The organism is Micromonospora sp. CCTCC AA 2012012, assembly GCF_040499845.1.
Lineage (GTDB): Bacteria > Actinomycetota > Actinomycetes > Mycobacteriales > Micromonosporaceae > Micromonospora > Micromonospora mangrovi.
In genome coordinates, this window is sequence record NZ_CP159342.1 from 4,157,792 (window position 1) to 4,215,462 (window position 57,671).

Annotated in this window: 49 protein-coding genes, 1 tRNA gene and 1 other RNA gene (1 of these 51 cut by a window edge); 15 read left to right on the top strand and 36 right to left on the bottom strand. The window is 73.0% G+C overall.

Going from position 1 to position 57,671, the window contains the following annotated elements:
* A protein-coding gene (locus ABUL08_RS18265; RefSeq protein WP_350931134.1) for a DUF4153 domain-containing protein crosses the window boundary here: on the top strand, positions 1–2,206 show its 3' portion. 38 nt of this gene lie to the left of the window's left edge; 2,206 of the gene's 2,244 nt are visible here — the last part of the coding sequence; its start codon lies beyond the left edge, outside the window; it ends in the stop codon at positions 2,204–2,206.
* Positions 2,207–2,249: 43 nt separating this feature from the next.
* Here ABUL08_RS18265 and ABUL08_RS18270 read toward each other — a convergent pair whose 3' ends face one another.
* The gene (locus ABUL08_RS18270; RefSeq protein WP_350931135.1) at positions 2,250–4,814 is read right to left on the bottom strand and encodes a SpoIIE family protein phosphatase; all 2,565 of its coding nucleotides are present in this window, start codon (positions 4,812–4,814) and stop codon (positions 2,250–2,252) included.
* A 344-nt stretch (positions 4,815–5,158) separates the two neighbouring features.
* On the opposite strand from ABUL08_RS18270, the gene ABUL08_RS18275 reads away from it, so the two are divergent.
* On the top strand, positions 5,159–5,815 hold the full coding sequence (locus ABUL08_RS18275) for a maleylpyruvate isomerase family mycothiol-dependent enzyme (RefSeq protein WP_350931136.1): 657 nt from the start codon (positions 5,159–5,161) through the stop codon (positions 5,813–5,815).
* 20 nt (positions 5,816–5,835) lie between these two features.
* Here ABUL08_RS18275 and ABUL08_RS18280 read toward each other — a convergent pair.
* Both ABUL08_RS18280 and ABUL08_RS18285 read right to left on the bottom strand, forming a co-directional pair.
* Positions 5,836–5,908: transfer RNA gene (locus tag ABUL08_RS18280), tRNA-Ala, on the bottom strand.
* Positions 5,909–6,000: 92 nt separating this feature from the next.
* Positions 6,001–6,597, bottom strand: a complete 597-nt coding sequence (locus tag ABUL08_RS18285; protein ID WP_377522311.1) for a YqgE/AlgH family protein — start codon at positions 6,595–6,597, stop codon at positions 6,001–6,003.
* A 143-nt stretch (positions 6,598–6,740) separates the two neighbouring features.
* Between ABUL08_RS18285 and ABUL08_RS18290 the strand changes: the two genes are divergently transcribed.
* Positions 6,741–7,544, top strand: a complete 804-nt coding sequence (locus tag ABUL08_RS18290; RefSeq protein WP_350931137.1) for an S-methyl-5'-thioadenosine phosphorylase — start codon at positions 6,741–6,743, stop codon at positions 7,542–7,544.
* A gap of 89 nt (positions 7,545–7,633) precedes the next feature.
* Entirely contained in the window at positions 7,634–9,229 is a 1,596-nt protein-coding gene (gene mdlC, locus ABUL08_RS18295) for a benzoylformate decarboxylase (protein WP_350931138.1), read from the top strand.
* A gap of 4 nt (positions 9,230–9,233) precedes the next feature.
* On the opposite strand, the gene ABUL08_RS18300 is transcribed toward mdlC, so the two are convergent.
* From ABUL08_RS18300 to pruA, 10 genes are all read right to left on the bottom strand, one after another.
* A complete protein-coding gene (locus ABUL08_RS18300) occupies positions 9,234–10,208 on the bottom strand; it encodes a hypothetical protein (protein WP_350931139.1) in 975 nt (324 codons plus the stop codon).
* Between the two features lie 41 nt (positions 10,209–10,249).
* A complete protein-coding gene (locus ABUL08_RS18305; RefSeq protein ID WP_350931140.1) occupies positions 10,250–10,720 on the bottom strand; it encodes a hypothetical protein in 471 nt (156 codons plus the stop codon).
* A gap of 118 nt (positions 10,721–10,838) precedes the next feature.
* Positions 10,839–11,507 carry a hypothetical protein gene (locus tag ABUL08_RS18310; RefSeq protein WP_350931141.1) on the bottom strand — a complete coding sequence of 223 codons (669 nt, stop codon included), beginning with the start codon at positions 11,505–11,507 and terminating at the stop codon, positions 10,839–10,841.
* Positions 11,508–11,590: 83 nt separating this feature from the next.
* Positions 11,591–11,966, bottom strand: a transfer-messenger RNA (tmRNA) gene (gene ssrA / locus ABUL08_RS18315).
* A 107-nt stretch (positions 11,967–12,073) separates the two neighbouring features.
* Entirely contained in the window at positions 12,074–12,553 is a 480-nt protein-coding gene (gene smpB, locus ABUL08_RS18320; protein WP_242797090.1) for an SsrA-binding protein SmpB, read from the bottom strand.
* 167 nt (positions 12,554–12,720) lie between these two features.
* Positions 12,721–13,596, bottom strand: a complete 876-nt coding sequence (gene ftsX / locus ABUL08_RS18325) for a permease-like cell division protein FtsX (protein ID WP_350931142.1) — start codon at positions 13,594–13,596, stop codon at positions 12,721–12,723.
* A gap of 65 nt (positions 13,597–13,661) precedes the next feature.
* The gene (gene ftsE, locus ABUL08_RS18330; RefSeq protein ID WP_043962078.1) at positions 13,662–14,342 is read right to left on the bottom strand and encodes a cell division ATP-binding protein FtsE; all 681 of its coding nucleotides are present in this window, start codon (positions 14,340–14,342) and stop codon (positions 13,662–13,664) included.
* A gap of 118 nt (positions 14,343–14,460) precedes the next feature.
* Complete coding sequence (prfB, locus tag ABUL08_RS18335; RefSeq protein WP_350931143.1) at positions 14,461–15,582, bottom strand: peptide chain release factor 2; 1,122 nt, start codon at positions 15,580–15,582, stop codon at positions 14,461–14,463.
* A gap of 65 nt (positions 15,583–15,647) precedes the next feature.
* Complete coding sequence (locus ABUL08_RS18340; RefSeq protein WP_350931144.1) at positions 15,648–16,163, bottom strand: PadR family transcriptional regulator; 516 nt, start codon at positions 16,161–16,163, stop codon at positions 15,648–15,650.
* Between the two features lie 182 nt (positions 16,164–16,345).
* Positions 16,346–17,974 carry an L-glutamate gamma-semialdehyde dehydrogenase gene (gene pruA, locus ABUL08_RS18345; RefSeq protein WP_350931145.1) on the bottom strand — a complete coding sequence of 543 codons (1,629 nt, stop codon included), beginning with the start codon at positions 17,972–17,974 and terminating at the stop codon, positions 16,346–16,348.
* A gap of 458 nt (positions 17,975–18,432) precedes the next feature.
* Here pruA and ABUL08_RS18350 point away from each other — a divergent pair, with 458 nt between their 5' ends.
* Positions 18,433–19,452: a hypothetical protein gene (locus tag ABUL08_RS18350; RefSeq protein ID WP_350931146.1), complete on the top strand. Its 1,020-nt coding sequence runs from the start codon at positions 18,433–18,435 to the stop codon at positions 19,450–19,452.
* A 28-nt stretch (positions 19,453–19,480) separates the two neighbouring features.
* Here the strand turns inward: ABUL08_RS18350 and ABUL08_RS18355 are convergent, their stop codons facing one another.
* Positions 19,481–19,990 carry a DUF6912 family protein gene (locus ABUL08_RS18355; RefSeq protein WP_350931147.1) on the bottom strand — a complete coding sequence of 170 codons (510 nt, stop codon included), beginning with the start codon at positions 19,988–19,990 and terminating at the stop codon, positions 19,481–19,483.
* A gap of 206 nt (positions 19,991–20,196) precedes the next feature.
* Here ABUL08_RS18355 and ABUL08_RS18360 point away from each other — a divergent pair, with 206 nt between their 5' ends.
* Together ABUL08_RS18360 and ABUL08_RS18365 are read left to right on the top strand one after the other, a co-directional pair.
* Positions 20,197–20,424, top strand: coding sequence for a helix-turn-helix transcriptional regulator (locus tag ABUL08_RS18360; RefSeq protein WP_091338957.1), 228 nt, complete (start codon positions 20,197–20,199; stop codon positions 20,422–20,424).
* Positions 20,425–20,526: 102 nt separating this feature from the next.
* Entirely contained in the window at positions 20,527–21,174 is a 648-nt protein-coding gene (locus ABUL08_RS18365) for an Rv3235 family protein (protein WP_350938695.1), read from the top strand.
* Positions 21,175–21,367: 193 nt separating this feature from the next.
* Here the strand turns inward: ABUL08_RS18365 and secA are convergent, their stop codons facing one another.
* Positions 21,368–24,289, bottom strand: a complete 2,922-nt coding sequence (secA, locus tag ABUL08_RS18370) for a preprotein translocase subunit SecA (protein WP_350931148.1) — start codon at positions 24,287–24,289, stop codon at positions 21,368–21,370.
* Positions 24,290–24,449: 160 nt separating this feature from the next.
* On the opposite strand from secA, the gene ABUL08_RS18375 reads away from it, so the two are divergent.
* Both ABUL08_RS18375 and ABUL08_RS18380 read left to right on the top strand, forming a co-directional pair.
* The gene (locus tag ABUL08_RS18375; protein ID WP_350931149.1) at positions 24,450–25,616 is read left to right on the top strand and encodes a GNAT family N-acetyltransferase; all 1,167 of its coding nucleotides are present in this window, start codon (positions 24,450–24,452) and stop codon (positions 25,614–25,616) included.
* Complete coding sequence (locus ABUL08_RS18380; protein WP_350931150.1) at positions 25,613–26,725, top strand: GNAT family N-acetyltransferase; 1,113 nt, start codon at positions 25,613–25,615, stop codon at positions 26,723–26,725. The genes ABUL08_RS18375 and ABUL08_RS18380 overlap by 4 nt, the downstream gene beginning before the upstream one ends.
* 41 nt (positions 26,726–26,766) lie before the next feature.
* Here ABUL08_RS18380 and hpf read toward each other — a convergent pair whose 3' ends face one another.
* The 8 genes from hpf to efeU form a co-directional block, all read right to left on the bottom strand.
* Positions 26,767–27,399, bottom strand: coding sequence for a ribosome hibernation-promoting factor, HPF/YfiA family (hpf, locus tag ABUL08_RS18385; RefSeq protein ID WP_350931151.1), 633 nt, complete (start codon positions 27,397–27,399; stop codon positions 26,767–26,769).
* A 249-nt stretch (positions 27,400–27,648) separates the two neighbouring features.
* Entirely contained in the window at positions 27,649–28,320 is a 672-nt protein-coding gene (locus ABUL08_RS18390) for a ComF family protein (RefSeq protein ID WP_350938696.1), read from the bottom strand.
* Positions 28,321–28,366: 46 nt separating this feature from the next.
* On the bottom strand, positions 28,367–30,166 hold the full coding sequence (locus ABUL08_RS18395) for an LpqB family beta-propeller domain-containing protein (protein ID WP_350931152.1): 1,800 nt from the start codon (positions 30,164–30,166) through the stop codon (positions 28,367–28,369).
* Positions 30,163–31,869: an MtrAB system histidine kinase MtrB gene (gene mtrB, locus ABUL08_RS18400; RefSeq protein ID WP_377522543.1), complete on the bottom strand. Its 1,707-nt coding sequence runs from the start codon at positions 31,867–31,869 to the stop codon at positions 30,163–30,165. Before mtrB ends, ABUL08_RS18395 begins: the two co-directional genes overlap by 4 nt.
* A 58-nt stretch (positions 31,870–31,927) precedes the next feature.
* Positions 31,928–32,617, bottom strand: coding sequence for an MtrAB system response regulator MtrA (gene mtrA / locus ABUL08_RS18405; protein WP_350931153.1), 690 nt, complete (start codon positions 32,615–32,617; stop codon positions 31,928–31,930).
* 265 nt (positions 32,618–32,882) lie between these two features.
* Positions 32,883–34,178, bottom strand: a complete 1,296-nt coding sequence (gene efeB, locus ABUL08_RS18410; protein WP_350931154.1) for an iron uptake transporter deferrochelatase/peroxidase subunit — start codon at positions 34,176–34,178, stop codon at positions 32,883–32,885.
* 23 nt (positions 34,179–34,201) lie between these two features.
* The gene (gene efeO, locus ABUL08_RS18415) at positions 34,202–35,335 is read right to left on the bottom strand and encodes an iron uptake system protein EfeO (RefSeq protein ID WP_350931155.1); all 1,134 of its coding nucleotides are present in this window, start codon (positions 35,333–35,335) and stop codon (positions 34,202–34,204) included.
* Between the two features lie 32 nt (positions 35,336–35,367).
* Positions 35,368–36,342 carry an iron uptake transporter permease EfeU gene (gene efeU, locus ABUL08_RS18420; protein WP_350931156.1) on the bottom strand — a complete coding sequence of 325 codons (975 nt, stop codon included), beginning with the start codon at positions 36,340–36,342 and terminating at the stop codon, positions 35,368–35,370.
* A 172-nt stretch (positions 36,343–36,514) separates the two neighbouring features.
* Between efeU and ABUL08_RS18425 the strand changes: the two genes are divergently transcribed.
* The 3 genes from ABUL08_RS18425 to ABUL08_RS18435 are packed head-to-tail and all read left to right on the top strand — an operon-like array spanning position 36,515 to position 37,991.
* Positions 36,515–36,967, top strand: coding sequence for a hypothetical protein (locus ABUL08_RS18425; protein WP_350931157.1), 453 nt, complete (start codon positions 36,515–36,517; stop codon positions 36,965–36,967).
* On the top strand, positions 36,964–37,833 hold the full coding sequence (locus tag ABUL08_RS18430; protein WP_350931158.1) for a tetratricopeptide repeat protein: 870 nt from the start codon (positions 36,964–36,966) through the stop codon (positions 37,831–37,833). Before ABUL08_RS18425 ends, ABUL08_RS18430 begins: the two co-directional genes overlap by 4 nt.
* Complete coding sequence (locus ABUL08_RS18435) at positions 37,830–37,991, top strand: hypothetical protein (protein ID WP_350931159.1); 162 nt, start codon at positions 37,830–37,832, stop codon at positions 37,989–37,991. The genes ABUL08_RS18430 and ABUL08_RS18435 overlap by 4 nt, the downstream gene beginning before the upstream one ends.
* A gap of 82 nt (positions 37,992–38,073) precedes the next feature.
* Here ABUL08_RS18435 and ahcY read toward each other — a convergent pair whose 3' ends face one another.
* The 12 genes from ahcY to ABUL08_RS18495 form a co-directional block, all read right to left on the bottom strand.
* Entirely contained in the window at positions 38,074–39,573 is a 1,500-nt protein-coding gene (gene ahcY / locus ABUL08_RS18440) for an adenosylhomocysteinase (RefSeq protein WP_350931160.1), read from the bottom strand.
* 295 nt (positions 39,574–39,868) lie between these two features.
* The gene (gene manA / locus ABUL08_RS18445) at positions 39,869–41,032 is read right to left on the bottom strand and encodes a mannose-6-phosphate isomerase, class I (protein WP_350931161.1); all 1,164 of its coding nucleotides are present in this window, start codon (positions 41,030–41,032) and stop codon (positions 39,869–39,871) included.
* A gap of 2 nt (positions 41,033–41,034) precedes the next feature.
* A complete protein-coding gene (locus ABUL08_RS18450; protein WP_350931162.1) occupies positions 41,035–42,036 on the bottom strand; it encodes a cation diffusion facilitator family transporter in 1,002 nt (333 codons plus the stop codon).
* 25 nt (positions 42,037–42,061) lie between these two features.
* Positions 42,062–43,258 carry an SIS domain-containing protein gene (locus ABUL08_RS18455; RefSeq protein ID WP_350931163.1) on the bottom strand — a complete coding sequence of 399 codons (1,197 nt, stop codon included), beginning with the start codon at positions 43,256–43,258 and terminating at the stop codon, positions 42,062–42,064.
* Entirely contained in the window at positions 43,255–43,440 is a 186-nt protein-coding gene (locus ABUL08_RS18460; RefSeq protein WP_242797051.1) for a Trm112 family protein, read from the bottom strand. Before ABUL08_RS18460 ends, ABUL08_RS18455 begins: the two co-directional genes overlap by 4 nt.
* A gap of 93 nt (positions 43,441–43,533) precedes the next feature.
* Positions 43,534–44,571 carry a hypothetical protein gene (locus ABUL08_RS18465; RefSeq protein WP_350938700.1) on the bottom strand — a complete coding sequence of 346 codons (1,038 nt, stop codon included), beginning with the start codon at positions 44,569–44,571 and terminating at the stop codon, positions 43,534–43,536.
* A gap of 161 nt (positions 44,572–44,732) precedes the next feature.
* Entirely contained in the window at positions 44,733–45,395 is a 663-nt protein-coding gene (gene nfi / locus ABUL08_RS18470; RefSeq protein ID WP_350931164.1) for a deoxyribonuclease V, read from the bottom strand.
* A 46-nt stretch (positions 45,396–45,441) separates the two neighbouring features.
* Complete coding sequence (locus ABUL08_RS18475) at positions 45,442–46,086, bottom strand: tetratricopeptide repeat protein (protein WP_350931165.1); 645 nt, start codon at positions 46,084–46,086, stop codon at positions 45,442–45,444.
* A gap of 142 nt (positions 46,087–46,228) precedes the next feature.
* Positions 46,229–46,663, bottom strand: coding sequence for a hypothetical protein (locus ABUL08_RS18480; protein WP_350931166.1), 435 nt, complete (start codon positions 46,661–46,663; stop codon positions 46,229–46,231).
* A gap of 23 nt (positions 46,664–46,686) precedes the next feature.
* Positions 46,687–51,189, bottom strand: a complete 4,503-nt coding sequence (locus ABUL08_RS18485; protein ID WP_350931167.1) for a toxin glutamine deamidase domain-containing protein — start codon at positions 51,187–51,189, stop codon at positions 46,687–46,689.
* An 18-nt stretch (positions 51,190–51,207) separates the two neighbouring features.
* Positions 51,208–51,561, bottom strand: a complete 354-nt coding sequence (locus ABUL08_RS18490; protein ID WP_350931168.1) for a hypothetical protein — start codon at positions 51,559–51,561, stop codon at positions 51,208–51,210.
* A complete protein-coding gene (locus ABUL08_RS18495) occupies positions 51,558–51,980 on the bottom strand; it encodes a YbaB/EbfC family nucleoid-associated protein (RefSeq protein ID WP_350931169.1) in 423 nt (140 codons plus the stop codon). The genes ABUL08_RS18490 and ABUL08_RS18495 overlap by 4 nt, the downstream gene beginning before the upstream one ends.
* 81 nt (positions 51,981–52,061) lie before the next feature.
* Between ABUL08_RS18495 and ABUL08_RS18500 the strand changes: the two genes are divergently transcribed.
* Entirely contained in the window at positions 52,062–53,300 is a 1,239-nt protein-coding gene (locus tag ABUL08_RS18500) for an SUKH-3 domain-containing protein (RefSeq protein ID WP_350931170.1), read from the top strand.
* 10 nt (positions 53,301–53,310) lie between these two features.
* Here the strand turns inward: ABUL08_RS18500 and ABUL08_RS18505 are convergent, their stop codons facing one another.
* A complete protein-coding gene (locus ABUL08_RS18505; protein WP_350931171.1) occupies positions 53,311–54,750 on the bottom strand; it encodes an aldehyde dehydrogenase family protein in 1,440 nt (479 codons plus the stop codon).
* A gap of 144 nt (positions 54,751–54,894) precedes the next feature.
* On the opposite strand from ABUL08_RS18505, the gene ABUL08_RS18510 reads away from it, so the two are divergent.
* Together ABUL08_RS18510 and gabT are read left to right on the top strand one after the other, a co-directional pair.
* A complete protein-coding gene (locus tag ABUL08_RS18510) occupies positions 54,895–56,334 on the top strand; it encodes a gamma-aminobutyraldehyde dehydrogenase (RefSeq protein WP_350931172.1) in 1,440 nt (479 codons plus the stop codon).
* A 20-nt stretch (positions 56,335–56,354) separates the two neighbouring features.
* Positions 56,355–57,668: a 4-aminobutyrate--2-oxoglutarate transaminase gene (gene gabT, locus ABUL08_RS18515; protein ID WP_350931173.1), complete on the top strand. Its 1,314-nt coding sequence runs from the start codon at positions 56,355–56,357 to the stop codon at positions 57,666–57,668.
* The last annotated feature ends 3 nt before the right edge of the window (positions 57,669–57,671 follow it).

The following is a 57,671-nucleotide window of genomic DNA, read 5'->3' on the forward strand; positions in this document are numbered from 1 at the left end:
CGCTGCGGCGGCCGGGCCGGGAAGCGGTACACCCGCCGACTTCCCGCCGCACCTGCTCGTCATGCCCGCAGTCGAGGGCGCACCGCCCGCCGTGGCGTGGCCCGGCCCGGAGGGGGAGCCCGCCTGGGCCATCCCGGTCAGCGTCCCGCCCGGCACCCGCGGATATGCGATCTTCATCCCGCTGGTGCCGGTCGCCGGGGACACGCCGTCGGCCGTCCCGATGATCCCCGCACAGCCGACCCTCGGCACCCGGGCGACGACCGTCGGCACCACCGGCACCGGGGCGGAGGCCTCCGCAGGCAGCGTCGATGCCGGACCGGGTGTTCCCGTCGGCACCGCCGACGCCGGGGCGGCGTCCGGCGACGCCGAGTCCGGCACGGCCACCGCGCCGGTGGTCCCCGCCGCCACCGGGTCCGCCGCAGCCGATCTCTCGCCGGCCGGGTCGACGGTCGATCCCACCGGAGCCACGACGGCCACTCCGTCGGAGGCGCCCGCGCCGACGGGTGGCACCCCCACGCCCACCCTCCCTGGTCCAGTTCTCCCGCCGGCGCAGGAGGTCGCAGCGCGGCAGCAGTCGGGTGTCCCGGGCCCCGCCCCGGCACCGCACCCGGGCCACCCCGCGGCGCCCCCCTACCCCGGCCCGGCGTGGGGTGGCCTCCCGCCCCAGTACCCGCAGCAGTGGGCACCGCGTCCACCGAAGCCCCGGACGTCGTTCCTCGGCGCGAAGTGGCCGGGTCCGAAACCGGCCACCGGACGGGCCACCCCCGCCGCGGTCCTCGCCGGGGCGCTGGGGATCGCGTTCTTCGTACCGCTGAGCCGGACCGGCATCGGCTGGTTCCTCGGCTGGCTCGTGCTGACCGCCGGCGTGCTCGTCGCGGTCCGCCGGCACACCGCCGACCTGCCCCGGGGCGAACGCCTGGTCCGCGGCGGCTGGGCGGTGGCGGCGCTGGCGCTGCTGGCCGTGCTGGCCTTCCGCAACGCCTGGTGGCTGGTCACGTTCTGCGTCCTCGGTGCGCTCGGCTGCACGGCCCTCGCCATCGTGGGCGGCCGACTCGTCCGGTCGATCCTGTTCAGCCTGGTGGCGACCCCGTTCGCCGCGTTCCGGGGGCTGCCCTGGGTACGCCGGCACCTGCGCGCCCCGGCCAACGCCGGCATGGTCGGGAGGGTGGCCGGGTCGGTGGTCGCCACCGTGCTGGTGCTGCTGGTCTTCGGCGCCCTGCTCTCCTCGGCCGACGCCGCCTTCTCGCAGGTGCTCGGCGCCATCGTGCCCGAGATCAGCGCCGGCGCGGTGTTCCGCGGCGTCTTCCTGGCGGCGGTGGGCGGACTGATCGCCGTGGCCGCCGTCTACACCCTGGCCGCGCCGCCCGAGCTGTCCGACGTCGACCGGCCGACCCGGCGCAGCCTGGGGCTGGTGGAGTGGGCCCCGCCCATCACCGCGCTGACCGCGCTCTTCGCCGGTTTCGTGGCGGTGCAGTTCACCGTGCTCTTCGGTGGGCAGCGGCACGTGCTGAAGACGGCCGGCCTCAGCTACGCCGAGTACGCGCGTAGCGGCTTCTGGCAGCTGCTCTTCGTCACCCTGCTGACCCTGGCCGTGCTGGGTGGGGTGAGCCGCTGGGCCCGGCGGGAACGCCCGGTCGAACGGAACCTGCTGCGCGTCCTGCTCGGCCTGCTCAGCGTGCTGAGCGTGGTGATCGTGGTTTCCGCGCTGGCCCGGATGTACACGTACCAGAAGGTCTACAGCTTCACCGGCGAGCGGATCTTCGTGATGGCGTTCGAGCTGCTGCTCGGCGCGGTGTTCCTGATGGTCCTGGCGGCCGGGATCCGGTGGCGGGGGCGGTGGATCCCCGGCACGACCGTGGGGCTGGCCGTGGTGATGCTGCTCAGCCTGGCCGTGCTCAACCCGGAGGACTACGCGGCGCGCCGCAACATCGTCCGGTACGAGCAGGCCGGCAAGATCGACGCCTGGTACCTGCGGGCGCTCTCCGCCGACGCCACGCCCGCCCTGACGAAGCTGCCCGACCCGGTCCGCCGCTGCACGGTGAGCTGGATCGCGAAGGACCTCAAGGAGTCCGACCCCTGGTACGCCTGGAACCTGGGCCGGTACCGGGCCCGGCAGGCCCTGGACCGGATCGGCAGGGACGCGATCGGCGGACCGAAGGACTGCCGCAAGGCCGACCAGTTCGACCTGCCCAAGATCCGGAGATGAGCCGGCCGGTGGGCCGGGCGTCGTACGTCGCCCGGCCCACCGGTCAGGCCCCGTCCACCGTGGCTGGCGCTGACCGCCGGCCGATGCGGAGGGCGAGGATCGCCATGTCGTCGGCGGCCGGGCCGTGCTGGAACGCGTCGACCCCGGCGCGGACGTACGCGACCAACCGCTCCGGGTCGTCGTGCGGCGCGCCACGCACCAGCTCCGCCAGGCGTTCCTGGCCGAAGAGCCCCGCCGGCCCGCGCGCCTCGATGACGCCGTCGGTGTAGAGCAGCACGGTGTCCCCCGCCGCCAGTGGCACCGTCCGCTGCTCGAGTCGCACCGTGGAGAAGGCTCCGATGAGCATCCCCGGCACGCTGACCACCTCGACGCTGCCGTCGGCCCGGCGCACCAGCGCGGCCGGGTGGCCCCCGGAGGCGAGGTCCAGCTCCGCTCCGTCGTCGTGCAGCCGCAACCGCCCGCAGGCCACGGTGAGGAACCGGTCGACGTCGGCGTCCTCCCACAGTCGGGTGTGCAGCCGCCGCAGCGCGGCAGCCGGCTCGGCCGTCGCGGCGGTGATCCGCAGGGTGTGCCGTGCGAGGCCGGTCACCGAGGCGGCGTCCACGCCCCGGCCGGCCACGTCGCCGACCACCAGCACCCATTCGCGGCCGGCGGAGCCGTCGACCGCGAAGACGTCGTAGAAGTCGCCGCCGACCTCGGCCGCGTCACCGGTGACGTAGACGGCCGCCAGCTCCACGCCGGGCACCTCCGGCAGCCGGGACGGCAGCAGGCTGCGTTGCAGGCGCAGGGCGGTGGTGTGTTCGCGTTCGTACAGTTGGGCGCGGGCGAGCGCCTGCCCGGCCAGACCGGCCAGCGTCTCCAGCAGGTTCTGCTGGTCGGCGTCGAACGCCTGCTCCGTCCGGTACGCGAAGGTGAGCATGCCGGCAGCCGTCCCCCGGCCGCGCATCGGCATCATCGCCCAGGCCGAATGAGCCGTGCGGGCCTGCGCCTCGGCGAGCTGCGGATAGCGGTGGAGCATCGCGCCCAGGTCCGGATAGAAGGCGGACCTGTCCGAGCGGTACGCCACCGCGATCGGATGGTCGGCGTCGCTGGGCAGGACGTGCCACTGCTCCGGGGGCTCCTGCCCGGTGGGCGCGAAGCGGAGCCGCCGGCCCCGGTCGTCGAGCAGGGCCACGGATGCCACGTTGGCCCCGGCGGCGAGGGCACCCGCGGTACCGACGACACAGGCCACCTCGGCGACGGACACCGCCTGGGACAGCGCTTCGGTGAACGCCTGCACCTGACGTGCCCGCCGTTCCTCCTGCCGCCGCCGGGTCACCTCGGTCACGAAGACCGCCACGGCAGCGGTCCGGCCCCCCGCGCCGGGTACGCCGAAGAAGCTGCTCAGCCAGGTCCGCGCCCCCATGACGATCTCCACGTCGCGGACCACGCCGGTCTCGGCGACCTCGCGCATCGCCGGCTCCACCTGGGGCGCCAGCGCGGGCAGGAGGTCGGGCAGGCGGCGGCCGAGATGGTCGGCGGCGGTCCGACCGTTCCACTCGGCGAGGGTCGGGTTGATCTTCAGGTAGCGCAGCTCGGTGTCGAGCAGGGCGACCCCGACCGGGGCGTTCTCCACCAGGGTGTCCAGCACGGTCAGCGTGCCGGCCCGCTCCGCGGTCAACTGCTCGACACCGAGGGTCTCCTCGTCGGTGACCTCCTCGAAGATCGCGGCGACGCCGACCGGGCCGGTGGGCGACGCGCCGAGGACCGGGTAGTAGTTGCCCCGCCAGCGCCGCTGCCCGGGCCGCCCGGGAGTCGGACCGACGATGTCGAGGTTCAGCAGCGGCTGGCCGCTTCGCACCACCCCGCGCAGTTGAGCGGCGAACGACTCCGGCAGGTCGGGCAGCACCTCCCGGAGGTGGCAACCGATGTGCTCCTCCGGGGTGCGGCCGTTGATCTCCGCGGCCCGCGGGTTGACCAGGGTGAAACGCAGGTCCCGGTCCAGCACGCTGACCCCGACCGGCAGGTGCAGCAGCACGGTGTCCAGCAGTGCCTGATCGATGCCCTGGGCACCCGCCCCCCGCGCCAGTTGCGCGACGGCCGACGCGGTGGGCAGCGGCACGGGGTCGTCGGGGGTGGGCCGGCGGGACCCGTGACGCAGGCCGGCCGCCCGGACCCGCTCGGCGGCGTACGTGGCCAACTCGACCGCGGTCTCGGTGGCACGCGGGGGCAGACCCTGCCGGTACCCGATGCTGATCGCGCCGATCACCACCGGCTCGCGACCGGGGTCGTGCTGCCAGAGCGGAGCGGTGACCAGCCCTTCGACGTCGGCGGTCGGGACGCTGGCGGTCGCCGGGAAACGGATCAGCCGCTCGCGGAAGGAGCCGGCCTCGACCAGCTCACCGGTCCGCGCCGACCGGGCGATCGCCACCGGCGCGCCCAACGGGAACCGGGACCAGGTCTCCGCCACCTCGGGTACCATGCCGGCCTGCCAGACCAGGTCGAGCTGCTCGCCGGCCTCGTCGAGGAGGACCAGCACCACCACTTCGGCCAGCGCCCGCCGCAGCACATCGGCGGGGAGCAACGCACCCGGACCCTCCGTGGAGATCCGCCCGATCCGACCTGGCACCCTGCTCCTTCCCTCGACGTCGGCAGAGGAGGCCGGCTGGCCTGGTAAGGACGGTACCGCCGGTACGGGCGCCGGGCGAGCCGCAGGAGGACCCACCCGTCGGTCCCGTCACAGCCGGGGAGCGGCCCCCGTGGCGCCCGTATGCCGGAACCTGACCGGTGCCGGGTCCGGCCGGTTCCGGAGCGGAGGGACGGACGGGTCGAAGGACGCGCGACGCCACTGGTGGCAGCAGACACAGCGCACATGAACCGTCACCCAGAGTCGCGAATCACCGATGAGCCTTCGGGTATCCGTTCACTCCCTCCGGAGCACCCGGCGGACGGGCGGAGACGACAGGAGGAACGATGAACCGGGACCAGCTGCGGGACGCGGTGGCGGCGGAGCGCCGGGAACAGGTGGAGCTGCTCGACGAGCTACGCCCCGAGCAGTGGGACGCGCCCACGTTGTGCGACGGCTGGCGGGTCCGGGAGGTGGTCGCGCACACCACCGTGCCGTTCCGCACCTCGCTCGGCCGTACGATGATCGACCTGGCGCGGGCGCGCGGCAGCATCAACCGGATGGCGGACCGGGTCGCGCGGCGCGACGCCGCGCGGCTGTCGGCGGAGCGGCTGCTCGCCTCGCTGCGGGAGAACCTCACCCACCCGTGGACACCGCTCGGCGGCGGCCCGCACGGGGCGCTGTCGCACCACGTGATCCACGGCCTCGACATCACGGTGGGTCTGGGGCTGGACCGCCGGGTCCCACCGGACCGGGTCGCCGTGGTGCTGGACGGGATGAGCCCGAAGAAGGTCTCGTTCTTCGGGGTGGACCTCACGGGTACGCGGCTGGAGGCGACCGACCTCGACTGGCAGCACGGTGAGGGCGTGCCGGTCCGGGGCCTCGCCCAGGACCTGCTGCTCGTGCTCTGCGGCCGCCGCCTGCCACCCGGACGACTCTCCGGCGAACCGGCGGCCCGCTTCTCGCGCCAGTCCGGTACGACGAAGGGCGCCCGTCATTTCTGACGAACGCCCTGTCTGAAGGGTGGAGCCGAGGGGACTCGAACCCCTGACCCCCACACTGCCAGTGTGGTGCGCTACCAGCTGCGCCACGGCCCCTTGCTGTCGTCCCCGGTCGCCCGGGCACGGAGAGAACTATACACACGCCCGCCGGCATGGTCATCTCGCGGGGGCCCCCGCGCCGGGGCGGGTCAGTTGAGGGCCACATCCGGCGGGAAGTGGGCGACGGCGGCCATCATGCCGCCCTGTCGGCGCAGCACCATCGGCCACAGGTCGTCCGGCCGGTCGACGAAGGCGTCGCCGGGGAGCGCGTCCAGGACGAACCAGGAGCCCTCCTCGATCTCCCGCTCCAACTGCCCCGCGCCCCAGCCGGAGTAGCCGGCGAAGACCCGGATCCCGCCGATGGCGTCGCGCAGCCGCTCCGGGTCGACCGAGAGGTCGATCGTGCCGACCGCGCCGGAGACCCGGTGAAAGCCCTTCAACGGCTTGATCGGGTGCCGCATCCGGGCCAGGCAGATGGCCGAGTCGGGCTGCACCGGGCCGCCCTCGAAGAGCACCGCGGGGTGGCGGGCCAGGTCGCTCCAGTCCCCCAGCACGTCGGCCACCGGCACCTCGGTGGCGCGGTTCAGCACCACGCCGAGCGCGCCGCCGGGCTCATGGGCGACCAGCAGGACGACCGTACGGTCGAAGTTGGGGTCCTTGAGCGCCGGAGTCGCGACCAGCAGTCGTCCGGTCATCGACTCCATGGCCCGACCACCGATCGCCTGTCCCTCCTGCATGTCGGACATTCGTCACCCGTGCACCGGGGCAGGGAACCCGACACCGTGGGCCGTCCGCGCTGTGAACGCCATGCCTGGCACCATAGCCTGCGCTCCGCATGGTGGCTAAGGTCTGACCGGCGGGTGATCGAACTGGATCGAGGGAGAGCCGAATGGGTCCAACGGCCGAGCTGGCAGTGATCGGTGGATCGGGGCTCTACGCCCTGCTCGACGGCGCCACGGAACACCAGGTGGAGACACCGTACGGGGCACCGTCGGACGCGATCACCATCGCCGAGCTGGGTGGCCGTCGGGTGGCCTTCCTGCCCCGGCACGGCCGGGACCACCGCTACCCGCCGCACCTGATCCCGTACCGGGCGAACCTGTGGGCGCTGCGGTCCCTCGGGGTGCGCCAGGTGCTCGCCCCGTGCGCGGTGGGCGGCCTGCGGCCGGAGCTGGGGCCGGGCACGTTCGTGGTGCCGGACCAGCTCATCGACCGGACCAGCGGGCGCGTCCAGACCTACTACGACCGGGGCGCGGTGCACGTCTCGTTCGCCGACCCGTACTGCCCGGCCGGGCGTCGTACGCTGCTGGCCGCCGCGGCCGGTCGGGACGTCCCGGCGGTCGACGGCGGGACCGTGGTGGTGGTCGAGGGGCCGCGCTTCTCGACCCGCGCCGAGTCCCGCTGGTTCACCGCGATCGGCGGGTCGGTGGTGAACATGACGGGCCACCCGGAGGCGGTGCTGGCCCGCGAGCTGGCCCTCTGCTACACGTCGATCGCGCTGGTCACCGACCTGGACGCGGGCGTGGAGAGCGGCGACGAGGTGACCCAGGAGGAGGTGTTCGCCGTCTTCGCGGAGAACACCGACCGGCTGCGCGGGGTACTGCTGGACGCGGTGACCGCCCTACCGACCGAGCGGGACTGCCCCTGCGGGAACGCGCTGGACGGGATCAAGCTGCCGTTTCCGCTGCCGTGACGACCGGGACCGGGGAAGCGCCCGAAAAGTCAGTCCCGCCCCGATAGATTCGGCTGGTCGGCACCGGCGGCGGACGGGGGCGGTCGGCGATGGCAACGGTCCGGGACACCACCTACGACCTGCTGCGTGACCTGGGCCTGACCACCGTCTTCGGCAACCCCGGGTCGACCGAGGAGCCCTTCCTCCAGGACTTCCCGGCCGACTTCCACTACGTGCACGCCCTGCACGAGGCGTCGGCGATGGCGATGGCCGACGGCTACGCCCAGGCCACCGGCCAGCCGGCGCACGTCAACCTGCACACCGCCCCGGGCGTGGGCAACGGCACGGGCAACCTGGTCACCGCCTGGCACAACCGGACGCCGCTGATCGTCACCGCCGGCCAGCAGACCCGCGAGATGCTGCTGATCGAGCCCCGGCTGACGAGCCGGCGGGCGGCGGAGCTGCCGCAGCCGTACGTGAAGTGGAGCCACGAGCCGGTCCGCGCGCAGGACGTCCCGGCGGCCTTCCTGCGGGCGTACGCGACGGCGGTGCAGCCCCCCGCCGGGCCGGTCTTCCTCTCCCTGCCGATGGACGACTGGGACCGCCCCGCCGACCCGCCGCCGCAGCGCCGGACGGTGGCGACCCGGTTCGCCCCGGACCCGGACCGGCTGCGCGACGTCGCCGACGTGCTGACGGCCGCCCGCTCGCCGGTGCTGGTGCTCGGTGCGGCGGTGGACCGGGCCGACGCCTGGCCGGCCGCGGTGGCGCTGGCCGAACGGCTGGCCGCCCCGGTCTGGTCCGCCCCGGCGCCGGAGCGGGCCGTCTTCCCCGAGGACCACCCGCAGTTCAGGGGCGTCCTGCCGTACGCGATCGGGCCGCTCGCGGCGGCGCTGCACGGCCACGACGTGGTGCTGGTGGTGGGCGCGCCGGTGTTCCGCTACTACCCGCACGTGCCGGGCGACCACCTGCCCGAGGGGGCGCGGCTGCTGCACGTCACCGACGACCCGGACGAGTCGGCCCGGGCCCCGGTCGGGGAGAGCCTGCTCGGCGACGCCGGGCTGGCGCTGACGGCGCTGGTGGCGCTCCTGCCGCCGACGGACCGGCCGGCACCGCCCGCCCGCCCGGAGCCGGATCCGCCGGAGCTGACCGACCCGCCGGGCGCCGACGCGCTCTTCGCCGCCCTGGCCCGGTACTGGCCGGCCGACGGGGTGCTGGTGCAGGAGTCACCGTCGAACCTCGCCGCGCTGCGCCGCCGGCTGCGGATCACCCGGCCCGGGTCGTACGTCACGATGGCCAGCGGCGGTCTGGGGTTCGGTCTGCCGGCGGCGGTGGGCATCGCCCTGGCCGAGCGGGACACCGGGCGCGGCCGGCCGGTGGTGGCGGTGATCGGCGACGGCTCGTTCCACTACTCGGTGCAGGCGCTCTGGACGGCCGCGCGGCTGCGGCTGCCGCTACCCGTGCTGGTGCCGGCCAACCAGCAGTACGCGATCCTCAAGGCGTTCGCCGAGCTGAAGCACACCCCCGGCGTCCCGGCCCTCGACCTGCCCGGGTTGGACATCACCGCCGTCGCCCGGGGCTACGGCTGCGCGGCGACCGTGCTGGACGACCTGGACCGGCTGGGTGAGGTGCTGAGCGCCGCGCTCGCCGCCGACCGACCGACGGTGCTGCCGGTGCCGATCAGCACCGAGGTGCCGCGGATCCTGTAGGGACTCAGCTCGCCCCGACGCGCAGCAGCGCGCCGGTGCGCACGTCGAGCACCGGGCGGGCGCCGAGCGGAGCCGTCAGCGTCACCGTGACGGGTTCGAGCTTGAGCTGGTCGGTGCAGACGCCCGTCGCGCGGGTCACCGCCGCGCCGACCACCACCACGTCGTCCCGCTCCCGGACCAGCGGGGTGACGCCGGTGTCGCAGGCGCCGACGCCGACCCGGTAGGTCAGCCGGGGGCCGTCCACCGGTGCGACCAGGTCCTGCGCGCCCACCACGCCGTCCGGAGCCGGCCCGGTCGGGGCCACCGGATCGGGTACGCCGGTGACCGCGCCCGCCGCCACCGCGAGGCGGGCGACCGGCGTGCTCAGCTCCTCGACGGTGAAGAGCCAGGCCGGCACCTCGGCCGTTCCCCGGCTGGTCCGCACCGGCGCGGTGCCCAGCTTCACCGCGGTGACGGTCAGCGGGATGCAGGCGGTCGCCGCCGCACTGGCGACGGGACCCTCCGGGCCCGGTTCGATCGTCGGTCCCCCCACCTTCGGCCGCCCCGGTCCCCCGGCCGGTTCCTTCGGCCGCCCGTCGCAGGGCGGCGGGTCCCCCAGGTCGAGCTGCGCGTAAGCCTCGGCGGCGCTGACCAACGGCACCGGCAGCGACCCCTCCGGGAAGCGGACCGTGCCGTCGGCGGGGCGGCTGGCGCTGATCTCGATCTGGTCCCGGTACCAGCCGGCCCGGAACGCCGTCTCGGTCTCCGGGGTGAAGCCGGGGTCCCCGGTCAGCACGGTGGCGTCCTGGAGCGGCACGTAGCCCGTGGTCCACCCGGGGCCGGGCCGCCAGCGGGCGGCGACCTCGGCGGCCTGCCGGTCGAAGGCCGACGAACCCTGGCCGGGCGTGCCGGTGCCGGACCCGGCCGCCCCCGAACCGGGTGCGGCACAGCCGGCGGCGAGCAGGAGGGGCAGGCCCAGCAGGGCGACGGTGCGACGCATGTCCGTTGGACGCGGCCCGCGTCCCGCCGGTTCCGGTCGGCTCAGGTCTCCCCGCCGAGGTCGGTCTGGTACGCCTCCCAGAGCAGGTCGGCGCCGCGCTGCCGGTGCCGGTCGAGGGCGAGCACCAGGTCGGCGACCCGGGCCCGCAGCTCCCCCGCCGGTACCCCGGACATCTCGACGGCCCGTTGGAGGGCACCGATCGCGACGGCGATGGCGGCGTGTTCCCGGGTCAGCAGGCGCACTCCCCGGTCCAGCCGCGGTGCCTGGCCGAGCAGTTCGGCATAGAGGCCGGCCGGTCCCTCGGTGAGCCGGACGTGGTCGGCGAAGCCCCGCTGGACGGGAACGAGTCGGACGATCACCCGTTCCCGCCAGCGGGGCTCGACCGCCGGCCCGGCGAGTACCCGCGTGAGCGCGTGCACGTCGCCGAGGAGGGTGGGCCGGGGTTGGTGCGCGAGGGGCGGTCGGCCCGTCGCGAGGACGGTGGACGGCTGCTGGATCGGACCGGTGACCATGGGCACCTCCCGCGCTGCTGCGTTTCCGCGTACAGCGATGGTGGACCTGGTGCGGGGCGCTGTCCAGGGGCCTGTGCCGCCTCATCTGCCCCATCTGACCCAGGCGTCCCGGCGGCCCCTACAGTCCCAGTGGCCTCTCGGCCATGGTGCGGAGCTGACCGGCCAGCGCGTGCGCGTCGGCGTGCCGGCCGTCGGTGGGGCGGCCCGCGGTGATCGCGTCGGCGAGGGCCCGCAGCTCGTACCCGGGCAGCGTGGCCAGTCCCATGCCCTGCAACGGGATGGTGACCCGTCGGCCACTGGCGGGGTCCCGGGCGACCACCGTGGGCACCCGGAGGACGGTCTGCTCGGCGGCCCGGTAGGGGACCGCCCCGGCGCTGACGTCGGCGGTCGCCAGGTCGACGGTACGGGTGACCAGCGCGCCCCGGACCGAGGCGCGGGTGCCGTCCAGCCAGGCGGCGGTCCGCAGGGTACGCAGCAGCAGATAGAGCCCGAGCAGCACGAACGGAAGCCCGCAGAGGCCGACCAGCCGCCCCGCGCCGAGACCGCCACCGCCGGAGGAGCCGTCGGTCAGCTCCGGTGGCAGCATGCCCGGCGGCACGTCGCGCGCGTCCTCGTACGAGGGGAACGGATCGCCGACGCCGGTGAGCCGGGCCAGCAACCGGTCGGCGACGATCGGCAGCAGCACGAAGACCGCGCCGAAGGCGGCGAAGAGCACGCCCACCACCGAGGCGAAGGCCCGCTGGCCGGGCCCGGCGCCGACCGACAGGCGCAGCTTCTCGTGGCTCACAGCCGGCAGCATACGGCGGGGCGACAACCGGGTACGCAGACGACTGTGCGCCCCGGTCCGGTGGACCGGGGCGCACAGTCAGGTGGTGGAGGTGCCGGGAATCGAACCCGGGTCCTTCGCCGGTTTGTCAGGGCTTCTCCGAGCGCAGCTCGCTATGCCTCTACTCGGCCCCACCGCTCACGCGAGCGAGTTGGTGTGACGGGCCCAGTCGCTGATTGATCTCGCCGCACGGACCCCGCGACCGGGTCCGGTTGGCCAGCCTTCTAGCTGATGCCGGCTAACTGGGTCGAAGGCGCTCCCAGGCCGACAGACTCACTACTCGCCTCAGGCGGCGAGAGCGAAGTCAGCGCGATTGTTCTTGGCGCTTATTGGTTTCCGACGAACGATTCTCGAGACGACGTCGGCTTCCTCGGCTCGCTTCCCCTGCCGCAACGTACGAAGTCGAAACCAGTCACCCCCTCGACAGGCCGCCATTCTCAGCGGCACTGACAAGCCTAACGCCTGCCGCAACGGGTTTCATCCCGAGGCCTCGGGTCGACGTGGCGACCCGGTCAAAGCAAGACAAATCAGTCGTCCATGCCCTTGCCGCGCCGGCCGGCGACCCGGGCGATCTCCCGGTCCGCGTCCCGCTTGGCCAGGTCCTGGCGCTTGTCGTACGACTTTTTGCCCTTGGCCAGGGCGATCTCCACCTTGGCCCAACCGTCCGAGAAGTAGACCTGCAACGGCACCATGGTCAGGCCGCCCTCGCGGGTCTTGCCGATCAGCTTGTCGATCTCCATCCGGTTGAGCAGCAGCTTCCGGGTCCGCCGGGGCTCGTGGTTGGTCCAGGTGCCCTGCGTGTACTCCGGGATGTGCATGCCGTGCAGATAGAGCTCACCGTTGCGCTCCTGGGCGAACGCGTCGACCAGCGACGCCCGCCCGGCCCGCAGCGACTTGACCTCGGTGCCGGTCAGCGCCATGCCCGCCTCGTACGTGTCGAGGATGGCGTAGTCGTGGCGCGCCTTCTTGTTGGAGGCGACCACCTTGCGCCCCTTCTCCCGTGGCATCGGTGCCACCCCCTTCCCACTGATCCACGGCACCGGTGACCCGGTTACCGGGGGATCATGCTACCCGGGCTCTCCCACCGGGCCCGCCGGAGCAGCCTCATACACAAGGGCCCTCCCGCGCCATTTATTTCGGCGTGGGAGGGCCCTCGGAGAGCCGCCCGGGGTGACTAGACCCGCAGGTAGAAGCGGAGGGTGATCCACGCGGTGGCCGCGCTGACCACGGCACCCACGCCCGCCATCAGCGGGAACATCAGGAAGATGTCGGACCAGGAGATCGGGGTGATCAGGCCCTCCAGCGCCGACAGGGACCCGCCGGCGGCGAAGACCTTGCCGACGGCCAGCGCCACCAGGGCGAGGATCGAGCCGATCAGACCGGCCACCACCGCCTCCAGCACGAACGGCGCCTGGATGAACCAGTTGGAGGCGCCGACCAGCTTCATGACCGCGACCTCGCGGCGCTTGCTGTAGGCGGCCACCTGGATGGTGTTGGCCACCAGGAGCAGCGCGGCGACCGCCATGAAGATCGCCAGAGCCAGCGCGAAGGTCTGGATGCCGGTGAGGACGCCGAAGACCTTGTCCAACAGCCGGCTCTGGTCGACGATCTCGTCGACGCCGGCCTCGCCCTTGTACTGGTTGAAGATGTCCTTGTACTGCTCCGGGTTGTTCAGCTTGAGCCGCAGCGACGGCGGCAGGCTGTCCGCCTTGACCGCGCTGATCAGGTCGGGCGCGTCCTGGAACATCTCCTGGAAGCGCTTGTACGCCTCCTGCTTGTCGACGTAGTCGACGTGCTTGACCAGCGGGTCGCTCTCCAGCTTGGTCTGCAGGGCCTGCCGGTCCGCGTCACTGACGTCGGTCTTGAGGAAGACCGAGACCTCGATGTTCTTGTAGTAGAGGTCCTTCATGTCGTCGACCTTCTGGTACAGCAGACCGCTGCCGCCCAGCATGAACAGGGACACCGCCATCGTGATGATCATGGCGATGGTCATCGTGACGTTGCGCCACAGTCCGACCAGTACCTCGGACAGGACGTATTTCACGCGCATCGGGAATTCCTCCGGCTCTCCGGCATGAGGTGTTCGTCGTCAGGGTCTACGGCGGCGCTCCGGGCTCAGCCGTACACGCCCCGGGCCTGGTCGCGCACGATGCGGCCGCTCTCGATCTCGACGACGCGGCGGCGCATCTGGTTCACGATGTTGGAGTCGTGCGTGACCATCACGACGGTCGTGCCGGTCCGGTTGATCCGGTCGAGCAGGCGCATGATCTCGATCGAGGTGTCCGGGTCCAGGTTTCCGGTGGGCTCGTCCGCCAGCAGGATCAGCGGACGGTTGACGAACGCCCGGGCCACGGCGACCCGCTGCTGCTCACCACCGGAGAGCTCGTGCGGGTAGCGGTGCTCCTTGCCACCGAGACCGACCAGCTCCAGCACCTCCGGCACGACCCGGCGGGCGACCGCCTTGGTCTTGCCGATCACCTCGAGTGCGAACGCCACGTTCTCGTAGGCGGTGCGGTTCGGCAGCAGCCGGAAGTCCTGGAACACGCAGCCGATGGAACGCCGGAAGTGGGGTCGCTTCCAGGACCTCATCGACGTGACGTCCTTGCTGTTCACGATGACCCGCCCCTTGTTGGGGGTGACCTCGTGCAGCAACAGCTTGATGATCGTGGACTTGCCGGAGCCGGATGGACCGATGAAGAAGACGAACTCGCCCTTCTCGATCGAGACGGACACGTTGTCGAGCGAAGGCCGGGACGCCTTCGGGTACGTCTTCGTCACTTGCTCAAGCTGAATCACGGGTCGAGAGTCTACGCGGTGTAACGGGAGAGCCAAGCCCCCCGCCCCCGTAGAGCGAGGCGCGTCATCTATTTAGCGCCTGACGTGGAGATCGATGACGCGCTCCGCCCACACGTGATCACGCAGCGTCGCCGGCCATCTGCTGCTGCTTGCGCCACCGGATGCCGGCCTCGATGAAACCGTCCAGGTCGCCGTCGAAGACCGCGGACGGATTGCCCGTCTCCTGCTCGGTACGCAGATCCTTCACCATCTGATACGGGTGCAGGACGTACGAGCGCATCTGCTCGCCCCAGGAGCCTGACCCCTCGGACTTGAAGCCCTTCAGCTTCTCCTCCTCCTCCTGGCGCTTGCGCTCCAGCAGCCGGGCCTGGAGGACCCGCATCGCCGACGCCTTGTTCTGCAGCTGCGACTTCTCGTTCTGGCAGGTGACCACGATGCCGGTGGGGATGTGGGTCAGCCGGACCGCCGAGTCGGTGGTGTTGACGCTCTGCCCGCCCGGCCCGGAGGAGCGGTAGACGTCCACCCGCACCTCGTTCTCCGGGATGTCGATGTGGTCGGTCTGCTCGACCACCGGCAGCACCTCGACCCCGGCGAAGCTGGTCTGCCGGCGGCCCTGGTTGTCGAACGGGCTGATCCGGACCAGCCGGTGGGTGCCCGACTCCACGCTCAGCGTGCCGAAGGCGTACGGCACCTTGACCGCGAAGGTGGCGGACTTCAGGCCGGCCTCCTCCGCGTACGAGGTCTCGTAGACCTCGGTCGGGTAGCCGTGCCGCTCCGCCCAGCGCAGGTACATCCGCAGCAGCATCTCGGCGAAGTCCGCCGCGTCCACGCCACCGGCCTGGGCCCGGATGGCGACCAGCGCCTCCCGGGAGTCGTACTCGCCGGAGAGCAGGGTGCGGACCTCCAGCTCCTGGACGGCCTTGGTCAGCCCGGTGATCTCCGACTCGACCTCGGTGAGCACCCCCGGGTCGGACTCGGCCTCGGCCAGCTCCAGCAGCACGCCGGCGTCGTCCAGCCGGGAGCGGAGGCTGCCGAGCTTGCTGATCTCGCCGTTGACGTACGACAGCTGCGAGGTCACCGCCTGCGCCTTGGCCTGGTCGTCCCAGAGATCCGGGGCGGAGGCCTCCTGCTCCAGTCGGGCCTTCTGCTCGCGCAGCTTGTCCAGGTCGAGCACGGCCTCGATGTTGCGCAGGGTGGCGTCGAGTTCCTTGAGCTGTTCGGCGTAATCGGCAGCGGTCACGACAGACAAGGGTACTTGGCCCGGCGGAGTTCGTTCACCTCAGCCGCCCGACCCGCCGCAGGCGATCAGCTGACCGGGGCGGTCTTGAGCCAGGACAGGGCGGCCCGGTGGTAGGCGACGGCGAACTCCAGGGCGGTGGCGTCGTACGCGTCGCCCTCCTTCTTGGCGTTCTTCACCTGCTCCCGCACCGCGGCCAGGGCCTCGGTGTGGTACTCGTTCGCCGAGGCGTACAGGTTCTTCAGCTGGCTCGCCGAGTGCAGGTTGCCGAAGGCGATCCGCAACGCGATCGGGTTGCGGATGGTGTCCCGGCCGGGGTTTTCGGCCAACCAGCGGGTGAATGTCCGTTTCCCCGCCGCCGTCAGCGCGTACGGCTGACTCATCCGCGGCCCGGGCTTGCCCAGCCGCACCAGGCCCTTCTCCGCCAGCACCGGAAGCTCGCGGTAGACCTGACTGCGCGTCATCGACCAGTACGGCGCCAGCCGCCGCTCAGCGGCGGCCATCAGCTGGCCGCCTGTCATCGGTCCGTCGTGCAGCAGGCCGAGCAGGGCCGCCGCCGTCGGGTTGACTCCGGATTCCGCCATGCCCTCTAAGCTGCCACTTTGCCGACGCGGCGTCCAGGAAATGCCGTTTTCGACACCCAACGGGATTTCCTATGTGCACTGTCGGCCGGCGACAGTCCGTCGGGGACCGCCGCCCGGGCCGCTCACGCGGAGGGGCCCCTCGTCGACAACCGTCTGTCAACAAGGGGCCCCTCGTCACACCCTCAGCCCATGTGGGGGTACGTGTGGTCGGTCGGCGGGACGAAGGTCTCCTTGATCGTCCGCGGCGACATCCAGCGGACCAGGTTGTGCCAGGAGCCCGCCTTGTCGTTGGTGCCGCTGGCCCGGGCGCCGCCGAACGGCTGCTGCCCGACCACCGCGCCGGTCGGCTTGTCGTTGATGTAGAAGTTGCCGGCGGCGTACCGCATCTTCTCGGCCACCGCCTCCACCACCCGACGGTCGGTCGCGAAGATCGACCCGGTCAGCGCGTACGGGGCGATCGACTCGGCCTGGGTGACCACGTCGTCGAAGCGGGCGTCGTCGAAGACGTGTACACCCAGGATCGGCCCGAAGTACTCAGTGGTGAACGTCTCGTGTGCCAGGTCGGCGCACTCGAAGAGGGTCGGCCGGACGAAGTATCCGACCGAGTCGTCGGCGGTGCCGCCGGCCAGGATCCGGCAGCTGTCGTCACCGGAGATCAGCTCCAGCGCGGCGGTGTGCCGGCCGAACGCCTTGTCGTCGATCACCGCGCCGCCGAAGTTGCTGAAGTCGGTGACGTCGCCGTACGTCAGCGAGTCGGCGGTGGCGGCCAGCCGGTCCCGCAGCCCGCCCTCCCACAGCGACCGCGGCACGTACGCCCGGGACGCGGCCGAGCACTTCTGGCCCTGGTACTCGTAGGCGCCCCGGATCAGCGCGGTGTGCAGGGCGTCCGCGTCGGCGCTGGGGTGCGCCACCACGAAGTCCTTGCCGCCGGTCTCGCCGACCAGCCGGGGGTAGCCCCGGTAGCCGGCGATGTTCTCGCCGACGGTCTTCCACAGGTGCTGGAAGACCTTGGTGGAGCCGGTGAAGTGGATGCCGGCCAGGTCGGGGTCGGCCAGCACGACGTCGGAGACCTCCTCGCCGCGCCCGGTGACCATGTTGATCACGCCCGGGGGCAGGCCGGCCGCCTCGAAGAGCCGCATGGTGAAGTGCGCGGCGAACTGCTGGGTGGGACCCGGCTTCCAGACCACGGTGTTGCCGAGCAGCGCCGGGGCCGACGGCAGGTTGCCGGCGATCGCGGTGAAGTTGAACGGGGTGACCGCATAGACGAAGCCCTCGAGCGGGCGGTGGTCGAACCGGTTCCACACCCCCGGCGAGGACATCGGCTGGGCTTCCAGCAGCTGCCGGGCGAAGTGCACGTTGAACCGGAGGAAGTCGATGAACTCGCAGGCCGCGTCGATCTCCGCCTGCACGGCGGTCTTGGACTGGCCGAGCATGGTGGCCGCGTTCAGGGTGTCCCGCCACGGGCCGGCGAGCAGCTCGGCGGCGCGCAGGAAGATCGCGGCCCGCTCCTCGAACGGCAGCGCACGCCACATCGGGGCGGCGTCCTTGGCGGCCTTGACCGCGGCGCGGGCGTCGTCGTGGGTGGCGTGGCCGGTGACACCGAGGACGTGCGCGTGCTTGTGCGGCTGGACCACGTCGATCGACTCGCCGCCGGCCATCCGCTGCTCACCGGCGATGGTCATCGGCAGCTCGATCCGGTCGGCGGCCAGCTCGGCCAGCCGCCGCTGGAGCCGCTCCCGGTCGGTGCTGCCCGGCTCGTAGGTGCGTACCGGCTCGTTGCGCGGCTCGGGTACGGAGAACACGGCGTCCATCACAGGCTCCTGTGCGATCTCGACAGCGGTGGCGAAACCGGACCCGCGGGGACCGACCGGACGGCCGGCCGCCGGACACCGCGCGGTGGACCGGTCGCGGCGGCGGGACCTGCGCCGATTCTTCCATGCGGCGGGCCCGTCCCCACCCGGCCCCGGCCGCCCCGCCCGGCGGGCGCGGCCCGACCGGCACGCACCGCCACACAACGGACCAACGGCCGCCGACCCTCCCGACCGATGAACCCGCGCCCGACGCCGCCCGGCTCCTACGATCCGTAACCCGACGGCGTCTCCCCGGGGGCCGCCCGACGTCGGCGGGCGGCGTGGCCGGCACGATCGCGGGGGCGGGCGGAGGCGGCGGGCGGGGCGCGGGGCCGGGACCGGGCGGCGCGTACCCTGGATGGCCGGTGACCTGCCCGCCCCGCGCCGATGGGGTCGGTGCCCGCGTCGAAGGGGAGACGATGAGCAACCAGCCCGGCAGCTCCACGGCTGCGGAGCCGGACCAGCCCGAGGTCGAGCCGGCCGAGCGGGCCGCACCGGCGGTCGAGGGCACCGGGGCGACCGGGTACGCGCCCGGAGCCGCACTGCTCGCGCTGCTCTCCGTCGGCTGGCTCGCCGCGATGCTCTGGTCGACCCGGGCCGCCATCTCCTCGGCCGCCGCCGGGGTCACCGCGATCAGCCTCTCCGCGTACGCGCTGCCCGGCGTCATCTCCGCCGCGCTCGTCACCGGCGCCGCCGTCGCCCTGGCCGTCACCAACCTGCTCGCCCGGCGCAGCGACCGGACCACCCTGCGCTTCCTCGCCGCCGTCGGCGCCGGCCTGCTGGTCGGCCTGGCCACGGCGGTCGCCATAAACCTGACGTACGCGGACAACGCGACCACCAACACCATCGCCGGTACGACGGCCGCCGCCGCGATCATCGGTGGCGCGGTGGCCGGGGCGCGCTCCGGCCGGGTGGTCGGTGCGATCGCCGCCGCCGCCCTGGCCACACTGGTCTTCGTGGTGGCGTTCAGCCGGGCCCGGGACCCGCTCTCGGACCTGTTCGGCGCGGGCGACAGCCAGGAGTCGGTGCTCACCGCCGCGAAGTGGGTCTCCCGGACCGAGTCGCTGCTCGCCGGGCTGATCGCCGGGCTGGTCGCCTTCGGCTACCTGACCTGGGCCCGCCGCCGGGCCGCCCGCCGGGACCCGGCCACCCCGGCGCTGCGCTGGCCGGCGTACCTGCTGGCGGGGGCGGGACCGGGGCTGCTCCTGCTGCTCACCGAGGTGATCATCCGGGTCGGCGGGCGCGGCCTGCTGGACCTGGCCGCCGCGCTGAGCGACGCGGACGCGGTCGCGCAGACCTCGCTGGGCACCTCGCGGGTGGACAACGGCATCTGGGTGCTCTTCGTCGGCGCGCTCACCACCCTGATCGCCTTCGGCCGGACGCTGGGCCCACGCGTCGAGGACGACCCGGAGCCGGTCGAGGAGACCGACGCCCGCTGACCCGCCGGTCCCCCAGCCGGTGCCGGGGTCAGGAAGCCTGACGCAGCAGCAGGTCCAGCTCGGAGGGGTCGTACCACTCCAACTCGTGGTCCTCGGCGCCGTCGACGGTGAACTGGGCGTCCGGGTCACCGGCCTGCGCCTCGACGACCACCTCGACGGCGGCCGTCACCTCGTCGACCGCCTCCGCCCCGTCGACGTGGATCGCGGCGACCGCGCGTACCGGCACCGACTCGGTGAGCCGGACCAGGCTCGACCCCAGCTCCCCGTCCACCCGCCCGACCGCCGTGGCCGGCAGGTCCACCGAGACCACCACCCGACGCCTCGGCGCGGACGGATCGGCCCGGAGCAGCAGCAGGGCGTCCTGGGCCGCCCGGGTGAAGGCGACGTACTCCAGCTCCTCCTCGTCGCCCTCGGCGTACCACTCGCGCAGGCTCGGGGTGACCGCGTGCGCCTCGGCGGCGGTCAGCCCCTGCTCGCGCAGCCGCGCCAGCATCGGGACGGTCGCCGGCACGTACACCCGGACAAGCTCGTCGGTCACCGGTGTCTCCCCCGCTCAGGCCCGGACCGGCCGACCGCCGGTCCCGGGCGCCGATCATGCCGTACGCCGAGACCGTCATACACCTCGCACCGGCTCCGCCGGAAGTTCCGCCCCGGTGTGTCCCCGCCCCGGTGGCCCGGCAGTGCTGGGCGCTGTCGGCTTCCGATGGCAAACTGAGGCAAACGACGTCAACCCCGGGAGTTCGCGTGGAACCCAGGTTCCTGCTCCTGTCCGACGTGGCCGCCGAGCTGAACGTGTCGGATTCGCAGGTCTACCACATGGTGCGCAGCGGTGAGCTGCCCGCCATCAAGATCGGCGGCCGGGGTCAGTGGCGCGTCGAGCGCGCCCGGCTGGAGGAGTACATCCAGCAGAAGTATGCGGAGACCGCCGAGTGGGTGCGGGGCAACCCGCTCTCCGACCGCGACACCGAGTGACCACCTGAACCCGGTACGCCATTGACGACCGGCACTGCGATACCCGAAACTTGGAATCAGTCGGAGGCAAACGAAGGCAAACGCAAGGAACAGGGGTTGAGGATGGTCGACACCCGCCGCCCGCCGGCACCGCGTCCCCCGGTCCGGCTGCGCCCCGCACCCCCGATCGACCCGCCCTTCGTGGACGAGGACGACGCCTGGTTCCGGCCGAACGCCGACCAGCTCACCCTCGACCTGTTCGACCCGCGCCGGCGCGACCCCGGTCGACCGGTCGGACGCGATCCCGGCCGCCCCGCCTGGCACGAGTCCCTCCGCTCCGCCGGGCGTCACCCGGAACTCCGGCCGACCCCCGCCGGGCCGGGCCGACACCCGGCCGCCACCCCACCACCGGCCGCCCGGGCCACCGCCACCCCGGAGGCGGCCCGGGCCGCCCACCGCTTCACCCGCACCTGCCTGGAGATCCTCAACGGTTACCGGCCGCCGGGGCAGCTCCGGCCGCTCACCGATCCGGGCAACGTGACCGAGGTGGCCGCCGAACTGGCCCGTGCCGCCCGCCGCGTCGGCCCGGTACGCCGCCGCGCCACCCGCCCCAGCGTGCAACTGCGCCGGCTGCGGGTCTGCGAACCCCGTACCGGGGCGGTGGAAGCCGCCGTCGTGCTCAGCGCCACCGGCGGTGGCACCTGGGCGATGGCCCTGCGGCTCGAACACCGGCGGGGCAGCTGGCTCTGCACCACCCTCCAGGTCCTCTGAACCCGCCCACCGGCCGGCACCCCGTCGGCGCGACCCGGCGACTCCGACCCGCCGCCATGTCGGCGACCTGGCCAGCTCCAGGTCGCTGCCCGGCCGCGACGTCGGCGGCGTGGGGTCGGGTCCACGGGCCACGGGAACGCGGACGGGCCCCGGCCGGGTGGCCGGGGCCCGTCGCGTACGCGGGTGGTGTCGGTCAGGCGCCGTTGTTCGGGGCGCCGTGGCAGCGCTTGTACTTCCGGCCGGAGCCGCACGGGCAGGGCGCGTTGCGGGACGGGCCCTCCGCGCTGCCGTCGACCTGACCCGGAGCCGCCCGACGGGCGGTGCTGGCGGCAACCGCCTGACCGCTCATGCCCGCCGCGGCGGGACGACGCGGGGCCGACGGCCGGGTCGGGGCGGCCGGCCGCTCCGGCGACCCGGACCGGCCCAGGCCCAGGGCCGGCGCCTGCTCCTCCGGCCGCTCCACGGCCACCGCACCGGCGCCCGCCTCCCCGTCGATGGTGGGGGCGGAGTATTGCAGGCCCTGCTGCTGCGGGTGCTGGTTGAGGCCCTTGGCGCGGATCTCGACCGGCTTCTCCAGCAGCTGCACCTCCTCGGCCTCCGGCTCGGGCTCCTCGACCTGGACCTCCAGGTTGTAGAGGAAGCCGACCGTCTCCTCCTTGATGCCGTCCATCATGGTGGCGAACATGTCGAAGCCCTCGCGCTGGTATTCGATCACCGGGTCGCGCTGGGCGTACGCCCGCAGGTTGATGCCCTCCTGCAGGTAGTCCATCTCGTAGAGGTGCTCGCGCCACTTGCGGTCGATGACCTGGAGCAGCACCATCCGCTCGAGCTGGCGGACCGCCTCCTCGCCGAGGGTCTCCTCACGCCGGTCGTACGCGGCGTGCGCGTCCTCCTTGAGGCGGGCGAGCAGGAAGTCCTGGTCGATGCCGGCCCGGGAGCCGACCTCCTCCTCCAGCTCGTCGATGGTGATGCCCACCGGGTAGAGCTGCTTGAGGCTGGCCCAGAGCTGCTCCAGGTCCCAGTCCTCGGCGTAGCCGTCGCTGGTGGCCCCCACCACGTACGCGCCGACCACGTCGTCGATCATGTTGCGGACCTGGTCGGAGAGGTCCTCGCCGTTGAGCACCCGGAGGCGCTCGGCGTAGATGACCTGGCGCTGCTTGTTGAGCACCTCGTCGTACTTGAGGACGTTCTTGCGGATCTCGGCGTTCTGGCCCTCGATCTGCGCCTGCGCGCTCTTGATCTGCCGGGTGACCATCTTCGACTCGATCGGCACGTCCTCCGGGATGTTGAAGCGGTCCATCACCGCCTCGACCGCACCGGCCCGGAACCGCTTCATCAGCTCGTCCTGGAGGGAGAGGTAGAAGCGGGACTCGCCCGGGTCACCCTGCCTGCCGGCCCGACCCCGCAGCTGGTTGTCGATCCGGCGGGACTCGTGCCGCTCGGTGCCCAGCACGTAGAGGCCACCGGCGGCGGCCACCTCCTCGGCCTCGACGTCGCAGGCCTGCTTCCAGGTGGGCAGGACCTCCTCCATCGCCTTGGCGTACTCCTCCGGCTGCTCGACCGGGTCGAGGCCGCGCTGACGCAGCTCGTTCGCGGCGAGGAACTCGGCGTTGCCGCCGAGCAGGATGTCCGTACCCCGGCCGGCCATGTTGGTGGCGACGGTGACCGCGCCCTTGCGCCCGGCCTGGGCGACGATCTCCGCCTCCTTGGCGTGGAACTTGGCGTTCAGCACGGAGTGCGGGATGCCGCGGCGGCGCAGCAGCGTGGAGAGGATCTCCGAGTTCTCCACCGAGACGGTGCCGACGAGCACCGGCTGACCGGCCTGGTGCCGCTCGGCGATGTCCTCGATGACGGCGTTGAACTTGGCCTTCTCGGTCTTGTAGATCACGTCGGCCCGGTCGAGGCGGACCATCGGCCGGTGCGTCGGGATGGTCACGACGCCGACCTTGTAGACCTTGTTGAACTCGCCCGCCTCGGTCTGGGCGGTACCGGTCATGCCGGAGAGCTTCTCGTAGAGGCGGAAGTAGTTCTGGAGGGTGATGGTGGCCAGGGTCTGGTTCTCCTGCTTGATCTCCACCCCCTCCTTGGCCTCGATCGCCTGGTGCATGCCCTCGTTGTAGCGACGGCCGTGCAGGATGCGGCCGGTGAACTCGTCGACGATCAGGACCTCACCGTCGCTGACGATGTAGTCCTTGTCGCGCTTGTAGAGCTCCTTGGCCTTGATCGCGTTGTTGAGGTAGCCGACCAGCGGGGTGTTCACCGACTCGTAGAGGTTGTCGATGCCGAGCCGGTCCTCGACCTTGGCCACACCCCGCTCGGTGATGGCGATGGTCCGCTTGGAGTGGTCGACCTCGTAGTCGCCCTCGCCGTCGGTGCCCGGCTGGAGGCGGGCCACCACGCCGGCGAACTCCTGGTACCACCGGGCGGAGTGCTCGGCCGGGCCGGAGATGATCAGCGGGGTGCGGGCCTCGTCGATGAGGATCGAGTCCACCTCGTCGACCACGGCGAAGCCGTGACCGCGCTGGACCAGCTCGTCCCGCGACCAGGCCATGTTGTCGCGCAGGTAGTCGAAGCCGAACTCGTTGTTCGTGCCGTAGGTGATGTCGCACTCGTACGCCGCGCGGTGCTCGCTGGCCGGCCGGTTCGGCAGGACCACGCCGACGGTCAGGCCGAGGAACTCGTGCACCCGACCCATCCAGGCGGCGTCCCGCTGGGCCAGGTAGTCGTTCACCGTGACCACGTGCACGCCCTTGCCGGAGAGCGCGTTGAGGTAGACCGCCATGACCGAGGTCAGGGTCTTGCCCTCACCGGTCTTCATCTCGGCGATGTTGCCGAAGTGCAGCGCCGCCCCGCCCATCACCTGGACGTCGTAGGGCCGCTGGCCGAGCACCCGGGCCGCCGCCTCGCGCACCGTGGCGAACGCCTCCGGCAGCAGGTCGTCGAGGGTCTCCCCGTCGGCGAGCCGCTCCTTGTACTGGGCGGTCAGGCCCCGCAGCTCGTCGTCGGTGAGGTTGACGTAGTCGTCCTCGATCGAGTTGACGGCGGCGGCGATGGCCTTGAGCCGACGCACCATGCGGCCCTCGCCCGCGCGAAGGACCTTTTCCAGAATCGACACGGATCAACGCTCCCCTAGACAGTCTCGAACCATCGTAGGCGCTCCGATGCGGCGATGGTCACTGGTGGCGGCGGTCCGGGGCAGCGAAACCGACATAACTCGCGAGCCACGCGCCGGCCGGCGGTTATCCGGTTACGCCGTCCGCGAACGATCCGGCACGATGGCTCAGGTGGAGCCTGTGGAGATCATCGAGGACGGCCTGCTGCTGCGACCCTGGCGGGCGGAGGACGCCGACGCGGTGCACCGTGCCTGCCAGGATCCGGACATCCAGCGTTGGACCACCGTACCCCGCCCGTACCTGCCGGAACACGCCCTCGGGTTCGTCACCGAGATCAGCGGGCGGGCCTGGGACGAGGGCACCGGGGCGCTCTTCGCGGTCTGCGACGCGGCGAGCGGTGAGCTGCTCGCCTCCTGCGGCCTGGTCTCCGTCGACCGGGGCCTGGACTCCGCCGAGATCGGCTACTGGACCGCCCCCTGGGCGCGCGGCCGGGGCGTCGCCGTCCGGGCCACCCGGGCGGTCGCCCGGTGGGCCTTCGCGGCGCTGAAGCTGCGCCGGCTGGTCTGGCAGGCGGAGCTGGGCAACCACGCCTCCCGCCTGGTGGCGCTCCGGGCCGGCTTCCGGGTCGAGGGGGAACTCCGCCTGGCGCACCCGCCCGCCGACGGACGCCCCGAGGCCTGGATCGGCTCCCTCCTGCCGGACGAGCTGGCCGCCCCGGGCGCACCCACCCCGGCCGGCCCGGACACCCTCGCCGCCCGCCGGGCCGCCGTCTTCGGCCGTCCGCAGCCCGTCCTCTTCGCCACCGTCGGCGCCACCGAGCTGCGGCTGCGCCCGATGGAGGAGGGGGACCTCGACGGGATCGTGACGACCTGCCGGGACGAGACCACCCTGCGCTGGACCACCGTGCCGCACCCGTACCAGCGGTCGCACGCGGAGGGTTTCCGGCGGGACGTCGCCGAGCCGGCCTGGACCCGGGGCACCGGGGCGTACTTCGCCGTCGCCGACCCGGCCGACGACTACGTCGGCTCGATCGACCTGCGGCTCTCCCCCGCCGACCCGCTCCAGGGCTCGGTCGGCTTCATGACCGCCCCGCACGCCCGCGGCCGGGGCTACATGCCGGCCGCACTCGCGGCGCTCACCGCGTGGGGCTTCACCACCCTGGGCCTGGCCCGGATCGAGTGGCGGGCGCTGGTCGGCAACACCGCGTCGCGGCGGGTCGCCGAGAAGGCCGGCTTCTCCTTCGAGGGCACCGCACGGAACGGCCTGCCCACGCGGGACGGTCGGGGCGACGGCTGGGTGGCCGCGCTGGTCGCCGGGGACCTGGCATGACACCGGAGACCGTCGAGGCGTACGGGGTGCGGCTGCGGCCGTTCCGCACCGACGACGCCGCCGACGTGGTGGCGGGCTGCGCCGACCCGGCCACCCGGCGGTTCATCCCGGCGATGCCGCACCCGTACACCGAACAGAGCGCGCTCTGGTGGATCACCGAGGGCGCGCCGGCGGCCTGGAGCGCCGGTGGCGCCGCGTACGCGATCGCCGATCCCGGCACCGACCGGCTGCTCGGCGGCGTCGGACTGACGCTGGTCAGCGCGGCGCGCGGCCACTGGGAGATCGGCTACTGGGTGACGCCCGCGGCGCGCGGCCGGGGCGTCGCCACGGCCGCCGCGCGGGCGCTCACCGACGCCGCCTTCGCCGCCGGGGCCGGCCGGCTGGAGCTGCTCACCCTGCCGGAGAACGGCGCCAGCCAGCGGGTCGCCCTGGCGGGCGGCTTCCGGTACGAGGGCGACCGGCGCTCGGCCAGCGCCCCGCAGAACGGCGTGCGGCACGACATGACCGTCTGGGTACGCCTCGCCGACGACCCGCCCGGCCCGGTGGCCCGGCTCCTGCCCGACCTGCCCGCCGGCCGGCTCACCGACGGCGTGGTGACCCTGCGGCGGCTCGCCCCCGGCGACGCGGACGGCATGCACCGGCTGCACACCCTGCCGGAGGTGGTGGCGAACCGGGTGCCACCGGTCCCGCCGCGCCGGGCGACCATCGACCGGCGCTGCGACCGGGCGGAGAGTCACTGGCTGGTCGGCCGCTCCGCGGACCTCGCCGTGCTGGACGCGACGACCGGCGCGCTGGTCGGCGGCTGCGCCCTGGTCTACGACGAGCCCTCCACCGGCCAGGCCATGCTCGGCTACAGCCTGCTGCCCGAGGCACGCGGGCGGGGACTGGCCACCCGCGCCGTGCAGCTCCTCACCGGCTGGGCGTTCGACATCGGACTGGCCCGGCTCTGGGCCGGCACCCGGCAGGAGAACGTCGCCTCGGGGCGGGTGCTGGAGAAGGTCGGCTTCCGGCGGGAGGGGCTGCTGCGCGGCCGGCTCCCCGGCCGGGACGGCACCCGGGTCGACGCGGTGCTCTACGGCCTGCTCGCCACGGACCGCCCGACGCGGTGACGGGCCGGGGCGGCTGCGCCGCCCCGGCCCCGCGCCACCCGTCACGTGTCGAGCGAGATGATCCCGTAGTCGTAGGCGTGCCGGCGGTAGACCACGCTCGGCCGACCGGATTCCTTGTCGTGGAACAGATAGAAGTCGTGGCCGACCAGTTCCATCTGGAACAGGGCGTCGTCGACGGTCATCGGCTCGGCCGGGTGCACCTTCTCGCGCGCGATGTGCCACGGCTGGTCGTCGTACTCGTCGAAGCCTTCGTCGGCCCGCTCGGCGACCGCGGTGGCCGTCCCGGCGCCGTTGCTGGACACGGCGGCGGGGAGGGCGACCGGCAGGTCGGCGGTGGCGGCGGCGACGGAGAGCGGCGCGTGCCGGCCCCGGTGGACCCGGCGGCGGTCGGCAGCCCGGCGGAAGCGGGTGTCGAGCTTGGCGATGGCCGCGTCCAGCGCGCTGTAGAAGTCATTCGTGCAGGCCTCGGCCCGGATCACCGGACCCCGCGTCACACAGGTGATTTCCACCCGCTGGCAATGATCGGCCTGGCGCGGATTGCGCTCATGGAACAACTCGACATCAACTCGAATGAGCTTGTGGTCGTAGCGTTCGATCTTCGCGAGTTTCTCAGCTACGTGCACCCGGTAATGGTCCGGCACTTCGACGTTACGGCCCTTGACCACGATGTCCACGTGACCTCCCTTGTTCGGACGGTCGTTCGATCCGGTTTCCCGGTCCGCGCCCTGGGAGATCCCCACTCGGGCGTCGACCGGTTCAGTACGGCTACGCCTCCTCTCACCGCCGGGGGTGGGTGGGAAACCCTCCTACCCCCGACACGAAAACGCTAACTCCTGTTCGCCCGACAGTCACCCCCGGTCGTGGACGCCGCCCAGAAATTTTCACACCTCATACACCAAGGGGTGAAATGGAAACACGAAGCGTCACCGATGGCGTCGTTTTTGCGTTGCGGCGAGCACCGCCGCGCCGTATGGCGGCATTTCCGCCCCGCGCAAGACCCGACTGACCGCCGCCAGGGTCACCCCCGTGGTGACGATGTCGTCGAGCAGCACCACCGCGGTCTCCGGCCCGGGTCGGGCACCGCCGAACGGGCCGCGCCGCAGCCGGAACGCCGTCTCGGCGGCGGCGGCCCGGGCGGCGCTGTCCAGGGCCACCGAGTCGGGTCGGGGCAGCGCCCGGACCGGCCGCAGCACCCGGACCGGCCAGCCGGCCGCCCGCAGTCGACCGGCGGTGTGGGTGGCCAGCCGGCCGAGGTGGTCGCCGTACCGGGCGCGGGCGGCGGGCGCGGTGTCCGGCACCGGGACCAGGGCGACCGGCCGCCGCTGGCCCACCGCCGCGACCACCACGTCGGCGAGCAGCGTGCCCAGCGGCCGGGCCAGCCCGTGCCGGCCCCGCTCCTTGTACGCCAGCAGCGTCTCCCGCAGCGCACCGGCGTACGGGCCGAGCGCGGTGCACGGTGGCAGGTCGGGCGGGGCGGGGGTCGGCCGGGCCGGGCCTGGACGCAGTCCGGTCAGCTCCGCCACGCAGCGCGGGCAGCAGCCCTGCCGGAGCCTGCCGGAACGCGCGCCGCAGCCGGCGCAGTCGGCCGGCAGCACCAGATCGGTCAGGTCCGACCAGAGTCCACCCGGCACCGGCACCGCCTCAGTAGAGGAACAACGGGGCCGTCGGATTGGACGCCCTGGCCCCGGCCGTCGGCGGCGTCACCTCCAGCACCTCGTCCCGCTTGATGGTGCCGTACGGCGGGTTCCGGTAGGCCACCCGGTTCGCCTCGTACATGAAGGCGCTCTTGGGCTGCGGCACGACCGGATTCGTCGGGTACGCCGTGAGGTAGGTGACCGCGGCGCCGATGTCCTGCTTGAGGGGCGTCTCCAGCACCCCGTCCACGGTGGTCTCGTAGATCGCCGGACGCCCCTCCGAGCCGGCGAACACCAGCCCGTTCTCCCCGATCCAGTCGACGGCGGTCAGGTCCGTCAGCGAGGTGACCAGCGGCCGGGGCTGGCCGACGGTGACCACGCCGCCGTCCAGGTTCACCGCCGCGACGTGGAGCGCGCCACCGATGATCAGCGCGATCCGGTGGCCGTCCAGCGAGGCGGCGACCGCGGTGACGTTCCCCGCCACCGGCAGCGACACCGGGCTCATGGCGGCGTTGCCGTCGAAGCGGAACAGCCGGCCCCCGGCCACCACCAGCCCGTACGGGTGCTGCGGGTCCAGCGAGCGCAGCCACACCGGGCGACCGACGGAGGCGTACCAGCCGCTGCCGTTGAAGACGGTGACCGGCTCCGGCCCGTAGCCGACCCGCAGTTGCTGCCGGCGGTCGGCCCGGGTCACCACCAGCGCGGCGAGGACCTCGTCGCCGGAACGGTGCAGCGCCGCCGCGACCACCGCCCGGTTCGCCGCCGGCACCACCGGCACCGCGCCGCTCGGTTCGCCCTCGAAGGAGAGCGGACGGACCGACCCGTCATAGACGGCGAACCGCTCCGGGCTCCGGGTGAGCGGGTACACGGGTCGCAGCAGCCGCTCCTTCTTCAGGTCGACCGTACGCCGGCTCTGGTTCTGGATCTTCAGCTCCAGCTGCCCCTCCAGGTCGGGCAGCGACCAGGCGAGCTGCGTGGCGAGCCGGGCCAACCGGTCGTCGGTGACGCCCGGCATGGTCAGGTTGACCTCCCACCGCCCGTCCGAGCCGGTGGCGTTGTTGATCAGGTCGGTCTTGTCGGGCAGCCCGGTGACGCCCTGCGCGAGCCACTCCGACGGCCCCCGGGTCAGCCACTTCACGACCTCGCTGACCAGCCGCTCGTCGGGCACCGCCGAGGGCAGGTAGCGCTGGTCCGGGACGAGCCGGGTCTCGTCGGAGTTCCAGAAGTAGATGGTGCGCCGCTCGTAGTAGCGGCCCAGCGCGCTGTCGGTGAGCAGCAGGACGTTCGGCAGCTCGGTGATGAGCAGCCCGGAGCTGCCGGCGTCCGCGGCGGTCGCGGCCCGCAGCCGGAACCGGTACTCGGAATCGCCGGCCCCCGCGGGCCCCAGGGTGCCGTCGGCGCGGAGCACCCCGAGCTGCTGCACGGCGACCTTGACCGTGGTGGTGGTGTCGCTGTTCTGGGTCACCACCGGGCGGTCCCGGAGCCGGACCACGGTCAGGGTGATCTCACTGGCCTGTTTCTCCCGCAGCAGGCCCCGGCTCTCCGGCGCGATGAACTGCTTGGCCCGGTAGTAGGCCCGGTCCGGCTCGCCGGAGGCGGCGGCCAGGTAGTTGTGGATGAACTCCTCCGGGTCGCTGGTCGCGTTCTGCGCCGGCGGCTCGGCGGGACGGCCGTTGAACGACCCGGACTCCGCCGCCGGTCCCGGACCGTCCACCTCGACGGCGGTGTCGTGCGGGATGCCGCAGCCGGTCACCCCGGCGACCAGGAGCACCCCGCCGAGCAGGGCGGCGAACAGTCGCCGCCTCACGACTGCACCTCGGCCCGGTCGCCGTCCCCGGCCGGGCCGATGGCCAGCCCACCCGCCGCACCAGGGCCGATCGCCAGCAGGCCCCCGGTGCGCGGACCACCGAAGGGCAGCGCGGCGTCGGACGGCACCAGCCGCAGCGGGGAGGTGGTGAGCCGGTCACCGGAGCGGGCCGGCAGGGTCAGCCGGAACTGGGCACCCTGACCGGGCGCACCCCACGCCTCCAGCCAGCCACCGTGCAGCCGGGCGTCCTCCAGGCTGATGGAGAGACCCAGCCCGGTGCCGCCGGTCTGCCGGGCCCGGGACGGGTCGGCCCGCCAGAACCGGTTGAAGACCAGCTTCTCCTCGCCGGGCCGCAGCCCCACCCCGTGGTCCCGTACGGTGATCGCCACCGCGCTGGCGTCCATCCCGAGGGTGATCAGCACCGGCTTGGCCTCGCCGTGCTCGACGGCGTTGCCGACCAGGTTGCGCAGCACCCGCTCGACCCGGCGCGGATCCACCTCGGCGATCACCGGGGTGGTCGGCACGTCCAGCTCGATGGTCACCCCGACCCGCTCCGCCAGGCCGGCGAGCCGGTCGGCCACCCGGTGCACCACCGGCACCAGGTCGGTCGGCTCGGAGTCCAGCATCGCGAAGCCGGCGTCGAAGCGGCTGATCTCCAGCAGGTCGGTGAGCAGCTCCTCGAAGCGGTCCAGCTCGGCCTGGAGCAGCTCGGCGCTGCGCGCCACCGCCGGGTCGAACTCGTCGCGCTCGGCGAAGATCAGGTCGGCGGCCATCCGTACGGTGGTCAGCGGGGTGCGCAGCTCGTGCGAGACGTCGGAGGTGAACCGGCGCTGCAACCGGGACATCTCCTCCAGCCGGAGGATCTGCCGTTGCAGATTCGTCGCCATCTGGTTGAACGAGGCGGCGAGCAGCGCCAGGTCGTCCTCGCCGTTGACCACCATCCGCTGGTCGAGCAGGCCGGCGGAGAGGCGCTGCGCGGTCCGGGCCGCCACCCGGACCGGGGTCACCACCAACCGGGTGACCAGGGCGGCGAGCAGGCCGAGCAGGAGCACCAGGGCGACGCCGGTGGCCACCACGGTGGCCCGGGCATCAGCGGCGGTGGCGTCCTGCCGGGCCAACGGGACGAGGTAGTAGAGCTCCAGCTGACCGAACTGGGTCGGCACCGGGGAGCCGTACACGAGGTATTTGGTCCGCTCCCCGCCGAGCGTGCCGGTGCGGATCTGGTGGGCGACGCTGCCACCGGCGACCGACGCCCGCAGCTCCGGGCTGATCAGCGGCCGGACCTGCACGTCCGGCGAGGTACGCGGGGTGATCACGCCGGTGAACCGGTCCGCGGTGATGGCCACCACGACGCCGCTGGTCTGCTGCGGGTCACCGCCGGCCAGGTAGTTGACCGTGCCGTCGATGGTGTCCTGGAGCTGCGCCTCCTGCGGCTGGGCATAGAGGCTGAACTGCTTCGCCGCGTATTCGCTGCCGCTGCGCAGCCGCGCCAGGACGTCGGTCTGCGCGTTCTCCACCAGGATGCTCGTGATCTTGTCGGCGATCAGGTAGGCGAAGCCGCCGACCAGCATGCTGGAGGTCACCAGGGTGATGGTCACCACCCGGACCTGCAACGAGCGCCGCCAGGTCTGGTGCAGGCCGGCGCCGAGCCGGGCGGACCGGCCGGCCAGCGCGAGCCAGAGCGCCCGCGCGGCGTGCAGCACACGCGACGCGGGCGTCGGGGGGTCGGGGAGCGGGGAGGTCACCACAGTAGTGACCAGGCTATCCGGTACCCGCCTTGTAGCCCACGCCCCGCACGGTCAGGATGATTTCCGGTCGCTCCGGATCCGGCTCGATCTTGGCGCGCAGGCGCTGCACGTGCACGTTGACCAGCCGGGTGTCGGCGGCGTGCCGATAGCCCCAGACCTGCTCCAGCAGCACCTCGCGGGTGAAGACCTGGCGCGGCTTGCGAGCCAGCGCGACCAGCAGGTCGAACTCCAGCGGGGTCAGCTTCACCTCCTCGCCGTCCCGGCTGACGGTGTGCGCCGGCACGTCGATGGAGATCTGGTTGCCGGGCGGGCCGATGGTCAGCATCTCCGGCGCCACGTCCTCGCCCCGGCGCAGCCGGGCCCGCATCCGGGCCACCAGCTCCTTGGGCTTGAACGGCTTGACCACGTAGTCGTCGGCCCCGGACTCCAGGCCGAGCACCACGTCGACCGTGTCGCTCTTGGCGGTGAGCATGACGATTGGCACGCCCGATTCCGTCCGGATCGCGCGCGCCACGTCGATACCGCTCATTCCGGGCAGCATCAGGTCGAGCAGGACGATGTCGGGTCGGCTGTCCCGGAACGCGGCCAGTGCCCGTTCCCCGTCGGCGACGAACGAGGGCACGAAGCCCTCACTGCGCAGCACGATGCCGAGCATCTCGGCCAGCGCGGGGTCGTCGTCGACGACCAGCACCCGGGCTCTCATGGGGTTTATCGTTCCATCCCCGTTCGGATCGGAGGGTTCGGTACCACGGCACGGTACTGCGGCCGGACCCCTGGCACCACAGATCGGCGGTGCCGACCGGCGTGGCGCGCCGGAAGGATCCGACCGGTCACCATGATCCCCGAGCGCGGCGTCGACCGCCACCAACGGTCCGCCGCGCCGGCACCCCCGTCGGAGGTCCGGCCCTTCCCCGGTACGCGGACAGCCCACCCCGGGTCAACGCCGAGCGCGGGCCGGGCCGGCCGGGTCAGCCGAAGAGCGCCCGCCCCCAGTGGTCGGCGGCGTCCCGGACGCCCGGCGGGCAGGCGAAGATGCCGCTGGAGACGTGCCGCAGGTATTCGTTCATCGCGTCGTGCCGGGAGAGCTGGGTCTGGATCGGCACGAACTGCTTGCGCGGGTCCCGCTGGTAGGCGATGAAGAAGAGCCCGGCGTCGAGCCGGCCCAGCCCGTCCGAGCCGTCCACGAAGTTGTAGCCCCGGCGCAGCAGCCGGGCACCGTTGTTCAGGGTGGGGTGGGCGAGCCGGACGTGCGAGGTCTCGGCGATCACCGGCTGCCCGTCGTCGCCCTTGGCGGCGAAGTCCGGCTCGTCGAACTCGTCGCGCCGACCCAGCGGCGCGCCGCTGCCCTTCGTCCGCCCGACGATCTGCTCCTGCTCGGCCAGCGAGCTGCGGTCCCAGGTCTCGACCTGCATCCGGATCTTCCGGGTGACCAGGTACGACCCGCCCGTCATCCAGTCCGGCCCGTCCCCCGGCTGGGCCCAGAGCTGCTCGCGCAGCAGCCCGGCGTCTTCGGCCTTCAGGTTGGCGGTGCCGTCCTTGAAGCCGAAGAGGTTGCGCGGGGTGGCCTGGTCCCGGGACGTCGACGACGTACGCCCGAAGCCGAGCTGCGACCAGCGGACGCTGACCACGCCCATGCCGATGCGGGCCAGGTTGCGGATGGCGTGCACGGCGACCTGCGGGTCGTTGGCGCAGGCCTGGACGCAGAGGTCCCCGCCGGAGATCTCCGGGCGCAGCGCGTCCCCGGCGAAGTGCGGCAGGTCGGCCAGCGCGGCGGGCCGCTTGTCGGCGATGCCGAACCGGTCCCGGCCCTGCGCGTCGCGGAAGAGCGTGGGCCCGAAGCCGATGGTGAGGGTGAGCTGCGACGGGGGCAGCCCGAGCGCCTCACCGGTGTCGTCCGGCGGTGCCTCCGGCATGCCGCCGACCGCGCCGATCACCCCGGCGTCCTTCCCGGCGGTCATCCGGGCGGCGGCGGCCGTCCACTCCTGGAGCAGCGCGACGAGCTTCGCCCGGTCCATGGTGATGACGTCGAACGCGACGAAGTGCAGCCGGTCCTGGGCGGGCGTGACGATGCCGGCCTGGTGCGCACCGTGGAACGGCACCCCACCGGCGGCGGTGTCGTTCGCCGCCGCGTGGTCCGGGCTGCGGACCAGGGCGGCGGTGCCGGCGGCGACGCCGGCCACCCCGGCCACGCCGACCCCGGCGAGGGTGATGGCCCGCCGCCGGGACAGGGTGGCGGTCCGCGGGGCGGTGTCCTGCTCGCTCATCGCGTCACCTCCGGGCGTGGTGGTCATCGGGCGACGACCGCGGCGACCTTGCTGATCGGCTCGGCCAGGGCGTTGATGCTGTCGGAGAGTTCCTTCAGCTCGGCCTTGCTGAGCGCGGTGTGCAGCTTCCAGCCGTCTCCGGCGCGGTGCTTGCCGAGGGTGGCCTCGACGTTCGCGAACTCGGTGTCGAGCTGCTTGACCAGGTCGGGCGAGCGCTGCTCCAGCGCGGGGCGGAGCGCGGCGATGGCCGCCTTGGAGCCCTCCAGGTTGGCGTTGAAGTCCCAGAGGTCGGTGTGCGAGTACCGCTCCTCCTCACCGGTGATCTTGCCGCTGGCGACCTCGTCGAGGAGCGCCTTCGCGCCGTTGGCGAGCTGGAGCGGGGTGAGCTTCTCCGCGTTGGCCTTCGCCACGATGGCCTTGACGTCGGTGAGCAGCTGGTCGGCGATCGGGCCGTCCTTGCTGATGTCACCGGTGGTCCAGAGGTCCTTCTCGATCCGGTGGAAGCCGGTGAACTCCATCCCCTCCTCGATGACCTCCTCGCGGCCGTCGATCTTCGGGTCGAGGTCACCGAAGCTCTCCGCGACCGGCTCGATCCGCTCCCAGTAGGTGCGGGCGACCGGATAGAGGGCCTTGGCCTTCGTCACGTCGCCGGCCTTGACCGCGGCCACGAACTCCTCGGTCTTCGTCAGCAACGCGGCGGTCTGGCTGGTGACGTAGCGCTGGTAGCTGGCGGTCGCCTGGGTCAGGGCGGCGTCGGGGGCGACGCTGGCCGCGGCGCCGGTGACCTTCAGGCCGCCCCGGATGCCCCGGCCGCTCATCCCGGGCTTGCAGGCCGTCTCGTACGTCCCGGCGGGCAGCTCGACGCGGAGTTCGCGGGTCAGCCCGGGGGCGATGTTCTCCACCTCGCCCATCACCCGGTCCCCGGCGGCATAGACGTAGAACTCGTTGACCTTGCTGCCCGAGTTGGTCACCGAGAAGCTGGTCTGGCCGGCGGCGAGCTCGGTGACGTCCACCTCGCAGGCGGTGTCGGTGGCCTTGACCGTGACCGCGTTGGCCTTGCCGGTCGCCTTGTCCTCGGTCTTGCCGCCGCAGGCGGTCACCCCGGTGACGGCCAGTACGCCGGTGGCGGCGAGCACGACGAAGCGGGTGGTACGCATCAGGACTTTCTCTCCTCGAACGGGAACGCGGATCAGGCGCGCTGGCGCGCGTCGGTGACCGGCGACGTCGGCGCGGCGGGCGTCGCCTCGGCGGCGGCGGCCGGCTCGGCCGGGGCGGTCGACGAAACCGGCGTGGTGGTCCCGGCCGGGGCCGAGGGTGCGGCGACGGGCTGCGCTGCGGCGGTCGGCCTGGCCGGTGCGGCCGGCTTGCGGAGGAAGAGCACGAGGACCGGCACCGCGTAGGCGACCCAGGCGAGCATCTCCAGCACGCTCGGGGTGGCGGTGATGTTGAACATGCCGGCGAGCAGCGCCGCGTACCAGGTGCTGGGGTCGAGCACGCCGGAGATGTCGAAGGCCAGGTTGTTCAGGCCGGGCAGCACGCCGGCCTCCTGGAAGTCGTGCACGCCGTACTTGAGGATGCCGGCGGCGACCAGGATGAGCAGCGCACCGGTCCAGGTGAAGAAGGTGCTCAGGTTGATCTTCAGTGCGCTGCGGTAGATCAGGAAGCCGATCACCACGGCGGTGGCGATGCCGCCGATCAGCGCCAGCAGCGGTCCGCGACCGGCGCCCCCGGCCGCGCTCTGGGCGGCCGAGTAGAAGATCAGGGCGGTCTCCAGGCCCTCCCGGATCACGGCCAGGAAGGACATCCCGAGCACCGCGAGGGAGCCGACGGCGAGGGCGTCGCTGAGCTTGCCGCGCAGCTCACCGGCGATGCTCCGGGCGGCCTTACGCATCCAGAAGATCATCCAGGTCACGAAGACCACGGCGGCGACGGAGGTGATCGCCTCGAAGAGCTCCCGGTCCTCGGAGCGGGCCAGCAGCGAGGTCGACGTGTACTCGATCAGCCAGCCGAAGAAGACGGACAGCACCACGGCCAGGCCGACGCCGGCCCAGACCTGCGGCAGCCGGTCCCGCCGCTGCGACTTCACCAGGAACGCGACCAGGATGCTGACCACGAGGGTCGCTTCCAGGCCTTCCCGCAGGCCGATCAGGTACGTGGCGAACATCGGAACTCCGTGATCAGTTAGGCACGCCTCAGTTTACTTAGGGCAGCCATACCTTCCCTCTGATCCGGCGCGGCGTCAAGTCGTTCATGACAACGTCACCCCGGCACCGAGGGGCATCGCCGCGGCCCCGAGCTGTGGCATCATCCGGCCAACCCCCGCAGACAGGACGACCGTGGCCGACGACCTCTTCACCCCCACCATCACCCCCGCGGCCTACGAGGCCGACCGCCGACCGGCCTGGCGACCCGGCTCGCTGCTCTATCCCGCCGTCTTCGGCGGGGCGCTCGCGGTCACCGTGCTGGCCCTGGTCAACGCCCGTCGGCTGCGGCTGCCCACCGGGCCCACCCTGGCCATCGCCGGCACCGGGCTGGCCGCCGTGGTCGCCCGGGCGGCGGTCACCGTCACGCTCCTCCACGGCCACGTCTCCGGCCCCGGCCGGCTGGTCGGGGCGCTCTCCGGCGTCGCCGTCTGGGGAGTCGCCAACCTGACCCAGAAGGGCCGGTTCCGAAGCTGGGAGATGCGCGGCGGCACCCCCGCCTCACTGGTGCTGCCCGGCATCGCGGCTTCCCTCGGGCTCGGCCTGGTCGAGGCGATCCCCCTCGCGGTCGCGCTGGGTGCCTCGTGACCGCCCCCGGGGAGCAGCTGACCCGCGTGGTCGCCCTGCTGGAGCTGGACCGCCCGGAGCAGGCGCTGGCGGAGCTGGGTCGGCTGCCCGGGGCGCTGGCCACCGGCGCGGCGGCGTACCGGCTGCGGGTGCTGGCGCTCAGCGCGTTGGACCGCTGGGACGAGACGGCCGCGGTCGCCCGGCGGGGGTTGGCCGAGGTCGGGCCGGATCCCGAACTGCTCGGCCGGCTGGGTGTCGCGCTGCGCCACCAGGGCGCCTACGCGCCGGCCGAACGGGCGCTGCTCGACGCGCTGGCCCTCGACCCGCAGGACCCGTGGCTGCTCTGCCAGTACGCCGACCTCTGCGTCACCGTCGACCAGACCGACAAGGCCGCCCGGCTGCTCGCCCGCGCCGCCGAGCTGGCGCCGGAGGATCCGGCCGTGCACGCCGGCCGGATCCAGCTCGCGTACGCCCGGGGCGACGACCGGGCGGCCGAGCGGCTGGCCCGGGAGTTCCTCGGCCGCCACCCGGAGCACCCGGCGGCGCTGGCCATGCACGGCGGGATCGCGGTGGAACGCGGCCGGATCACCGCCGCGCACCGCTCCTTCGGTCAGGCGGTCGCACACCAGCCCGACGACCCCGACTACGCCGAGGCCGCCTGGGAGACCCGGGTGTACGCACACCCGCTGCTGCTGCCGCTGCGCCCGCTCTACCGGCTGGGCATCCGGCTGTGGCTGATCGCGGTGGGCAGCATCGCCCTGCTCAACCTGCTCGGGCTGCCCGTCGCCGCGTTCGCCGTGGCGATGACCTGGCTGGCCTACTGCGTCTGGTCCTGGATCGCCCCACCCCTGGTCCGCCGCCTGGTACGCGGCCGGTGGCGGGCGTGACGACCGCGCGCGGGCTGCTGCCCTGGCTCGGTGTGCTGGCGCTGGTGATGCTGCTCAGCGCGCTGCGGATGCGCCCGCTGGCCACCGCGGTCTCGCTCGCCTGGCTGGCCTGGTGCGTCTGGACCTGGGTGCGACCGACCCGCCGCCCGCCCGGCTGAGCCGCGCCCCTCGCCGTCACCGGCCGGGAACGACGGAACCGGGTCGGCCGCACGTGCGGCCGACCCGGTTCCGGGGTGTCGATCAGTACCGGTAGTGGTCCGGCTTGAACGGGCCCTCCTGGGAGACGCCCAGGTAGGCGGCCTGCTCCTTGGTGAGCGTGCTCAGCTTGGCGCCGAGCGCCGCCAGGTGCAGCCGGGCGACCTTCTCGTCCAGGTGCTTCGGCAGCACGTAGACGCCGATCGGGTACTCCTCGGTCTTGGTGAAGAGCTCGATCTGGGCGATCGTCTGGTTGGCGAACGAGTTCGACATGACGAAGCTCGGGTGGCCGGTGGCGTTGCCCAGGTTCAGCAGGCGGCCCTCGGAGAGCACGATGATCGCGTGCCCGTCGGCGAACTTCCAGAGGTCGACCTGCGGCTTGATGTTGATCCGCTCGACGTCGGACCGCTTGGCCAGGCCGGCCATGTCGATCTCGTTGTCGAAGTGGCCGATGTTGCCGACGATGGCCTGGTGCTTCATCCGGGCCATGTGCTCGTTGGTGATGACGTCGAAGCAGCCGGTGGCGGTGATGAAGATGTCGGCCTGCTCGACCACGTCGTCCAGGGTGGCGACCTGGTAGCCGTCCATCGCCGCCTGGAGGGCGCAGATCGGGTCGACCTCGGTCACCACGACCCGCGCGCCCTGGCCGCGCAGCGACTCGGCGCAACCCTTGCCCACGTCGCCGTAGCCGAGGACGACGGCCATCTTGCCGCCGATCAGCACGTCGGTGGCGCGGTTGATGCCGTCGATGAGCGAGTGGCGGCAGCCGTACTTGTTGTCGAACTTGCTCTTGGTCACCGAGTCGTTGACGTTGATGGCCGGGAAGAGCAGGGTGCCGGCGCGGTGCATCTCGTAGAGCCGGTGCACGCCGGTGGTGGTCTCCTCGGTCACGCCCTTGATGCCGGCCGCGATCCGGGTCCAGCGCTGGCCGTCCTCGGCGAGCGAGCGGTGCAGCAGCTTGAGGATGACCGCGTACTCCTCGGAGTCGGCGGACTCGACCGGCGGGACGACCCCGGCCTTCTCGAACTCGGCACCCTTGTGGACGAGGAGGGTGGCGTCACCGCCGTCGTCGAGGATCATGTTGGGGCCCTGGCCGTCGGGCCAGGCGAGCACCTGCTCGGTGCACCACCAGTACTCCTCGAGGCTCTCGCCCTTCCAGGCGTAGACCGGGACGCCGGCCGGGGCCTCGGGGGTGCCGTCCGGGCCGACCACGATGGCCGCGGCGGCGTGGTCCTGGGTGGAGAAGATGTTGCAGGACGCCCAGCGGACCTGCGCGCCGAGCGCGACCAGGGTCTCGATCAGGACGGCGGTCTGGATGGTCATGTGCAGCGAGCCGGTGATCCGGGCGCCGGCCAGCGGCTGCGCCTCGGCGAACTCACGCCGGATGGCCATCAGGCCGGGCATCTCGTGCTCGGCGAGCTGGATCTCCTTGCGCCCGAACTCGGCGAGCGACAGATCCGCCACCTTGTAGTCGCCCTCGGCGAGGGTGCTCGGCCGGACCTCGGACGACGCGCCGCTGGGGGCAGCCGGGAGGGTGCTGGTCATGGAAGCTCCTGTCGAACGTTTTGTGGTGCGCAGCTCTCCACCTTACGCGCGGCACCGGTCGGACCGTGCCCGGCTGGAGCGGGCCTAGGGAAGTACCCGGTTGGACAGCGCACGGGGCGGTCGGCGGTGAACGGTCTTTCCGCCCACCTGCCGCCCGCCCCGTGCATCCCCCCGGTTTGGTTCCCCGCACATCGCCGGACCTTCGTCGCGACAACGTTGCGTACCCATAGGGTCACATTGGGCAAGGGGGTCGTCAAGCTATTTCGGAAAAGTCCGACTTGTGTCGTGGCGGAGTTCAGCGCAGGCCGCACGTCGCGACGTACGCCTCGCCCTCACCGCCGACCACCAGCGGCCCGCCGGCCGCGGTCCCGACCGCCGCCTGTCCGGGCGCGAGCGTGACGGTGCCCACCCCGTCGTCGACGGCGAGCTTGCCGGCCCGACAGAGCACCACCCGCGGCCCCGGCAGGGCCAGCCGCACCCCCGGCGCGCCGGCCTCCACCGTCACCCGGTGCAGCGCGAAGTCGTCCACCGGCACCGGCCAGGTCACCACCCCCGGCGCCACCACGACCGGCGCCACCACCGGCTGCTCCAGCACCTCGAAACGCAGCACCCGCAGCAGCTCGGCCACGTCCACCCGCTTCGGGGTCAGCCCGCCGCGCAGCACGTTGTCGCTGGCCGCCATGATCTCCACGCCGGCGCCCCGCAGATAGGCGTGCAGGTTGCCGGCCGGCATCCAGATCGCCTCCCCGGGCGCCAGCCGCACGTGGTGCAGCAGCAACGCCACCAGCACCCCCGGATCGGCCGGGTACCGCACCGCCAGCGCGCGGGCCAGCTCCGCGTCGGAGCCGGCCGACTCCGCCGCCAGCACCGCCGCGACCAGCCCCGCCCGCTCCGACTCCGGCCAGCTCAACAGCAGGCGTACGGCCTCCCGCAGCCCCGCCGGCCCGGTCCGCAACGCCGCCACCACCGGCGCCAGCACGGGTACGCCGAACGCCTCGATCGCCGTCGCCGACTCCGCCGGGTCACGGAACCCGCACAGCGCCTCGAACGGCGAGAGCGCGACCAGCAGCTCCGGCTTGTGGTACGGGTCGACGTAGTTCACCCGCCCGTCGCCGCGCTCCGCGTCCGCGGCGTGCCCCGCCCGCGCCTGCTCCGCGTCCGGGTGGGCCTGGAGGCTGAGCGGGGCGTCGGCGGCCAGCACCTTCAGCAGGAACGGCAGCCGGGTGCCGAACCGGCCCACCAGGCGCTCGCCCAGCCAGTGCGCCGGCTCGGCGAGCAGCAGGTCGGTCAGGCTCACCGGCGTGCCGTCCCGGTCCACCGTGGCCGGGGCGCCCGGATGGGCGCCCAGCCACAGCTCGGCCTCCGGACCCTCGCTCGGCACCGGGCGCCCCTGCAACTCGGCGATCGCCGAGCGGGACCCCCACGCGTAGTCGCGAATGCGGCCGTTCAGCAGTTCCACGCTCAACTCCCGGGGTGCACGGCCTCTTCGTCGGCCTCAGGCTGCGGCACCGCGGTGTGCGAGGCGGCCCCGGTGCCGGCCCGCTCCGCGGCTGCGCTGTAGATGTCCGGTTCCAGGTAGATCACCCGGGCGATCGGCACCTCGGCCCGGATGCGGGCCTCCACGGCGTTGATGCCCCGGGCCAGTTCCTCGGCGCTCTCGCACGGCGACACCGCGATCTTCGCGGCCACCATCAGCTCCTCCGGACCCAGGTAGAGCGTCTTCATGTGGATGATCCGCTCGACCTCCGGGCCGCCGGCGACGGCCCGCTCGATCTTCGCCAGCTCCTTCGGGTCGGCACCCTCCCCCAGCAGCAGGCTCTTCGTCTCGATCGCCAGCGTGGCGGCGATGATCACCAGCAGGACACCGATCATCGCGGTGCCGGCCGCGTCCCACATTCCGTTGCCGGTGAGCAGCGTCATCCCCACGCCGAAGAGCGCGAAGACCAGACCGATCAGCGCGCCGAAGTCCTCCAGCAGCACCACCGGCAGCTCCGGCGCCTTGGCCCGGCGGATGAACCGCACCCAGGACTGGCTGCCCCGGATCTGGTTCGACTCCTTGATCGCGGTACGGAACGAGAAGCCCTCCATCCCGATCGCGGCGACCAGCACCGCCACCGGCACCCACTGCCAGCTGGAGATCGGGTGCGGATCGGCCGCCTTGTGGTACGCCTCGTAGAGCGCGAAGAGGCCACCCAGACTGAACAGCACGATCGCCACGATGAACGCGTAGATGTACCGCTCCCGGCCGTACCCGAAGGGGTGTTCCGGGGTGGCCTCCCGCTTGGCCCGCCGCCCGCCGAGCAGCAGCAGGCCCTGGTTGCCGGAGTCCGCGACCGAGTGGATCGACTCGGCCAGCATCGACGAGGAGCCGGTCAGCAGGAACGCGATGAACTTGGTGACGGCGATGCCGATGTTTGCCGCGAGCGCGGCGACGATCGCCTTCGTCCCGCCGTTGGCGCTCATGCTCCCCGTCCGATGCCGCACATGGTCACTGGTTCGACAGCTCCTTCATTTCGGTGATGGCCGGGACCGCCATCGGGTCAAGGCCGTGGGCCAACGCGAGATAGATCGAGGCGAAGTCCGGCACCGCCATCAGCGAGGCGAGCCGCTCCAGCGCGGAGCCACCCTCGGCGGTGACCACGTCGCAGCGCACGCCCCGCCGCTCGGCGAGGGTCTGCACCGCGTCGGCCCGGCGCTCCTCCACCGCGAGCGGCTCGTCGGTGTCGTCCTCGGCGTTGAGCCCGCCGTCGCGCAGCAGCACCAGCCGCAGCCGGGTCGCGTCGGGGTCGGCGGAGTCCGGGTCGGCGAAGATGTCCCGCTCCCCCTCGACCAGCCCGCCGAAGACGCCGTCGAGCAGGCCGACGCGGCCCCGGCCGGCCTCGCCGAGCGCCCCGGTGACGACCGGGTAGCGGGCGTTGGCGGAGAGGGTGTCACCGAAGCGGCGGGCGGCGACGGTCGCCAGTGGCGACGATCCCCAGACGATCGGGATGGAGCCGGACAGGCCCAGGGCGAGGGACTTCGCCGGGTTGACGAAGGACTCGGCGGTGGGGCGGCACCGGTCGGCGTCCGCGTCCAGCCGGGCCGCGGTCTCGGCCAGGTCCGCCTCGTTGACCTTCACCAGCCCGAGCGTACGGGCCGCGAGCAGGACCGGCACCGTGAGCGCCCAGAGGCTGGCCCGGGCCGGGGCCCGCCGGGGCACCGGGATGAACGGGGCGCGGGCCCGCTCGGCCACCGACTGGAGCTGCGAGTCGGGGGCGCCGACGGCGACCAGCCGCGCGCCCCGCCGATGCGCCGCCTCGGCGGCACCCAGCGCCTCGGGGCTGCGACCGGAGGCGCTGACCGCGATGACCACGTCCGCCGCACCGACCCAGCCGGGCACGCCGGCGCTGCGGTGCGGGATGACCGGCACCGGGCAGCGCGGCCCGGCGACCGTGGCCAGCACGTCACCCGTACGCCCCGCGGTGCCGATACCGGCGATGACGACCGCCCGGGGGCGACCGTCGTCCTCCAGCAGCGACAGGTTGGCCTCGGCGGTCAACGCCGCCGACTCCCGCACCTGCGCGCCCGCGGAGGCGGTGAAGCGGAGCATGCCACCCGGGTCGTGCTCGGCGAGCGCGTCCGGGTTGTCGAGCAGCGACTCGTCGGCGTGCCGGTGCCCGCTGACCCCGGCCGTCCCCTCCATCACCGCTGCTGCGCGGGTCCGCCGCGCGCCTCGTCCAGCAGGAGCACCGGCACGTCGTCACGGACCTCGAAGATCCGGCCGCACTCGGTGCAGGTGAGCGTCTGCGCCTCGGCGTCGTAGTCGAGCGGGGCGTGATGCGTGTCCGGACAGGCGAGAATCTCGAGCAACTGCGGGTCGAGGGCCACGGCGTGGGCTCCTTCCACGTATGCGGACTCACCGGGCGGCGGTGCCGCCCGGCGCACGCGATCTTATCGGCGAACGCGCTCCGCCGCTCCGGCTCAGCCGGGCAGGCGGGGCATGACCGTGGTGGCGTCGCCTCCGGCGGGGGCGGGCGGCTCCCCGCCGGGCTGCCCGGTGCCCGGAGCGCCGTAGACGTTGCCGGTCGGGCGCGGGGCGGGCGTGGCACCGTAGACGCCGGGGGTGGGCTGGGGCGGCTGCTGCCCGTACACCTGGTCGGCGGGGGTGGCGGGGGTGGCAGAGCGGTACGTCGTGCCGCCCGGGTTGCGCGGCAACGGGACCTCCGGGTAGCCGGCGGCGTGGTCGTCGACCTTGTCCGTCCGGTTGCGGCGGACCAGCAGCACGATCAGGGCGACGCCGACGAGCACCAGCGCGATGCCGAACCACATGATGGGAGAACCTCCGGAGGTGTCGTTCGCCGCGGCGACGGAAGACCCGGTCGCCGGGTCCAGCACGGCGGCCACGGCGGACGCGGTGTCGGCGGCGCTCGGCGGCTCGGTGGCCACGGCGCTCGCGCTCGGGGTGGGGGTGGGGGTCGGTGAGGGTTTCCGGGACGGGGTCGGCGACGCCGAGGCCGTCTTCTCGGCGCCCACCACCCGGGACGCCACGGCGTTGCGGCCGAGCACCCGGCCGACCGCGTTGGTCGCCTCCCCGACGACGGTGAGCCGGCCACCCGGCGCGCCGGCGACGAACGCGACCCGGTAACGCACCGTGATGCTCTTGCCCTTGCACAGGGCCGGGTTGGCCGGCGACGTCCGCGCCGAGTTCACCGTGCCACCACCGCCGGAGACGCCGACGGGGAACCACTGTCCGGCCACGTTGACCTGCACCTGGACCTGGTCCGGCCGGACACCGTCGAGCCGGAGGCCGAGCGCGGTCCGCAGCAGTACGCACCCGTCGGTGCGCTTGCGCACCTCGACCGCCACCCCGCCCGGCGCGCCACCGGCGGTGAAGCTGCCCGCCGCGCGCACCTCCACCCGGTCACCGTCGGCCAACGCCGGCGACGCCCCGACGACCACCAGGCCGCCCAGCAGCACGCTGACCGTGGCCAGCCGCGCCACGCGCCGCCGAACCGACATCTCCACCTCACCCGCTCCTGCCCCCGGCGGGGGTCCGCGGGTCAGGTTACTACCGGGTCAGGGGGGTGGCAGCTCATTGAGCGCTCCGCATGTGTGCGGCGACACGTACGCCCGTCCACCCTCGACGCGTCCGGACGGTGACCTGCGGGGCCGGGGTGCGCTCAGGCCGGGTCGGCGGCCAGGGCCGCCCGGCAGAGCCGGTCGGCGGTCCGCGTCGTCTCCGGCAGCCGGTACCGCGGGGTCAGCGCCAGCACCCGGTCGACGGCGTTCGCCAGGCTCATCCGGTGGCCCACGCTGACGAAGACCGGCTTCACCCCGTCCCGGGTCCGCAGCACCCGCCCGACCAGCTCGTCACCGTCCCGCAGCGGCGCCGAGTCGCCCCGGCGCGGCCCCGGCCCGTCCCAGCTGCCCACCAGCGGTGTCTTGCCCACCCCGATCGCCGGCAGCCCGGTGACCACGCCGAGATGACAGGCCAGCCCGAAGCGCCGCGGGTGGGCCAGCCCGTGCCCGTCGCAGACCAGCAGGTCGGGGCGGACGGTCAGCCGGTCCAGCGCGGCCAGCAACGCCGGCAGCTCACGGAACGCGAAGAGCCCCGGCACGTAGTCGAAGGCGGGCCGACCGACGCTCACCGCCTGGTCGACCACCGCGAGGGTCGCGGCGTCCAGCACGGTGACGGCCGCCGCGAGCCGGTCGCCGCTCTCCGCGTACGCGACGTCGAGGCCGGCCACCGTCGCCGGCGCGGTCGGGCCCGGCCCGGCCCGGTCCACCAACGGCCGCAACTCGTCCTGTACGCGCAGCGCCTCCGCGACGCTCCCCGGTGCCACGAACCCGGGGCGGCCCGTCGAGGCACGCTCCACCCCGGCGTCGCAGTCAGACGGATCGCAGGTTTGCACGGGCCTCCGCCACCCAGGTCAGGATCCCGTCGGCGCCCACCTTCTCGGCGAGGACAGCCGCCTCGTCGAGCAGGGCGAGGGCCCGGTCACCGTCGCCGTCACCGGCCGCCAGGTAGCCGAGCGCCACCAGGTTCGCGGCCACCCCGGGCAGGAACCCGATCTCCCGACGCAGCGCGGTGGACTCCTCCATCCGCCGCCGGGCCTCGTCGAGCCGGCCGCCGGCCTGGTCCAGGAAGGCCAGGTGCCGCAGCACGTACGACAGGGTCATCCGGTCGGCGGCCCGGGTCGCGAGTTCGTGGGCCCGCGCGAAGGCCGGGGCAGCAGCGTCGTCGTCCCCCCGGATGACCTGGTGGAGGCAGCCCACCCAGAACAACGCCTCGCCCTCGCCGCGCGGGTCGTCCAATGTCCGGTACAGCTCGGCGGCCCGCTCGAAGAACGCCAGCTCACGCGGGTCTTCCACCCGGTCGGCGAGGAAACGGGCGTGCAGCACCCGCCCGCGGGCGAGCAGCAGATCCGCCTCCACCGCGTCGAGCGTCCGGTCGGCGGCGGAGAGGGCCGCACTGTCGCCCCCGAAGACCGCGCTCTCGTACAGCTCCCTGGCCCGCTCGATCCGGTCCGTCACGCCCCTGCCTCCCCGTCGTCGTTCACTGACCCACCCGCCCGTCGGTGCGCTCCCGCAGCAGATCCGCGTGACCGCAGTCATCCGTCTCGGCCATGCCGGGACCCTGGTTCAGTTCGCCGTCACGCGCAACGCATCTGCGCGGTCACGCCGAGCCGGCGGCGATGGTGGGATCGGCACCGGGATCACCGGCGCGCTGCAACTCCTCCTCGAACATGACGAACGTCTTCCGCCGGATGCCGCTGATCAACGCCTGCTCCCGAGGGGTGGGGTAACGCCGTTCCCGACCCAACGTCTCGTCAAGCGCGCGAACGGTCTCGTAGAGGGCAAAGATCGGCCCATCGCCCCGCAGATAACGCCCACGATCGTGCTCGGTGCGTTGCACGAACTCGTCGCCCGTCATCTCGGCAATCTCGTCGCCGCCGAGGAAAAGCACCTTGTCGATCAGGTTGTCGGCCGACTCCCAGCCACCGGTGTCCCAGGAAAGGCGCCAGGCGGCCACCCCACCGTCCGCCGTTTCCACCAGCTTGACGGGAGCTTCGTAGTAGCTGAAGAACCTCGGGAGCACCAGTCCTGTCACGCGACTCACTTGCTGCGCACCTCTCAGAGTCCTTCGCCCAGTGCACGCCAAAAACTGTCCTGGACTCGCCGCAACAGGCCGTCCCGGATCGCCCGCTCACGGCTCGTCAACGGGCGACCGTCCGCCTCCGATATCGCCTCGAGGTCACGCCGCACCTCGTACAGAGCATGCTCCCACTCGGCCACCCGATCGAGTGCGGCGAGGTGCAGACGGAGTTCGCCGACGTGCCCATTCGACATTCGAAGGTTCACGAGGACGTCCCGGTATCCGCTCGGCGAGGGTGCCAGGAAGCGATCCTTGATGTCGAGGATCACGACCTGAGGGTCTGCGGCCAACTGGTCGACCGCCCGGTAGATGTCGTCGAGTTGACGGAACTGAACCTTGGCCGCAGCCAGATCCTTCAACCGAGAAGCGTCGTTCCGGTACTCGACAAGCTTGTCCAGCACCCGGTCGCGGCCCTTGGGTCGGAGACGCCAGCCCGGTTGCCCGTGGTCACCGGCAAGGTTCGTTGCGACGCCGTTCAACTCCTGTTGCGCCACGGCCGCATCGGCGAAGAGCTGCTCAAGGTAGCCGAGCCGGTAGGTTTCATCGTCACGACGGGACGTGTCGAAGCCCAGTTGCAGGTTCGGCTGTCTGCGGGCCGCCACGGCCGTACTGATCTGTCGTTGTCGGGCAGTCAAGGGGGTGGGCCGTGGTTCCGGATCTACATTGGCGACGACCGCTTCCGGACCGCGGTCGGCGATGTCGGCGAGGACCTCGCCGAGGACGTCGATCGCCTGCTGGTGACTGGCGAGATGGTGCAGCGTCAGCGGCCTGGCCGTCAGCGAGTCGGCCAGTTCCGGCGTCGCGAGGATCATGCGGGCCAGCTCGGGTCGCTGCGTCAGCTGGCGGACCAGCGCCTCGGCGAGCAGTGGCTCGCCGCGCGGCGGTGCCTCCCAGGTCTGGTCGAGCATCTGCGCAAAGCGCGGGTCGCCGAGCAGCCGCGCCACGTCCCGGGCCGCCGGGTCGTCCAACTGCGGCGCGAGGCTGCGCAGGGTGGCGGGATCGAGGTGGTGCACCAGCTCGGCCGGTGTGACTCCGGCGGCGAAGACCTGATCCAGGTCGGTGCTGCCGGCGAGGACGTCGCGGACCGGGAGCATGGCCGAGACCCGGTCGCTGTGCGCGTCCAGCCGGGCCTGCCGCACCCGCGTCCGGTCCGGCTCGGTCGACGGGCCGCCGGCGGGCGCGTCGCCCGGACCGGGTTCCCCGAGCAGATGTACGCGGTTGAAGTCCGGCGCGTCACCGCGATCCGGGTGCCGGGGTGGCAGGTCGGGCAGGACGCTGTAGGCGCCGCGCGGCCGATCGGGCAGTGGCATCGGCGTGCCGTCCGGCCCGACGACCAGGGCGTCGACCGCGATGACGTTGGCCCGTTCCGGCCAGCCGGTGTGTCCGTAGAGCGGCCGGTCGTACACGACTCCGTTCTGCGGGTCGAGATAGAGGACGGTGCCGTTCTGGTTCAGCGCCACCCAGGCGTGGGATCCGCCGCCCTCCCAACTGCTGATCAGGAAGGCGTAGCTGCCGTGCCCTCCGGTGAGCAGTTGCCGGTGCAGGTCGTGATAGCCGTGCTCCACGTTCCGACGCAGCTCGGCGTACGTCGTCGCACCCGCCGGGCCGCAGAGTGCCTGGAAGCGCCCGCCGGTGCTCGCCTCGACCCGCAGCGGCCCGTCCTGCTCACCACCGACTGGTTGCCTGACGTCTCCCGCCAGGTAGCCGTCGAAGGTTCGCGGCGCTGAGACCCGCGGCCGGCCGTGCATCCAGGTCTCGTAGAGCGAGAGCGTGCAGTCGAGGCAGTTGATGCCCCGGGTCGGGTCGGCCTGCGGCCCGCCGTCGTTCGCCAGCCGGAACCATCCGCCGTCGCGAGGATCGGGGGTACGCAAGACACCACCGTCGGCGGCGCGGGGCATCTGCCGTTCGAGGTCGGTCTGGTGCAGCGCCAGCGGTGGCCGCAGACCGCCGCGTACGCCGTACCGCCGGGACCGGTCGATCGGGGGCGGGTCGTCGTCGCCGGTCAACGCCGACCGGTCGGACGTCTCGACGGCACCGACGGCCAGGTCGGCGACGTCGTTGTTGATCCGGTGGAAGTCGGCGTCGTCGTCGACCATCACGTCCTTGCGCAGAGCCGCCCCGTCGAGCACAGCCCGGGCCAGCTCACGCAGGTCGTAGCTCTCCTGGCTGGCCTCGAACGCCTGACGCTGCCAGCGTTCCGCCGCCAGGTCACGTCCCTCGCGGCGCAGTTGCTCGGCCTGAGCAGCCCGCTCAGTGGCCAGGCGTTCGTTTCGGTCCGCCCCTTCCCGAAGCCAGTCCGCCTCCTCGTAGCGGCGCTTGTCCTCGAACCATTGCCGCTGGGCCTCGAAGTACCCCTGGTAGCGCCGCCGGTCGAGCGCTTCCCGGTCGGCGGCGAGGGCGGCCTCCCGCTCTGGTGTCCTCGGCCGGTGCGGCGGCCGGTGGAACGGGGGTGGCGGGTCCGGCAGGGAATCGTCGGTCGGGTGGGCCGGTCCCGGTGCCAGCGCCTCCAGCAACGGGAACCGGGGCGACGGTCGCGGCCGGTCCTCCGACCCGGCGCCCGAGTGCTCCGGTGCCGGGGCGGTCGGCGCGGGGCCCGGTGCTGTCGTGGTCGGTGCGGCCAGCCGGTGCGAAATATCCGGCGCGACCGGCGGGACGACGCGGGACGACACGTCAGGCGCGGCCGGGATCGCCCGGGAGGAGACAGCCGGGCCGGGGTGCGAGCCGCGCACGCCGATCGGTGGCCGGTCTCCGCTCGTGGTCGGCTGCGGAGTCGGGAGGGGTGCGCCGCTCACGACGGCCGGGGAGGCCGCGGCCTGCGCCGCCACCGGCGGGAGGGTCGGGTCGAGCGTCGGACCGGTGACCACCCCCGGGCTAGTCGACGGCAGGCTGGGCACCGAAACGGTCGGGGGCTCGACCGCCACCGAGGAGAGCGTCGGACTTACCGGGGCCGCGACGCCGACCGAGGAGGTTCCGATGTGCGTCGACACCGGTCCGACGCCCGGGTCGGCGGCGGGGCCGGCTGGAGGTGGACCGTCCCCCGCTCCGGCGGCCGCCTGGCGGACGCTCGCCGGCCCACTGACCGCCTCATGAACGTCCCCCGGCCCCGCGTATGCCGGGCGGACCGTCTCCGGCTCACTGACCGCCTCATGAAGGGCCTCCGGCCCGGCGAACGCCTCGTGGACGGCTGTCAGGTCGAACGACGGCGAACCAGCGGTCGGTGCGTGAACCGCGCCGTCGGCCGGTGGTTGCGCACCGGCGAGCACAGCGTCGGCGGCTTCGGGTCGGACGACACCGGCCTCGACCACTAGGCCGTCCGCAGAACCAGCACCCCACCCGGGCCCGAGCACCCGGTCCGAGGTGCGCTGCATGGGGAGGTGGTCGACGGCCCCGCTCGCCTCCGACAGGTCGGTCGCGACCGGCGACGCCAGCCCGGTGAGGTCCAGCGACGGTGGGGCGGCACCGGCGAGGGCGGCGAGCCGCCCGTCGAGCCGGTGGTGCATAGCCTCGTCGGCCTGCCCGGTGACCGAGCCGCTGACGCCGGAGACCGCCGCCCGGGCCAGGTCCTCCAGTGACACGCCCTGGCCGGTGGCCAGGCCGGCCGCGCCCTCGGCGATGGTCTCGCCGGTCATCTCCCGGCCGAGGTGCTCGCCGATCCGGCCCAGCCGGCCGTCGGCGTGCCGGCCGAGCCCGGCCAGGGGGGCCGCCGCACCGCCGGCGAAGCCACCGACCGCCGAGGTGGCCACGTCGGTCACGTCCAGGCCGTGCCCGCGACCGGTGGAGTTCTGGTACGCCTGCGTGGCGAGGCTGACGCCGGCCTCCTGGCCGGCCTCGGCCAGGCCACCGAGGGCGGCCCGCCGGGCGAGCCCGCGGACGCCGCTCTTCACGACCTGCTTGGCGGCCCGCTCACCGGCCTCCTTCAGCCCTTCCCTGATGGCCTTGCGGGCCAGCTGCGCCATGAGCCGTTTGAAGATCTGCTGGACCACCAGCCGGGTGGTGGTGATGGCCACCCCTGCTGCAGGTGAGGCGGCACCGGCGGTGAGGACCGTCGCCACCGCCACCGACATCAGCTCGACGACCAGGATGCCCAGCTCGATCCAGACCTCCAGCTTGGCACCCTCGATGTCGCAGCCGCACGACTCGACCAGCCGGCCCAGCTCCCCGGTGACCGCGAACAGCACGGGCAGCGGAGCCTCGTCGCCCTCGGCCACCCGACGCCAGGCGGTGTCGAAGGCAGCCGCCACCGCGCCGACGCCGCCGTAGCCGCTGCGCACCTCGGATGCCGCGCCGGTCGCGTCGTCCCGAGGGCCGGTCAGGACGTCCGCCACGCCGTACCAGCGGTCGGCGAGGTCCCAGACCGCGCATTCGTTGCCGTCCGGCCACTCCACGCCGATGACCCAGTCCAGGGCCTCGTAGATCCAGCCGGGCACGTCCCAGGGACAGTGGTCGAGCGGGTGGGGGATCGGGCTGGGCAGCAGGCTCACGCGCGGATCCTCCGGAACTCAGCGCCGGTGCCGGTGCGGAAGCGGGTGGCCGGTGATCCCGTCGAGGTGGCGCGCGTTCGTCTCGTCGGTCTCCAGGGTGGCGGCCACCGACCGGACCACGTCGGCCCCGAGCCCTTCCAGGGACCGGCCGAGCAGCTCCCATGCGCGCAGCAGCGTCTCCTCGTAGCGGCGGTACTGCTTGTCGAACGCGCCGCCGATGTCGTCCCGGCCCCAGGGCCGGGCCGCACTCGCCGCCGCCAGCTCCCCGCCGACCGTCCGGCGGGAGGCACTGACGGCCTCACCGGCGAGGGTCAGGTCCGCTCCCCCGCGCCGGGCCCGGTCGGGGTCCAGCCAGAGCTGCGCGTCCGTCACCGTGCCGACTCTCCACGCTGGAGCACCGCGTCGGCCCGCCCCAACAACGCGCCGAAGTCGTTCGTACGCAGGAACTCCATCGACGGCGACCCGGCCGGCAGATAGCCGGCGACCAGGTCCTGGGTCGCGCTGACCGCGGCGGCGGAAGCCCGGTGGACCGTCTTGGTGATCTTCCGGCTCAGCGCTCGGGCGTCCCGTTCGTGGAAGACGGCAGGGGTGACCTCGACGTCGATCAGTTCACCCCGGGCACCGGCGGTCGCCGTCACCTGACCGTCCTCGGATCGCTCGGTCACCCGCAGCTCGGCGAGCTTGACCTGGAGTTCGTCCAGTCCGGACCGAAGTCGCTGGTACTGGCCGTACACCTCGTCGAACCGCGCCCGAAGCGCGCGGTTGGCATCCCGGTCCACACTGTCGACCAACGCAGGCTCCTCCCCGTCACCCTCGGTAGGGCCGACCATACCGGGCGCCACGAAATCCGTGGGGTCCGCTACCGTCAGGTGGTGATCGAGCGTCGACAGGCCGAGCAGTTGGCCGCCGTGTGGGCCCGGCGCGACTCCGACCGCCTTGGCTTTCCGTGCACGCCGGTGGTCGAGGAGTTCGAGCTGGGCTGGCTGATCACCTCGGACGTGACACCCGACGCCCGGGCGCTCCCCGGTGACCTGCCGACGACCGTGGTCGACAAGGAGACCGGCGACCTCTCCACCTGGCCCCGACTGCCGTTCCCGATGGTCGAGCGGATGTTCCTGGAGCGGCGGCCGACCGGGCCGCCGCCGCCGCGCACGGTGGACGCCGGGAGCCAACTGCTCCGCGAGCTCAGCCGGTTGCCCACCCCGGGCGCCGCCGCGCACCTGACCCGCAACGGCCGGACCTGGATCCGGTACGGCGCGAAGGGCGAGGTGGAACTCCGGCATCACCCCCTGGTCCGCGCCTACCTCGACGAGCTGCCGCCCGGGCACCTGGTCCGGGGCGGCGACCGGCACGCCGAGATGATCGTCGTCTCCGACGTGCTGCACGAGTACGACCAGCAGCGGGTCGCCACCGGTCAGCCGCCCGCCTCACTGGAGGAGGCCAGGACGTTCCTGGGCGACGCCGACCTGGAGTTCTTCCGCATCCGCGAGCCCGGGGACCCGGCCGGCGGCCGGGCGGAGCTGCCCTGCGACTCCTGCATCAACTTCCTGGTGCACGTCAACGCACTGCCGTGGTCGGATCTCGCGTACACCCAGATGTGGCGTCCTGGCCCGCAGGCGGTCCCAGATCCCGACCCCGGGCGTTTTCCGCCCGAGATCGCTGCCTCACTCGTCATCGCGGGCTGGCGGCCCCACTTCGGGGACGAGGTACTCGCCGCCGCCGCTATCAGGGACGTAACGGCTGTGAGGGGAAAGCGTCACACCCATGCCGTCTTTCCAGCGGCCACGAGCACCATTACGACCTTCCCTGGCCTGAACGGGAAACGTCGAGGGCCTGGTGAAGAAGTCTGGATCTCCCGTTTAGACATCGTCCCGTGGAAGATGGGGCACACCGCTGACACGCTCGCCGACTTCGGGGGCGTGCTCGGCGTACGGCTCTTTCCGCTGGGTACCGAGCGCGGCGACAGCATCATCGCCGTGGACGAGCACGGGCGGATCTTCGCTCTCGACCAGGCCGGTGAGTGGTTCCTCGGCCCGGACATCGACGCCGCCCTGACCACCCTGCTGCTCGGCCGCGCCCCCGCCCGCGTACGCGACGACGGCACCTGGTGACCGGTCCGGGCTAGAGGGCCACCCCGGTCAGGACCATGACGCGCGCCTCCGTGTAGTCGTCCATGGCGCTGCGCAGCCCTTCCCGCCCGACCCCGCTCCCCTTCACCCCGCCGTACGGCATCTGGTCGGCCCGGTACGACGGCACGTCCCCCACGATCACCCCGCCGACCTCCAGCGAGCGCGCCGCCGTGAAGGCCACGTCGAGGCGGTGCGTGAAGACGCCCGCCTGCAACCCGTACGCCGAGTCGTTGACGGCGGCGAACGCCGCCTGGTCGCTCTCGACGGGCCCGACCACCAGCACCGGCCCGAAGACCTCCTCGGCGCAGACCTTGGCGTCCGCCGGCACCCCGGAGAGCACGGTCGGCGGATAGGTCGCGCCCTCGCGCCGGCCGCCGACCTCGATGGTGGCGCCGGCGGCGACGGCCTCGTCGACCCACGCCTCGACGCGTCGGGCGGCCTCCTCGGAGACCAGCGGCCCGACGTCGGTCAGCGGGTCGGTGGGGTCGCCGGTGCGCAGCGCCTCGACGGAGGCGACCAGCCGGGGCAGGAAGCCGTCATAGGTCCATTCGTGCACGTAGACGCGCTGCACGGCGATGCAGGACTGGCCGGCCTGATAGTTGGCGAAGGTGGCGATCCGGTGCGCGGCGAAGGTGAGGTCCTCGTCGGTGTTCCAGTCCTCGCAGATCACCGCCGCCGCGTTGCCGCCGAGTTCCAGGGTGACGTGCTTCTCCGGGGCGGCCCGGCGGATGGCCGCACCGACCGGCCCGGAGCCGGTGAACGACACGACCGGCAGCCGGGGGTCGGCGACGAGGTCGGCGGCGCGCTCGTTGGGCAACGGCAGCACCGAGAACATGCCCGCGGGCAGCTCGGTCTCGGCGAGGAGTTCGCCGAGCAGCAGCGCGGAGAGCGGGGTGGCGGGGGCCGGCTTGACGATGATCGGGGCGCCGACGGCGATGGCCGGGGCGACCTTGTGCGCGACCAGGTTCAGCGGGAAGTTGAACGGGGCGATCCCGAGCACCGGGCCGCGGGGCACCCGGCGGACCAGGGCGATCCGCCCGGTCGCGGTGGGGTCGGTGTCGAGGCGTTGCAGCTCGCCGGAGAAGCGCCGGGCCTCCTCGGCCGCCCAGCGGAACGTGGAGACGGCGCGCCCCACCTCGGCCTTCGCCCACTTGACCGGCTTGCCGTTCTCGGCGGTGATCAGCGCCCCGACCTCGTCGGCCCGTTCGGCGAGCCGCCGGGAGACGTGGTCGAGGGCGGCCGCGCGGGCGTGCGCGGGCAGGGCCGCGGCCTCCGCCGCCACGCCGGCCGCTGCCGCGACGGCGGCGTCGACCTGGTCGGCCGTGGCGAGCGTCGTACGTCCCACCGGCCGGCCGTCGTACGGGTGGGTGACGGTCAGTTCGCCCTCGCCGTGGGCGGGGCGACCGGCGACATAGAAGGCTCTGGGCTCCACACCTCGGCAGCGTAGACGAGTCGAGCCCGCGCGGAAACAGTTGCCCGAGGCCTTGTGGGCCGCGAATTCAGTAGCCAAGATGGCAGTCAGATTGCGATAACCTCCGCTGACCCCCTCCCCCGGCCATCCCCTCGGAGACATCTGATGAGCGACCAGCAGAAGCTGCGCAACTTCGTCGACGGCGCGTACGTCGACCCGGTGGACGGCGGGTACGCCGACCTGATCGACCCCTGCACCGGTGAGGTGTTCGCCCAGGCGCCGGTCTCCGGGGCGGCGGACGTGGACGCGGCGATGCGGGCCGCCGCCACCGCCTTCGAGAGCTGGCGGGACACCACCCCGGGCGAGCGGCAGAAGGCCATGCTCAAGCTCGCCGACGCGGTGGAGGCCCGCGCGGCCGAACTGGTCGACGCGGAGGTACGCAACACGGGCAAGCCCCGGCAGCTCACCGCCGACGAGGAGCTGCCGCCGGCGGTGGACCAGTTCCGCTTCTTCGCCGGTGCCGCCCGGCTGCTGGAGGGCCGCTCGGCGGGTGAGTACATGGCGGGGCACACGTCGTACGTGCGGCGGGAGCCGATCGGGGTCTGCGCGCAGGTGACGCCCTGGAACTACCCGCTGATGATGGCGGTCTGGAAGATCGCCCCGGCGCTCGCGGCCGGCAACACGGTGGTGCTGAAGCCGTCGGACACCACGCCGGTGTCGACGCTGCTGCTGGCCGAGATCGCCGCCGAGTTCTTCCCGCCGGGCGTCTTCAACGTGGTCTGCGGCGACCGGGACACCGGTCGTACCCTCGTGTCGCACCCGACCCCGCAGCTGGTGTCGATCACCGGCTCGACCCGCGCGGGCATGGAGGTCGCCTCCGCCGCGGCCCCCGACCTGAAGCGGACCCACCTGGAGCTGGGCGGCAAGGCCCCGGTGGTGCTCTTCGACGACGCGGACGTGGCGGCGGCGGCCGAGGCGATCGCGGTGGGCGGCTACTTCAACGCCGGTCAGGACTGCACGGCCGCGACCCGGGTGCTCGCCGGCCCGGGCATCTACGACGACTTCGTGGCAGCCCTCGCTGAGCAGGCCCGGAACACCAGGACCGGCGCGCCGGACGACGAGGACGTCCTCTACGGCCCGCTGAACAACGCCAACCAGCTGGCCCGGGTGCGCGGCTTCGTGGACCGGCTCCCCGACCACGCGACCGTGGAGACCGGCGGCGCGCAGGTCGGCGAGCGCGGCTACTTCTATTCCCCGACCGTCGTCTCCGGCGTCCGGCAGGCCGACGAGATCATCCGGGACGAGGTGTTCGGGCCGGTCATCACGGTGCAGCGCTTCTCCGACGAGGACGAGGCGGTGCGCTGGGCCAACGGCGTCGACTACGGACTGTCGGCGTCGGTCTGGACGAAGGATCACGGCCGGGCGATGCGGATGACCCGCCGGCTGGACTTCGGCTGCGTCTGGGTGAACACCCACATCCCGTTCGTCTCGGAGATGCCGCACGGCGGCTTCAAGCACTCCGGCCACGGCAAGGACCTCTCGGTCTACAGCCTGGAGGACTACACCCGGATCAAGCACGTCATGCACAACATCGAGGCTCAGTGAGCGCGAGGAGTGAGCCGGGTTTGCGAGCCCCGCAGTCGCGAACGAAAGAAGGCACAGTCACCATGACTTCTTCCGAGGAACTGCACAAGCGGCGGGGGGCCGCGGTCGCGCGCGGCGTCGGGAGCACCATCTCGGCGTACGTGGAGCGGGCGGGGGGCGGCACGATCGTCGACGTCGAGGGGCGGGAGTGGATCGACTTCGCCGCCGGCATCGCGGTCGCCAACGTGGGCAACTCCGCACCCCGGGTGGTCGAGGCGGTGAAGGCGCAGGTCGAGCGCTTCACGCACACCTGCTTCATGGTCGCGCCCTACGAGTCGTACGTGGCGGTGTGCGAGCAGCTCAACGCGCTCACGCCGGGGAGCTTCGAGAAGCGGTCGGCGCTGTTCAACTCGGGTGCCGAGGCGGTGGAGAACGCCGTGAAGATCGCCCGGCACGCGACCGGGCGGCCGGCGGTGGTGGTCTTCGACCACGCGTACCACGGGCGGACCAACCTGACCATGGCGTTGACGGCGAAGAACATGCCGTACAAGCACCGGTTCGGGCCCTTCGCCGGGGAGGTCTACCGGGTGCCGATGTCGTACCCGCTGCGTGACGGTGGGCTCTCCGGGGCTGCCGCCGCCGCCACCGCGATCGAGATGATCGAGAAGCAGGTCGGCGCGGAGAACGTGGCGGCGCTGCTGATCGAGCCGATCCAGGGCGAGGGGGGTTTCGTCGTACCCGCCGAGGGTTTCCTGCCGGCGCTGCGGGAGTGGGCGACGGCGGCCGGGGTGGTCTTCGTGGCCGACGAGATCCAGACCGGGTTCTGCCGGACCGGCGACTGGTTCGCCTGCCAGCACGAGGGCGTCGAACCGGACCTGGTCACCCTGGCCAAGGGCATCGCCGGTGGGCTGCCCCTCGCCGCGGTGACCGGCCGGGCGGAGCTGATGGACGCCGTGCACGTCGGCGGCCTCGGCGGCACGTACGGCGGCAACCCGATCGCCTGCGCCGCCGCGCTCGCCTCGATCGAGACCATGCACGAGCTGGACCTGGCCGCCGCCGCCCGGCGGATCGGCCAGGTGATGGGTGACCGGCTGCGCGCCATCGCCGCCCGCGACCCCCGCATCGCCGAGGTACGCGGCCGGGGCGCGATGCTCGCCGTCGAGCTGGTCCAGCCGGGCACCCTGACCCCGGACCCGGCCGCCACGGCGGCGGTCTCGGCGGCCTGCCACGCCGCCGGCCTGCTCACCCTCACCTGCGGCACGTACGGCAACGTGCTGCGCTTCCTGCCCCCGCTGGTCATCTCCGACGACGAGCTGGCCCGGGGTCTGGACATCCTGGACGCCGCCTTCGGCTGACCC

Bases quoted from the DNA above. Each gene is read 5' to 3' on its own strand.
- ABUL08_RS18275 (WP_350931136.1), top strand. From the start codon at position 5,159: ATGAACCGGGACCAGCTGCGGGACGCGGTGGCGGCGGAGCGCCGGGAA.
- ABUL08_RS18285 (WP_377522311.1), bottom strand. From the start codon at position 6,597: ATGTCCGACATGCAGGAGGGACAGGCGATCGGTGGTCGGGCCATGGAG.
- ABUL08_RS18290 (WP_350931137.1), top strand. From the start codon at position 6,741: ATGGGTCCAACGGCCGAGCTGGCAGTGATCGGTGGATCGGGGCTCTAC.
- mdlC (WP_350931138.1), top strand. From the start codon at position 7,634: ATGGCAACGGTCCGGGACACCACCTACGACCTGCTGCGTGACCTGGGC.
- ABUL08_RS18300 (WP_350931139.1), bottom strand. From the start codon at position 10,208: ATGCGTCGCACCGTCGCCCTGCTGGGCCTGCCCCTCCTGCTCGCCGCC.
- ABUL08_RS18305 (WP_350931140.1), bottom strand. From the start codon at position 10,720: ATGGTCACCGGTCCGATCCAGCAGCCGTCCACCGTCCTCGCGACGGGC.
- smpB (WP_242797090.1), bottom strand. From the start codon at position 12,553: ATGCCACGGGAGAAGGGGCGCAAGGTGGTCGCCTCCAACAAGAAGGCG.
- ftsX (WP_350931142.1), bottom strand. From the start codon at position 13,596: ATGCGCGTGAAATACGTCCTGTCCGAGGTACTGGTCGGACTGTGGCGC.
- ABUL08_RS18340 (WP_350931144.1), bottom strand. From the start codon at position 16,163: ATGGCGGAATCCGGAGTCAACCCGACGGCGGCGGCCCTGCTCGGCCTG.
- pruA (WP_350931145.1), bottom strand. From the start codon at position 17,974: ATGGACGCCGTGTTCTCCGTACCCGAGCCGCGCAACGAGCCGGTACGC.
- ABUL08_RS18350 (WP_350931146.1), top strand. From the start codon at position 18,433: ATGAGCAACCAGCCCGGCAGCTCCACGGCTGCGGAGCCGGACCAGCCC.
- ABUL08_RS18365 (WP_350938695.1), top strand. From the start codon at position 20,527: ATGGTCGACACCCGCCGCCCGCCGGCACCGCGTCCCCCGGTCCGGCTG.
- ABUL08_RS18375 (WP_350931149.1), top strand. From the start codon at position 24,450: ATGGCTCAGGTGGAGCCTGTGGAGATCATCGAGGACGGCCTGCTGCTG.
- ABUL08_RS18380 (WP_350931150.1), top strand. From the start codon at position 25,613: ATGACACCGGAGACCGTCGAGGCGTACGGGGTGCGGCTGCGGCCGTTC.
- mtrA (WP_350931153.1), bottom strand. From the start codon at position 32,617: ATGAGAGCCCGGGTGCTGGTCGTCGACGACGACCCCGCGCTGGCCGAG.
- efeB (WP_350931154.1), bottom strand. From the start codon at position 34,178: ATGAGCGAGCAGGACACCGCCCCGCGGACCGCCACCCTGTCCCGGCGG.
- efeO (WP_350931155.1), bottom strand. From the start codon at position 35,335: ATGCGTACCACCCGCTTCGTCGTGCTCGCCGCCACCGGCGTACTGGCC.
- efeU (WP_350931156.1), bottom strand. From the start codon at position 36,342: ATGTTCGCCACGTACCTGATCGGCCTGCGGGAAGGCCTGGAAGCGACC.
- ahcY (WP_350931160.1), bottom strand. From the start codon at position 39,573: ATGACCAGCACCCTCCCGGCTGCCCCCAGCGGCGCGTCGTCCGAGGTC.
- ABUL08_RS18450 (WP_350931162.1), bottom strand. From the start codon at position 42,036: ATGAGCGCCAACGGCGGGACGAAGGCGATCGTCGCCGCGCTCGCGGCA.
- ABUL08_RS18465 (WP_350938700.1), bottom strand. From the start codon at position 44,571: ATGTCGGTTCGGCGGCGCGTGGCGCGGCTGGCCACGGTCAGCGTGCTG.
- ABUL08_RS18510 (WP_350931172.1), top strand. From the start codon at position 54,895: ATGAGCGACCAGCAGAAGCTGCGCAACTTCGTCGACGGCGCGTACGTC.